At 61.7% G+C, this 55,826-nt stretch carries 47 protein-coding genes; 11 read left to right on the top strand and 36 right to left on the bottom strand.

What is annotated here, in order from left to right:
• The 4 genes from FBZ93_RS40845 to FBZ93_RS32125 all read right to left on the bottom strand — a co-directional run.
• Positions 1-2,304, bottom strand: a 2,304-nt coding sequence (locus tag FBZ93_RS40845; RefSeq protein ID WP_167529312.1) for a hypothetical protein, incomplete at its 3' end; no start/stop codon positions are given.
• A 408-nt stretch (positions 2,305-2,712) separates the two neighbouring features.
• Positions 2,713-4,125, bottom strand: a complete 1,413-nt coding sequence (locus tag FBZ93_RS32135; protein ID WP_167529311.1) for an HlyD family type I secretion periplasmic adaptor subunit — start codon at positions 4,123-4,125, stop codon at positions 2,713-2,715.
• A gap of 13 nt (positions 4,126-4,138) precedes the next feature.
• On the bottom strand, positions 4,139-6,292 hold the full coding sequence (locus FBZ93_RS32130; protein ID WP_146991435.1) for a type I secretion system permease/ATPase: 2,154 nt from the start codon (positions 6,290-6,292) through the stop codon (positions 4,139-4,141).
• Between the two features lie 591 nt (positions 6,293-6,883).
• Positions 6,884-7,342: a metallophosphoesterase family protein gene (locus FBZ93_RS32125; RefSeq protein WP_146991434.1), complete on the bottom strand. Its 459-nt coding sequence runs from the start codon at positions 7,340-7,342 to the stop codon at positions 6,884-6,886.
• Between the two features lie 631 nt (positions 7,343-7,973).
• Here FBZ93_RS32125 and FBZ93_RS32120 point away from each other — a divergent pair.
• A complete protein-coding gene (locus FBZ93_RS32120) occupies positions 7,974-8,885 on the top strand; it encodes a site-specific integrase (RefSeq protein ID WP_146991433.1) in 912 nt (303 codons plus the stop codon).
• 368 nt (positions 8,886-9,253) lie between these two features.
• Positions 9,254-9,991, top strand: coding sequence for a hypothetical protein (locus tag FBZ93_RS32110; protein WP_146991431.1), 738 nt, complete (start codon positions 9,254-9,256; stop codon positions 9,989-9,991).
• A 775-nt stretch (positions 9,992-10,766) separates the two neighbouring features.
• Here FBZ93_RS32110 and FBZ93_RS32100 read toward each other — a convergent pair.
• Both FBZ93_RS32100 and nagA read right to left on the bottom strand, forming a co-directional pair.
• On the bottom strand, positions 10,767-11,969 hold the full coding sequence (locus FBZ93_RS32100; RefSeq protein WP_146991429.1) for an aspartate kinase: 1,203 nt from the start codon (positions 11,967-11,969) through the stop codon (positions 10,767-10,769).
• Positions 11,970-13,154 carry an N-acetylglucosamine-6-phosphate deacetylase gene (gene nagA, locus FBZ93_RS32095; RefSeq protein WP_146991428.1) on the bottom strand — a complete coding sequence of 395 codons (1,185 nt, stop codon included), beginning with the start codon at positions 13,152-13,154 and terminating at the stop codon, positions 11,970-11,972.
• 114 nt (positions 13,155-13,268) lie between these two features.
• On the opposite strand from nagA, the gene FBZ93_RS32090 reads away from it, so the two are divergent.
• Genes FBZ93_RS32090 through FBZ93_RS32080 form a run of 3 tightly spaced genes read left to right on the top strand, consistent with a single transcriptional unit; the run spans position 13,269 to position 16,163 of the window.
• Positions 13,269-14,192 carry a BadF/BadG/BcrA/BcrD ATPase family protein gene (locus FBZ93_RS32090; protein WP_146991427.1) on the top strand — a complete coding sequence of 308 codons (924 nt, stop codon included), beginning with the start codon at positions 13,269-13,271 and terminating at the stop codon, positions 14,190-14,192.
• Between the two features lie 16 nt (positions 14,193-14,208).
• Complete coding sequence (locus FBZ93_RS32085; protein ID WP_146991562.1) at positions 14,209-15,153, top strand: N-acetylmuramic acid 6-phosphate etherase; 945 nt, start codon at positions 14,209-14,211, stop codon at positions 15,151-15,153.
• Positions 15,150-16,163, top strand: a complete 1,014-nt coding sequence (locus tag FBZ93_RS32080; protein ID WP_146991426.1) for an SIS domain-containing protein — start codon at positions 15,150-15,152, stop codon at positions 16,161-16,163. Before FBZ93_RS32085 ends, FBZ93_RS32080 begins: the two co-directional genes overlap by 4 nt.
• A 220-nt stretch (positions 16,164-16,383) precedes the next feature.
• Here the strand turns inward: FBZ93_RS32080 and FBZ93_RS32075 are convergent, their stop codons facing one another.
• The 12 genes from FBZ93_RS32075 to FBZ93_RS32020 form a co-directional block, all read right to left on the bottom strand.
• Entirely contained in the window at positions 16,384-16,611 is a 228-nt protein-coding gene (locus FBZ93_RS32075) for a DUF2274 domain-containing protein (protein ID WP_146991425.1), read from the bottom strand.
• Between the two features lie 3 nt (positions 16,612-16,614).
• The gene (locus FBZ93_RS32070; RefSeq protein WP_246667739.1) at positions 16,615-17,805 is read right to left on the bottom strand and encodes a TrbI/VirB10 family protein; all 1,191 of its coding nucleotides are present in this window, start codon (positions 17,803-17,805) and stop codon (positions 16,615-16,617) included.
• Positions 17,806-17,888: 83 nt separating this feature from the next.
• On the bottom strand, positions 17,889-18,917 hold the full coding sequence (gene trbG, locus FBZ93_RS32065; protein ID WP_146991423.1) for a P-type conjugative transfer protein TrbG: 1,029 nt from the start codon (positions 18,915-18,917) through the stop codon (positions 17,889-17,891).
• Positions 18,914-19,618: a conjugal transfer protein TrbF gene (gene trbF / locus FBZ93_RS32060; protein WP_146991422.1), complete on the bottom strand. Its 705-nt coding sequence runs from the start codon at positions 19,616-19,618 to the stop codon at positions 18,914-18,916. The genes trbG and trbF overlap by 4 nt, the downstream gene beginning before the upstream one ends.
• A gap of 3 nt (positions 19,619-19,621) precedes the next feature.
• The gene (trbL, locus tag FBZ93_RS32055) at positions 19,622-20,773 is read right to left on the bottom strand and encodes a P-type conjugative transfer protein TrbL (RefSeq protein WP_146991421.1); all 1,152 of its coding nucleotides are present in this window, start codon (positions 20,771-20,773) and stop codon (positions 19,622-19,624) included.
• Between the two features lie 11 nt (positions 20,774-20,784).
• Complete coding sequence (trbJ, locus tag FBZ93_RS32050) at positions 20,785-21,537, bottom strand: P-type conjugative transfer protein TrbJ (protein WP_146991420.1); 753 nt, start codon at positions 21,535-21,537, stop codon at positions 20,785-20,787.
• Positions 21,538-21,564: 27 nt separating this feature from the next.
• Positions 21,565-24,150, bottom strand: a complete 2,586-nt coding sequence (trbE, locus tag FBZ93_RS32045) for a conjugal transfer protein TrbE (protein ID WP_146991419.1) — start codon at positions 24,148-24,150, stop codon at positions 21,565-21,567.
• On the bottom strand, positions 24,144-24,401 hold the full coding sequence (locus tag FBZ93_RS32040; RefSeq protein WP_146991418.1) for a VirB3 family type IV secretion system protein: 258 nt from the start codon (positions 24,399-24,401) through the stop codon (positions 24,144-24,146). Before FBZ93_RS32040 ends, trbE begins: the two co-directional genes overlap by 7 nt.
• Positions 24,401-24,760: a TrbC/VirB2 family protein gene (locus FBZ93_RS32035; RefSeq protein WP_246667738.1), complete on the bottom strand. Its 360-nt coding sequence runs from the start codon at positions 24,758-24,760 to the stop codon at positions 24,401-24,403. The genes FBZ93_RS32040 and FBZ93_RS32035 overlap by 1 nt, the downstream gene beginning before the upstream one ends.
• A gap of 19 nt (positions 24,761-24,779) precedes the next feature.
• On the bottom strand, positions 24,780-25,763 hold the full coding sequence (gene trbB / locus FBZ93_RS32030) for a P-type conjugative transfer ATPase TrbB (RefSeq protein ID WP_167529310.1): 984 nt from the start codon (positions 25,761-25,763) through the stop codon (positions 24,780-24,782).
• Positions 25,756-26,310, bottom strand: coding sequence for a CopG family transcriptional regulator (locus FBZ93_RS32025; protein ID WP_146991417.1), 555 nt, complete (start codon positions 26,308-26,310; stop codon positions 25,756-25,758). The genes trbB and FBZ93_RS32025 overlap by 8 nt, the downstream gene beginning before the upstream one ends.
• Before the next feature lie 11 nt (positions 26,311-26,321).
• A complete protein-coding gene (locus FBZ93_RS32020; protein ID WP_146991416.1) occupies positions 26,322-28,349 on the bottom strand; it encodes a conjugal transfer protein TraG in 2,028 nt (675 codons plus the stop codon).
• A gap of 171 nt (positions 28,350-28,520) precedes the next feature.
• Here FBZ93_RS32020 and FBZ93_RS32015 point away from each other — a divergent pair, with 171 nt between their 5' ends.
• From FBZ93_RS32015 to FBZ93_RS32005, 3 genes are all read left to right on the top strand, one after another.
• Positions 28,521-28,763 (top strand): hypothetical protein, encoded by a 243-nt coding sequence (locus tag FBZ93_RS32015; protein ID WP_146991415.1) that lies wholly within the window; start codon positions 28,521-28,523, stop codon positions 28,761-28,763.
• 124 nt (positions 28,764-28,887) lie between these two features.
• Positions 28,888-29,553: a hypothetical protein gene (locus FBZ93_RS32010; RefSeq protein ID WP_146991414.1), complete on the top strand. Its 666-nt coding sequence runs from the start codon at positions 28,888-28,890 to the stop codon at positions 29,551-29,553.
• Entirely contained in the window at positions 29,550-30,140 is a 591-nt protein-coding gene (locus FBZ93_RS32005) for an RES family NAD+ phosphorylase (RefSeq protein WP_146991413.1), read from the top strand. The genes FBZ93_RS32010 and FBZ93_RS32005 overlap by 4 nt, the downstream gene beginning before the upstream one ends.
• A gap of 13 nt (positions 30,141-30,153) precedes the next feature.
• Here the strand turns inward: FBZ93_RS32005 and rlxS are convergent, their stop codons facing one another.
• The 5 genes from rlxS to FBZ93_RS31980 all read right to left on the bottom strand — a co-directional run bounded on the left by rlxS (position 30,154) and on the right by FBZ93_RS31980 (position 35,351).
• Positions 30,154-32,124: a relaxase/mobilization nuclease RlxS gene (gene rlxS / locus FBZ93_RS32000; protein ID WP_146991412.1), complete on the bottom strand. Its 1,971-nt coding sequence runs from the start codon at positions 32,122-32,124 to the stop codon at positions 30,154-30,156.
• A 559-nt stretch (positions 32,125-32,683) separates the two neighbouring features.
• A complete protein-coding gene (locus FBZ93_RS31995; RefSeq protein ID WP_146991411.1) occupies positions 32,684-32,995 on the bottom strand; it encodes a DUF736 domain-containing protein in 312 nt (103 codons plus the stop codon).
• Positions 32,996-33,639: 644 nt separating this feature from the next.
• On the bottom strand, positions 33,640-34,179 hold the full coding sequence (locus FBZ93_RS31990; RefSeq protein ID WP_208764088.1) for a S26 family signal peptidase: 540 nt from the start codon (positions 34,177-34,179) through the stop codon (positions 33,640-33,642).
• Positions 34,169-34,387 (bottom strand): helix-turn-helix domain-containing protein, encoded by a 219-nt coding sequence (locus FBZ93_RS31985; RefSeq protein ID WP_074127327.1) that lies wholly within the window; start codon positions 34,385-34,387, stop codon positions 34,169-34,171. The genes FBZ93_RS31990 and FBZ93_RS31985 overlap by 11 nt, the downstream gene beginning before the upstream one ends.
• Positions 34,388-34,541: 154 nt before the next feature.
• Positions 34,542-35,351 carry a DUF2285 domain-containing protein gene (locus tag FBZ93_RS31980; protein WP_146991410.1) on the bottom strand — a complete coding sequence of 270 codons (810 nt, stop codon included), beginning with the start codon at positions 35,349-35,351 and terminating at the stop codon, positions 34,542-34,544.
• Between the two features lie 265 nt (positions 35,352-35,616).
• Here FBZ93_RS31980 and FBZ93_RS41135 point away from each other — a divergent pair, with 265 nt between their 5' ends.
• A complete protein-coding gene (locus FBZ93_RS41135) occupies positions 35,617-35,763 on the top strand; it encodes a hypothetical protein (protein ID WP_208764087.1) in 147 nt (48 codons plus the stop codon).
• Between the two features lie 255 nt (positions 35,764-36,018).
• Here FBZ93_RS41135 and FBZ93_RS31970 read toward each other — a convergent pair whose 3' ends face one another.
• From FBZ93_RS31970 to FBZ93_RS31920, 12 genes are all read right to left on the bottom strand, one after another.
• On the bottom strand, positions 36,019-36,519 hold the full coding sequence (locus FBZ93_RS31970) for a thermonuclease family protein (RefSeq protein ID WP_146991409.1): 501 nt from the start codon (positions 36,517-36,519) through the stop codon (positions 36,019-36,021).
• 138 nt (positions 36,520-36,657) lie between these two features.
• The gene (locus FBZ93_RS40840) at positions 36,658-36,804 is read right to left on the bottom strand and encodes a hypothetical protein (protein ID WP_167529309.1); all 147 of its coding nucleotides are present in this window, start codon (positions 36,802-36,804) and stop codon (positions 36,658-36,660) included.
• 278 nt (positions 36,805-37,082) lie between these two features.
• Positions 37,083-38,093 (bottom strand): ArdC family protein, encoded by a 1,011-nt coding sequence (locus FBZ93_RS31965; protein ID WP_146991557.1) that lies wholly within the window; start codon positions 38,091-38,093, stop codon positions 37,083-37,085.
• A gap of 306 nt (positions 38,094-38,399) precedes the next feature.
• A complete protein-coding gene (locus tag FBZ93_RS31960) occupies positions 38,400-38,924 on the bottom strand; it encodes a hypothetical protein (protein ID WP_146991408.1) in 525 nt (174 codons plus the stop codon).
• Between the two features lie 123 nt (positions 38,925-39,047).
• Positions 39,048-39,683, bottom strand: coding sequence for an acyl-homoserine-lactone synthase (locus tag FBZ93_RS31955; RefSeq protein ID WP_246667737.1), 636 nt, complete (start codon positions 39,681-39,683; stop codon positions 39,048-39,050).
• A gap of 188 nt (positions 39,684-39,871) precedes the next feature.
• A complete protein-coding gene (locus tag FBZ93_RS31950; protein ID WP_146991407.1) occupies positions 39,872-40,597 on the bottom strand; it encodes a helix-turn-helix transcriptional regulator in 726 nt (241 codons plus the stop codon).
• A gap of 136 nt (positions 40,598-40,733) precedes the next feature.
• On the bottom strand, positions 40,734-43,820 hold the full coding sequence (locus FBZ93_RS31945) for an alpha-mannosidase (protein ID WP_167529308.1): 3,087 nt from the start codon (positions 43,818-43,820) through the stop codon (positions 40,734-40,736).
• 2 nt (positions 43,821-43,822) lie between these two features.
• Positions 43,823-45,073, bottom strand: coding sequence for an AGE family epimerase/isomerase (locus FBZ93_RS31940; RefSeq protein ID WP_146991405.1), 1,251 nt, complete (start codon positions 45,071-45,073; stop codon positions 43,823-43,825).
• Positions 45,074-45,224: 151 nt separating this feature from the next.
• Positions 45,225-46,100 (bottom strand): SDR family oxidoreductase, encoded by an 876-nt coding sequence (locus FBZ93_RS31935; RefSeq protein WP_246667735.1) that lies wholly within the window; start codon positions 46,098-46,100, stop codon positions 45,225-45,227.
• Positions 46,101-46,158: 58 nt separating this feature from the next.
• Positions 46,159-47,379 carry a serine hydrolase domain-containing protein gene (locus tag FBZ93_RS31930; protein WP_146991404.1) on the bottom strand — a complete coding sequence of 407 codons (1,221 nt, stop codon included), beginning with the start codon at positions 47,377-47,379 and terminating at the stop codon, positions 46,159-46,161.
• Between the two features lie 7 nt (positions 47,380-47,386).
• Entirely contained in the window at positions 47,387-48,919 is a 1,533-nt protein-coding gene (locus FBZ93_RS31925; RefSeq protein ID WP_146991403.1) for an MFS transporter, read from the bottom strand.
• Positions 48,920-48,997: 78 nt separating this feature from the next.
• Positions 48,998-50,596, bottom strand: coding sequence for a carbohydrate porin (locus tag FBZ93_RS31920; protein WP_146991402.1), 1,599 nt, complete (start codon positions 50,594-50,596; stop codon positions 48,998-49,000).
• A gap of 288 nt (positions 50,597-50,884) precedes the next feature.
• On the opposite strand from FBZ93_RS31920, the gene FBZ93_RS31915 reads away from it, so the two are divergent.
• Both FBZ93_RS31915 and FBZ93_RS31910 read left to right on the top strand, forming a co-directional pair.
• Positions 50,885-52,402, top strand: a complete 1,518-nt coding sequence (locus tag FBZ93_RS31915) for an AMP-binding protein (RefSeq protein WP_146991401.1) — start codon at positions 50,885-50,887, stop codon at positions 52,400-52,402.
• The gene (locus FBZ93_RS31910) at positions 52,399-53,604 is read left to right on the top strand and encodes a TetR/AcrR family transcriptional regulator (protein ID WP_146991400.1); all 1,206 of its coding nucleotides are present in this window, start codon (positions 52,399-52,401) and stop codon (positions 53,602-53,604) included. The genes FBZ93_RS31915 and FBZ93_RS31910 overlap by 4 nt, the downstream gene beginning before the upstream one ends.
• A 275-nt stretch (positions 53,605-53,879) precedes the next feature.
• On the opposite strand, the gene FBZ93_RS31905 is transcribed toward FBZ93_RS31910, so the two are convergent.
• On the bottom strand, positions 53,880-55,802 hold the full coding sequence (locus tag FBZ93_RS31905; RefSeq protein ID WP_146991399.1) for a hypothetical protein: 1,923 nt from the start codon (positions 55,800-55,802) through the stop codon (positions 53,880-53,882).
• Positions 55,803-55,826 lie beyond the last annotated feature (24 nt).

Here is a 55,826-nt window from a genome sequence, read left to right as displayed (position 1 = left end):
GTACCAGTCCTTGCCGCCGTCCGGCGACACCAGCTTCTCGATGTTGATGCCGACCGAGACTGCACTGTAGCTCTGACTGTCGGTGTCGCTGACCCCTTGGGTGGTGGACCCGAGCGTCGCCGTAGCATGAACGGTGGCCGTATCGGAATGGGTTCCGGTGACCGCCGTCGCAGTAACAAGCGGGCTTGAAATCTCTATCTGGCCAGCTGTCAGCGTGCCACCGACGGTGAAGATCAGGCTGCTCGGATTGTCTGTGACGGTAACGCCAGTCTCGGTCACTCCGCTTCCGCTACTGGACGTATTGGTGACCACCACCTCGTATTCGAGCTTCGCGCCCGCCAAAATATTGCTCGGGCTGCCGGTGACCAAGGTGCCGGTGAAGCCGCTGAAATTGCTGATCGCAGCAAAGTCGGCGCTTCCTGCGCTGTCGCCGGCGTCGTCGCCGAGCAAATACCAATGCGTGCCGCCGTCCGGCGAGATCAATTTCTCGATGTTGATGCCTACCGCTACCGCATTGTACTCCGCGGTATCGCTATCGGAGAGACCAAGAGTCCCGACAGGCGTGACAGCCGAAGCGTTCACCGTCACCGTATCCGGGTTCAGTCCGCTCGCGGCAACACTCGTTGGATTGTTGGTCGAGATTTCGCTTTGACCTGCCGTCAACGTGGTCCCAACGGTGAACACGAGCCCGGTGTTGTCCGTGACCGTGATGCCCGTGTCGGTGATTCCGCTCCCGGAGGTGGACGTATTGGTGACCACCACCTCGTAGGTCAGCGTCTGGCCGACGATGGTATTCAGAACGCCGGTATGCAGGTTGCTGCTGTTGAAACCAAGATTAAGCCCTTCGAGAAACGCAACGTCATCCTCCTGGATGTTCGAGGAGGTCACGTGATCGTTGTCGTCGAGCACATACCAATTCGTGCCGCCGTCCGCGGAAACCAGCTTCTCGATGTTGATGCTCGGAACGACGACGACAGAGCTCTGGAGCGATCTGTCCTGTGACTTATTGCCCGCGATGACGGAGTTACTCGGGTCTCCGGCCTGGATCGCCATATGGTACGGCGCGCCGCTGATGTTCGCTGCCCCGAACTCGTTCAAGGCGCCCCAACTGAGATTCCCGGCTTCCAATCCCTGCGCAACGTGGGCGCCAAAGGACAGCACCGCGTCGCCCGAAGTGTCTTCGGCGGTAAACGTAATGACTACGTCTTCGGAGGTGTCACCGCTGTAACCTGTAATGGAATTCCAGCTGCCGCTGCCGGTGAGATCATAGACTCCAAGCGTCGTGCCACCCCCGTTGCCGGCAAGAACGGACCCGGCCTGGGCGCCAAAGAACGTAAAAACCTGGCCGGAAGTCTGGCTGACGAATTGCGTTACGTGCGGATCTAACGGAATACCAAGGGTCGAGACCAGGCTCCCATTCAAACTGACGCCGGTCAGCGGATTGGGCTGGTCGCCCGGGACGTTAAAATTGTAGGTTGTCAAATAATCATAGGCGTGATCACCGCTCTTGGATGTGTCCCACTGGAGATCGATCGAGTAGACTTGGCCGACGTTGAGCCCAGTGAAGGTGAGCTGGAAGGGAACGTCGTCACCCTCGAAATAAGTTGCCTTGTTACCGTTCAAGTCGCCGTTGATCCAACTGCCGGGCGACTGGTTTGCCCATTGGCTGAGGGAGGCACCGCTACTGTCGGTGAACGTCGTCGCCGCGCTCAGGCCCGCGGTGGGATCCATCGCGGTGAGTTCAACAGTTGTGCCCGCATAGGCGGAGGTGACCGAAAACTGGGTGGTCGCCACACCATTCGCGCCGGCGACGCCCGTCAACGTCGGTCCGACCGACAACACGGCGTCAGTCATCGGATTGATGATGTACGTCGCGAATTGAATGGTATCCCCGGCGCTGAAACCGCTCGCGGTAAAGGTTGCGGTGCTGCCGGGCGAATAGTCTGGCAGGTCGGTCGTGACCGTCGGTGTCACGGTCGTGGACGACGACGCGGCGACCGTGACCTGAGTGGTCGCGGGCGCGACACCTGCAACAGGCGTGACAGCGCCGTTCGCGGCAATGTTCACCTCGGTGGCGGTGATCTGGAGTGTGCTGCCTGCATAGGCGGGATTGACAAAGAAGCTTGTCTGGAGCGCCCCTAGGTCGCTGTCACTGACAAACCAGGTAAACGGCGAGCCCAACACGCCATTGTTGTCCAGTTGGACAGTCAATTCCACAAGGCTGTTGGGATCAAACCCTGATGCGTTGATATCGGCGTTCGTATCAGCGAGATATTCCGTGGAGTTGGTCTGCAATTTCGACATCGCACACCTCCAGAAAACGCTGTGAAATTTTCCGAACTAAACGCTGCCGTCTCCTTCCAGAATTCCAATGTCACCGCCTACGCCGTGATTCCGCTTCGCGGACGGCGAGTACGTGCAATAAACTGCATTACTGATCAATCGAAATGACCAACGTTAGACTGTCATGGAACTCGGAGCTATTCGCCCCATCGGGGTACATCTTGCGAGGTACGGAAGTATTTCTCCAAGAACCGCAACTTCTGATTCGACGCTGTGCAAGGCACAGCCGCGCGTATAGAACGCGCCGGCAAAGCGCGAAGACGTGCGAGCCGAACGGACGACAGGTAGCCGGCCAGCCTCTGGCATAATGCGGTTGCCAGAATGCTTTGCGCTACGTCCTTCCGATATTGAACACCTGCCGCCATTGATCTACCGTTCTTTCAAAGCTTCGTGCGCATACCGCAGCAACGGCGAGAACAGAAATTCGATCACTCGGCGCTGGCCGGTCTTGATTTCGGTCGTCACGGTCATGCCGGGCTCTAGCGATTTTCGTCCCTGTTCGGTCTCGACCGTTGTATCTTTGAGCGAGATGCGTGCCACATACGACGTCGCCGAGTTTGCCGCAGTCCCCGCACCGGTCGACTCTGCTGATTCCGGGGAGCGCTGTTGCGACGCCGATTGATCCTTTTCGCCGTGGAGCGCATCGCGGCTCACCCCTTCAACTCGACCAGGCAAGAGGCCGTAGCGAGTATAGGTGAACGCTTCGACCTTCACCTCGACCTCTTGTCCGGCCCGTACAAACCCGGCCTCCCGATTAGGCAGCATCGCCTCGACCTCGAGCTTCGAACCTTCGGGGACAATCACCATCAGCGACTGGGCAGGCGTCACCACTCCTCCCACCGTATGCACGGTGAGTTGCTCGACAGATCCGTTGACAGGCGCCCGAAGCACCTGCAGGTGGGTACGCTGCACCGCCTTGACGTGGTCTTGGCGAAGCTCCGCCGCCTTCTGCCTGACCTTGGCGAGCTCATCCAGCGTCTGCCGGCGAAAATCGGCCTCGGCCTCGTCGCGCGACTCGCTCAGCGCCTCGATCGCGGCCTCTGCCGCCTCGAGTTGATGTGCGGCAATGGCGCGATTGTTCTTCGCATCCGACAACGCCTGCTGAGCATCGAGATAGGCGATCTTCGAGACGTACTGATTCGCCTGCAGTTTCTCGTAGATTTGTACCCGCTGCTCGACGAAAGGCATTGATGCGTCGAGCTTGACGATATTCGCCTTCGCCTGATTGCGCTCGGCAAACTTTCCCGCGATTTGCCCGTCCAGCCCCAAGAGCTTGGCCTTCCGCTGTTCAAGTTCCGCCACGAGCTGACGCCGTGCCGCCTCGCTCAGCATTGGGTCGGCTCCCTGCGGAGCGACAAAGGAGTCCGCCTTGCCTGTGGCCAGCGCCGTGAGACGCGCAACGTCGAGCTCGGCTTGCTGCAGGTCGCGCGCGATGCGTTCCCGGTCGGCTGCATTGGTAGTGGGATCGAGCTCGATCAGCACATCGCCGGCCTGGACCGGCTGCCCGTCCGAAACCCGAATCGACTTGACCACGCCAATCTCGAGCGGTTGGACCATCTTGACCTTGCCCGATGGGATGATCCGCCCAGGTGCCGTGGCGATGATATCGATCTTGCCGAAGTAGGCCCAAAGGAAGGCAACTGTCACCAGCGCGATGATGATGCGAATCGTCATACGCCCAGCCGGAGAAATCGGCGTCTCGATGATTTCAATTGCCGGTGCGAGGAATTCCAGCTCATGCGCGACGCGTCGCGTTGTCGTACTTTGCTGCAGCGGGATCACTTCCCCCTTCACACTAGACCGCATGGGCAACTCCCGCCTGTATGCGGACAAGGTGGGCGTAGCGGCCACCACTTCCTATCAGCTCGTCGTGAGTTCCGTCCTCGACGATGCGCCCCTGCTCGAGTGTTATGATGCGGTCAGCCCGACGCACTGCCGAGAGCCGATGGGCAATGATCAGCACTGTTCGGCCCGAAGAGATACGGCGCATATTTTCTTGCACGATGCGCTCGCTCTCGTAATCCAGTGCACTGGTCGCCTCGTCAAGAACAAGAATGCGCGGATTGGTCATCAACGCACGAGCGATCGCGATACGCTGCCGCTGACCGCCGGAAAGCGAGGCGCCGCGCTCGCCGATCATGGTGTCGTATGCGTTCGGCAGCTCCAGGATGAAATCGTGGGCGCCGGCCAGTGCAGCAACGGCCATCACCCGTTCGATCGGAGCGCCGGGATCGGCGAGCGCGATGTTTTCGCGAACGGTGCGGTTAAACAGCACACTCTCCTGTAGCACGATCCCGATATTGCGCCGCAGCCAGGCAGTGTCGACGACGGAGAGATCGATACCGTCGATCAAGATACGCCCGCCTTCAGGCGCGTAGAAGCGCTGCACGAGCTTGGCAAGCGTTGACTTCCCGGAACCGGAGGGGCCGACTATGCCGACCACCTGCCCCGCCGGAATATCCAGAACAATGTCTGACAGAACTGGAGGCAGGTCCATACGATAGCGGAACGTCGCATGGTCGAAGCGGATCGCTCCTTTCATCGGCGGCAGGGAGGCGGCGCTGTTCTGGGCCGGCTCCCTTGGAGTGTTCAGAATATCTCCAAGGCGCGCGACCGATATCCGAGTCTGCTGAAAATCCTGCCACAGCTGGGCGATGCGCAACACTGGCTGGGCGACGCGGGCAGCGAGCATGTTGAAGGCGACCAGCTCACCGACCGTCAGTTCGCCTGCGATCACCGCCTTGGCGCCCAGATAGAGCGTGAGCACGATGGTTGCCTTGTTGACGAATTGCACCGCCTGGCTGCCGACATTGGCCAGATTCTGCGTACGGAAGCTCGCATGGACGTACCCTGCGAGTTGCTCTTCCCACCGGCGTTGCATGTGCGGCTCGACGGCCATGGCCTTCAGTGTATCGATGCCGGTGACGGCTTCGACCAGGAACGCTTGATTTTCGGCGCCTCGCGCGAACTTTTCATCAAGCCTTCGTCGAAACATCGGCGTGACCACCGCGCTGATCGCAATGTAGACAGGTAGCGATGCGATCACGACCCACGTCAGCGTGACGCTGTAGAAGAACATTACGGCAAAGAACACAAAGGTGAAGAAGAGATCAATCGTGAGCGTCAGCGCCGAACCGGTCAGAAACGAACGGATGTTTTCCAGCTCGCGGACGCGCGCAATGCTGTCGCCGACACGTCGGGTTGCGAAATACGCGATTGGCAGTGCCAGCAGATGATCGAACAGCCGCGCGCCGAGCTCGATGTCGATCCGGTTGGTCGTGTGACTGAACACGAACGTACGCACGGTGCCAAGCGCCACTTCGAAAAGCGCGACACAGGCAAGCCCGACCACCAGGACGTCCAAGGTGGAAAGTCCACGGTGCACCAGCACTTTGTCCACCACCACCTGGAAGAACAGTGGTGTCAACAGCCCGAGAACTTGGATGAAGAATGAGGCGAGTACCACCTCTCCCAGCACCCTGCGATAGCGATTCACCGCCGAAATGAACCAACGCAGGTCGAACGCCCCGACCAACGAGCTCGCGGTTGCGCGCCTGGCTATCATGATCAGCCGGCCTGACCACGTCGCTTCCAGCTCGGCGCGGTCGAGTATCCGAGGGTGAGGCTCGGTCGGGAGTTGGACGATCAGCTTCCCGTCACTTACCTTACCCATAATGAAGAAGGTACCATCCTTCGCCTCGGCGAGCGCCGGGAGTGGAGTCTTGTCGATGCGGGCTAGCGACGTGATGACAGGCCGCGCCTTGAAGCCAAGTCGGCGCGCAATGCGCACAAGATCGTCTCTGCTAGCTGTCGTTATGGCATAGCGGCGTCGAAGATCATCGGCATTGGCCGGAACGCCGAGAAATCGCGCGATGAGGCAGAGACCATCAAGGCCAGTGTCAGCCGTGTGAACCGTAGGCCTGCTCTCCGGAGCGGCTTCCGCAGTCATCGGCAAGCTCTCCCTCTTTATCCGTACGGGACATGCGCTCGTCAGAATTTACGGCCAATGACGATGGCCAACGCCAATGAAGCGATCCTGCACCGGTCTAGAGGAGAAACTCCCCTCAACCGCGCAACAGACCGCAGTGTTTGGCGCGGACGAGTGACGACGTGGATAGGTTCGAACAGAAGTGCCGACGTCCAACTGACGCAAGTCCGGAATCAACAGGCACTCAACTCTATGTGCATCTGCTGCCCTCCTCGGCAGAGGTGGGTAAAAAGCTCACATAACAACTAAAAAATCAGCAAAAAATAAGCGCGCAACCCTCCACGCCGAATGAACAAATTAGGAAGATGCCGCCAGTGTGGCAAGGTGTCTCATGCACTCAAAAGGGGTACCCAACACTGAGCAAAACGTTGCTCCCCCGCGTGACGAAGCGGAAGGTTTGAGGCTGGAGATAGGAGGCGTTTCGCGTGGTAAGATCGGCGGTCACAAAAGTTCGGTTTTGTCGAGAGCGAACAGAGACCCGGTCCAAGTTCGCCTGCCTGCAGTGCCTGATCGGTCGCTCCCGCGCTCCGAACCCGGTGCGGATCAGCCGGTTCACAGATCATGGATGAGCGGTTGTAGGCCCCTGGGCGTGACGTCGAGCGTCGCGAGCGTGATCGGCAGTTTGAAGCGCCGTGGCCCGGCGCTGCCGGGATTGAGGTAAAGTACGCCATCGATGATGTCGATCTTCGGCACATGGGAGTGACCGGAGATAACGACGTCGATGCCTTGGGCGACGGGATCGACTACCAGCGCCTTGAGATCATGCAAGACATAGAGCGTCCGTCGGGCGAGGCGCACGCATTCGCTGTCAGCAAACTCGGCGGCCCAATGACCGGTGTCCACGTGCCCTCGGATCGACGTGACCGGAGCGATCCTGCGAAGCGCGGTGATGATGTCGGGATTGCCGATGTCACCGCCATGGATAATGTGATCGACGCCGGCAAGAGCGCGCTCCGCCTCCGGCCTCAACAGGCCGTGTGTGTCTGAGATTATGCCGATCCTGAACGTCATCAATCGTCTGCCGCCTAGATCGCGATGACAGCGAAGTCGGACGCGATCGACCTCTCTGGAAACCCGCAACCGCCTCCGCCAGGATCTCCTCGGACCAGTTCCCAACGAGACCGCCTCGGCTGCGGCGAGATGGCCGCAGTGGCGCGCCATGGCGGCGTCGCGCTGTAGGAACGTCGCCTCTTGACCAGCAGGTCGGCCTCTTTCACGTGCCCTCCCAATCATTCTTTGGTTTTTGGCTTCGGTGTCGCTGCCGACGACGACCAGCTTCGGGCTGTCGCCGGCGTGGGCTAAACCGTAGCATTCGAAGACCCCAATCCAAAAAGTTGAGCCGCTTCAGCCGGGTTGACAGGACACCCCTTCCGCCAACGCTTACTTCCTCCGATCGCGGTTGCCGTGACTGTCTTTGCAGATCGATCGCCATCAAAACTGGAGGCAGCGTGTAGCTGCAGACATTAGAGCGGCTCAAGCCGCATGCTTGGTTACGGTTACATCCAGAACGGCCGATTGGCTGGCAGTCGCGAACCGCCAGGTTAGTGCTGGATCGGGACGCATCGGCCGTCTAACGACCGCCGATGCGCATTCGAACTCGTAGCTTCGTCCAAGCTGAGCCGACGTACTCCCACATCGCGCCATGCCGTCTAAGATCAGCCAGTCCGATCCATCATCGGGGCCACAGAAAAGCGATAGTCTTGCGATTTCAATTATTTACCTTAGGCTTAAGGAAGACCTTGGATCCACGAAGCTTCTCCGGCTCGACCGCGAACGACTGATCGAATACGGCAGGAAACGCGCGAAGGAAGGTGCAGGTCCCGCTACCCTTGCCATCGACATGTCGTTCATCAGAACCATTGCGACGCATGCAGCGGCCGTTCATGGCATCGAAGTATCAGCCGAAGAAGTTCGCTTGGCGCGATTCGCGCTGAAGCATCTGGGCCTCGTCGGAAAATCGGATGAGCGAGATCGACGACCGACCCAAGATGAGCTCGACGAGCTCATTGAATACTTCGAGAGCAATCCGCGACAGGTTATCCCGATGGCTCGCACCGTTCGATACGCCATTGCGACCACGATGCGGCAAGAGGAGATCTGCCGGCCCGACTGGCTGCTCGTCGACATGAAAAAGCGGATTCTCACGATCATTGACCGCAAGGATCCGAGGAAGAAAGATGGCAACAATCAGAGGGTCCCGCTTCTCAACCTGACAGGCTATGACGCATGGGAGATCATGCTCCAGCAGCGCATCATCACCGGAGGTCAGGGTCGCGTATTTCCATATAACCATCGCTCAGTGAGCAAGGCGTTCGCGCGGGCCTGTGAGGAGCTGAAGATTGCGGATTTGCACTTTCACGACCTGAGGCACGAAGGTACCAGCCGTCTCTTTGAGGCCGGGCTCACGATCGAGAAGGTGGCGCTGGTCACAGGTCACAAGGATTGGCGGACGCTACGACGCTATACCAAACTAAAGCCTGAAGAACTCCACAAATTACAAACGGCGCCGCAGCCAACGCTCGACGAATTCATCAAGACGCTAGCGGCTTCATAGTGGATCGACGTTGTGGTAGCTCAGGGCAGCGCGACTAGTAAGCTTTTGTATGAAAGCTTATTTGTGCGTGCCGTACTGATTTCCGGTGTTCGGGTTCGAGTAGGTACCGCCTCTATGCGACGATCCTGCTCCACCGATATATGAGCCACCATGGCTAGAGGTGTGATGGCCTCCTCCATAGGAAACCAAATTCTCCCTCAACCGCAGACCATCTTGGTGACGGTCATTTATGATCAAACAGTCGGTGCAACTACATGACTGAGCTCATTCGCGTACACACAACTAAGGTCTAGTGCGGCGGGTTGATCCACTTTATTGATATCGCGCCCTGGTTGCGCTTCTATCCCTCTGAGTCTGGGGGAAGATCAATGCGTAAGTTTTGCGTCGTGGCGCTCTTCGCCACGTTGGGCGGCTGTGTAACCAACAGCGAGACAGTTCAGTTTAAAACGTCTAATCCGCAGCAACAGGCGCTCGTGCGGGATGGACAGCCAGCCCTTGTCTCTCGACAGAAGAATTCACTCGTCCTTGTGCGTCCTGCTGCTCGACAGTTTCAGGCTAATGGTCGCCCTGTGTTCGTCGTGGGCATTAACAATCTCGGCAAGGCCCCCGTAGATTTCCGGGTATCGCAAGTCGAGGCGATCCAGCACGTCGGTGGAACCGATCATTCGATGCAGGTCGTGACTTATGAAATGCTCGTGCAGGAAGAAAAGAACCGCCAGGTCGCGAGGGCAATTTTTACGGGTCTAGCGGCAGCAGGCAATGCCTATAGCGCGTCACAAGCAGGCTATGGCAGCTACACCACGCCAAGCGGTCGCACAGGCACGTTTTACAGCCCGACCGCCGCCGCGATTGCCCAAGGCAATGCTAGTGCCCAGAACGAAGCGATGATCGCGACCACGGTGGAGACGGGGCAGCGCAATATGACGGCACTAGAGCAGTCGGTGATCAAGGACAACACACTCATGTCAGGCGAATGGTACGGCGGCCAACTGCATCTTGCGCCACCGACTGACCAGGGTGGTGGGGCGAAGACGTATACGATTGTCATCACTGTCGGGGCCGACCGGCACGTCATCGATATTGCGCAAGGGCCAGCGGGCGCCTAACGGAGCGCTTGCAGCCCACTTGGGCAGTTTCGTCTATGCATAAGTTTACTAATCGGACGCGGCGACGCGCGGAGGTGCAATTTTCTTCTTGATCGGCGTGACGGCAGTCTCTGCCTATTCGCTTGGTCATCAGGATGCCAGTCCGAGCAAGTTAGTTTCGACCTCAGCCGCTCAAGGACCGATCGCCCTCGCGGAGCCACCGACCATTGCAAAGCGCGTACCGTTGGCGCCGGTCTTGCTAAGCCCTGAGTCAAAAAAGGAAGTCTCAAGCGTCGAGCCGCGGGCACCTGAGAAGCCGGCGCCGCGTCTAACTCCTCAACGCGAGGCAAAGCGCAAGGCGGAGGCTGTTCTAACCGCGGCAGCCATAGGTGCAATCATCATCAAGGCTAGTCGGGATCAATATCACGCGACGGGCAAACCTTGCGCGTGTCCGGATGACACAATGCGGAATGGAAGGGCCTGTGGTGCCCGAAGCGCCTATTCTCGGCCAGGCGGCGCGGCACCGATCTGTTACCCCAGCGACGTTACCGCGGAGATGATCGAGTCTCATAGGAAGCAACTAGCGAACCGCTAGTGCGCTTCTTGGGGGCGAAGAGAGCCAACGCACAAAGCCGAACGCCACTCCGCTGCTCTCAAATCTATGCCGCAGTTCTACGGGCGACATAGTTGCAGGCCGTGCGCAAGCCTCATCGCGGAGAACTGATCACACGCAGCTTGTTCGTCTCGCATTGGAGATCAAGGCGTGAGTGGGAGCGATGCCCTCCGCTTCCTGAAGCTATGCCTGCTCGATAAGCGAATGCAATGACTTAACCGCTGCCTCCCGGCTCTCCACAGGAACAAACAGACTGATCGAATGCGGCGACAACACATACTTGTCGGGTACAATCCCGTGATGTTCGAGAACCTGCAATGCCCTGAACGGCAATTCCGACGAAACGCCGCCGAAGCAGGTGAGGCTCACCGAGCTTGACGCCTCGCGATGCTTGCGCAACTCCTTGCTGCCCTCCATCGTTCGCAACAGCGCGTCGAGCCACTCTGAATCACAGGCCACGTTCATGCTGGTCTTGCCCGCGGCGAAGCCCGAGGCAAGGACCTGGGGCCAAGACAGGCTGCTTTGCTCGAGATGCTGCGCGAATTTCTGGAAACCGTGATTGAGATCTTTGCAATCTATTTCGACATGCTCAATGCGAACTATCGAGTTTACAGCCAGAACCCTTCCCTTTTCCATCCCTGCAACCTCCTTCGTCACCTGCGTGCCGTGTTCAACGCCACCCCACCGCTTGAGAACCAGCGGCACATCCTGACTTTGTGCCAGCTCTACGCTGCGAAAATGCAGAACCTTTGCACCCCAGAAGCACATCTCAGACAGGGATGCGAAATCCACCAGTCGCAAGGGCTTTGCATCAGGCACTGTGCGTGGATCGGCCGAGCAAACGCCGTCGACCTCTTTGATGATTTCACAGCGCTCGGCTTTCAGCGCCGCTGCCATCGCAACGGCCGTCGTGTCGCTACCGCCGCGGCCGAGCGTGGTGATTTCTTTTGTCGCAGCGTTCACGCCCTGAAATCCCGCCAGCACCACAACGCGCCCACGATCAAGTTCCTCACGCACCCGAACGGGACGTACCTCCAGGATGCGTGCCGAGGAATGGGAACCGTCCGTCATCACACCGGCCTGACTACCGGTGAAGCTGATCGCGAGCACACCGAGGTCAGAAAGCGCCATGCTCATCAGGGACATGCTGATGCGCTCACCAGTCGTCAGCAGCATGTCAAGTTCACGGCGATTGGGGGTGGAGCTTACCTGGTAAGCCATCTGGATCAATTGATCAGTGGTCATACCCATTGCAGAGACGATCGCCACGACACGATGACCGCGGCGATGCAGGTCGGCAAGACTGCGCGCAACCGCGCGAATTTTCGCCGGTGTTTCAAGGCAGGCACCGCCATATTTTTGTACGATAATTGAATGGTTGCGCATCTACCCTCGGTGAGAAGCCATGGTCGCATCGTTCGTCGAACCGACACCGGCTACCCAAGTGCCGACAACTTCAAGGGCCGAATTGATCGCGACAAGGTCCGCGCAGTAGCCGGGCGCAATCCGTCCAAGCTCATCCTCAAGGCCCAGAAACGTCGCGGGCGTCCGGGAAGCCATGATGAGGGCGTCGATAAGGGAGGCTCCGATAAGCGCAATAGCGTTGCGCACCGCCTCAATCATGGTGAGGTGAGCGCCCGCGAGCGTGCCATCTGGGCCAGTCAGGCGACTTTCGTTCAATGTAATCTGCTTTCCTTGCAGCAGGAATTGCCGATCGTCCGTACCCACCGATGGCATCGCATCGGTGACCAGCATCAAGCGATCGCGTCCCTTGCAGCGGAAGGCAACACGCAAACCAGCGCGGTCAACGTGGATGCCGTCGCAGATGATCCCTGCGAACAGCCGATCGTCCTCAAGCGCGACGCCCACTAGGCCCGGCTCCCGGGCGTTCAACTGCGACATGGCGTTGAACAGATGGGTCACCCCCGAGATACCACGGTCGACTGCCAGCCGGACCTCCGCTGCGGTGGCGTCACTGTGGCCGGCTGCGATACGCAATCCAGCGCCGATTAGCTCATCGATCATGGATGCGGGCACGCATTCCGGGGCCAAGGTTACGATAGAGCGGCCGTGGCCCCCGAAACTTTTGACCGCGGCGAGATCGCGCCGATCGGGCACGCGTATTTCGGCTTCCGGATGGATGCCCATGCGTGACCGGTTGAGTGCCGGCCCTTCCAGATGAAAGCCGAGCACACCGGGAATCTTGAGGCACGCCGGAGCTACTGCAGCCAATCGCTCGATGACCTCGCTGCGATCAGTGATGAGGGTCGGCAAGCAGCCCGTGGTCCCTGCTCCGCGGTGCGCTGCGACGATGCGACGAACACCAGCTTCAGTTGGCTCGTCGTTGAGAAGAACTCCCCCTCCTCCGTTCACCTGGACGTCGAGGAATCCGGGTGCAAGGATCGCATCGCGGGGCAGCTGGATTGACGCGCACGGCTCCGACTCTCCGAAGGTAATGCTTTCAATCCTGCCTTTCGAAATCCTGACCCGCCCCGGCCCGTGCACCGCAATACCGTCAAAGATTTGCGACGCAGCAATCGTGATATCGTCGGAAGAGGTGCGGTCGCCCATCAGCGTTCATCCGAGAGTGGCAGTCACAGGCCCGTGAGACGAGTGCCGTAATCTAAAATGTTCCCCCATCTATGCGTTGGGGGACCCGGACCGAAGCCCTTGCGTTAACTTTCCATGGGAATGAAAGGTACCACGTATCTCGGAATTGACGGGGGCGGAACCCGCTGCCGCGCCCGGATTGAGGACGAAAGCGGCAGGCTGCTCGGCGAAGCGAGCTCGGGGCCTGCGACGACGCGGATTGGTGTCGAAAAGGCCTGGCGTTCCATCATGGAGGCAACCGAAGCGGCTGCCGCGCAGGCCGGCTTGGCGCGCGAGGATTTTGCGCGGATCCACGCCGGAATTGGCCTCGCCGGCCTCGGCCGCCGGGGCGCGGAAGCGGCGCTCAAGAAGATCGTCCATCCGTTTACGTCCGCTATCTTCATAAGCGACGGCATGGCTGCCTGTCTCGGCGCCCACAGCGGCGCGGACGGGGCGATCGTGGTAGCCGGCACTGGCTCGGTTGGTGTCGGCCTGATCGGCGGCCGCGAAATTCGTCTCGCCGGTTACGGCTTTCCTGTCTCCGACGAAGGCAGCGGCGCCGACATCGGTCTGCAGGTCGTGCGCTTGGCGCTGCGGGCTGCTGATCGCCGCAGCGAGCTGACCCCACTGCTTTCAGAGGTACTTGGCGCATTCGATCATGATCCCTATCAGGCAGTGGCATGGTCTGAAGAAGCCAAAGCAACAGATTACGCAGGGTTTGCGCCGATCGTGATACGGCACGCCAATCAGGGCGATCCGGTCGGCCGCCGCATTGTCGAGCGCGCGGCCGATGCCATTGGCGATCTCCTCGATCTTTTCCTGGCGAGAGGAATTGACCGGCTCGCGCTCGTGGGCGGACTCGCGGCTGCCATTACGCCCTGGCTGACACCTGATCTGCGCGCCCGCCTGAAGCGCCCTGACGCCGACGCAGCGGCCGGTGCGTTACTGGTGGCGCGAGGGCGGCACGATCTGCCCGAGAGAGACACTGACCATGAACAGGCTTCAAAGCTCCGCGGCTAAGGGCGCATGGATCAATATGGCCACCGAAGAAGTCGATCCCCGCTTTGCCGATCTTGATGCATGGCCGCTCATGTCCGCGGTGGAAGCGATGTGGGAGGGCCAGCTTGCGGCCGTTGCAGCGATCGGCCATGCCCTTCCCGCAATCACTGCGGCGACCGAAGCAGCCAAAGCGGCGCTGGGCGATCGCGGACGCATTGTGTATGTCGGCGCCGGTACCTCGGGCCGCGTGGCAGTCCAGGACGGCGCTGAGCTTATGCCGACCTTCGCCTGGCCCAAGGAGCGCGTTCGCTTCATCGTCGCCGGCGGAGATAGTGCGTTCGTCACCAGCATCGAGGGCGCAGAGGACGATGTCGATGATGCAGTCATGCAGATCGATGTCGCGCGACTCACGCCGCACGACGTGGTGATCGCAGTAGCCGCCAGCGGCACCACGCCATTCACGGTCGCGGCGCTGCAGCAAGCAGGCTCTTTCGATGCAGTGACGATTGGCGTCGCCAACAATCCCGGCACTGCACTGCTGACATCGGCAAAGTTTCCGATCTTGATCGAGACCGGCCGCGAGCTGGTCGCCGGCTCTACGCGGATGAAGGCGGGCACCGCGCAGAAGGTCGTGCTCAATCTGATCTCCTCAGGGATTATGCTGCGGCTTGGCCGGGTGTATCGCGGCATGATGGTGAATATGCAGCCGACCAATGCCAAGCTGAAGCGGCGCGCAGAGGTCATGGTGGCGCAAATCGCGCACTGTGATCCGTCGCACGCGGCACGCTCGCTCGAGCAGGCCGAGGGAGACATCAAGACGGCAGTCCTTCTGGTGTTGGGTGTCGACAAGGATGATGCCGAGACCGTGCTGAAAAACTGTGACGGCAACCTTCGACGGGTGTTTGCCGAACTCGCCAGGGATGGTGACCGGCATCCAAAGGGAGCGACGGCGCGCAGGCGAGACGGAGCGACTGAGCCATGACGACCTCCGCGATGGCGAGCGAAATCGGGGAAAGCGCCAATGTTGTCGCCAACATTGTTCGCAGCCGCCCCGCCGCGCGCGACGTCACACAACGAATTAGAATTGGCGCCGTTCCCCTCTGTGTCGTGTGTGGCCGGGGAAGCTCCGGGCATGCCGGGGTTTTCTTGAGATACCTTGTCGAGACGCGGCTTCGTCTTCCCGTTTCAGCCAGCGCTCCCTCGGTGATCACAGCATTTCGCACGCCCTTAATGCTCCGCGATGCCCTGTTCATTGTGATCTCGCAATCGGGACGCAGCCCGGATCTTGTCGCGGCGACGAAGTCCGCGCGCGCCTCGGGCGCCCGGACCGTCGCCATCGTCAATGCGGCGTCGTCACCGGTGGCCGACGAAGCGGAGTTCGTCATTCCGATCGAAGCTGGCGAAGAGCACTCGGTGGCTGCGACAAAGACCGTGATCGGCTCGATGGCGGCCTGTGTCGGACTTGTTGCCGAGCTCGCTGGAGATCGAGCGCTGCGGTCAGCCCTCGATAGGCTGCCCGAGCGGCTGGACCGAGCGCTGGCGCTCGATTGGACCGAGATTGCCGATAATCTCACCAAGGCGTCAGCCGTTTTTGTGGCGGCCCGGGGTCTGGCCCTGGGCTCGGCGAGGGAGATCGCGCTCAAACTTTCGGAAATCCTGCGCCTGCCCTCCATCGGTCTGAGCGCCGCCGAGCTGCAGCATGGGCCACGCGCCGCGCTATCGTCGCGTACGCCGGTTGTCATGATGCGCCTCATGGATGAAACGGCGGCCACGGTGGACGCACTGGTAAACGAGTTGCGTGAGCAAAAGTTTGCGCTGCATCTCTGCGGCGGACCGCATGGCTCGCTGGCCTGGCTGACCGAGGATGATCCAGCCACCGACCCGATCACCATGCTGATCCCGGCCTATCGGATGATCGAGCAGACGGCGCGTGCCTGCGGATTTGATCCGGATCGTCCCCCTTGCTTGCGCAAGATTACCGAGACGTTTTAATAGCGGACTAATCGTTGGCCGGAGACTCAAAGTCTGGAGCACTGCCGCATCGGTCTCACAAGCGCCTCTCTCCGGTCGACATAACTCTTTATGCTGCGGCGAAAGGGCGTTGCCGGGCGGAAGCCGCCAATTCTCGACAACGGCTGTGCGTCAACGCCAGAGACCGGATATGGCCAAGCGCACGTTAATGCAGCCGGTCAGTCGCGTCCATCTCGGATATCTAGGACGAAGCGACATCTAAAGTTGCTATCCTTTTGGCCTTGCGAAATTCCGCGTCTCCATCGAGAAATGCCTCAAGCATAAACGGAATCAACTCCATGACCTCCTCCCGACTACCGTAAGTCTCCGCATAAAAGTCGGCATATTCGCGCAGCCGCTTGGCAAGGCTTGGCGCCAACACGACACTCATCTTCACCGGCGTCCGATCAGGCAGCTTCGCAAGCTTCATGCGTCATTTGCTCTTCGCGACGGATTGAACATCTTGGTATGGCTTCAGCACGAGATCCTTCGAAACAATCACCCGCAGCGGCCAACCAGGTCGCACCGTGATCGTCGGCTGCACGTCGAGCTTGCGCTCCACCAGGCGCTGCCCGGCACGATTGGTCGTTTGCTGCGTACTTTCCCTTAGCGCCTTCACGAGATCGCTTTCGTCATTGCCGATCGATAGCTGGGTCCCCACCCCGATCAACGTCGCCAAGGCCACGCCCTTGAGCAATTGCCAGGTATGGAAGTCCACCTCGTCCTCGAGCCCGGCATAGCCTGCGACATCTGTGGCTGGAAGGTTCTCGATCACTATGGAGTTGCCGTTCGGCAAAATGAGCCGTGTCCACACGACCAGCGCCCGCTTCTGGCCAAAGGCGACAACGCTGTCGTACTTGCCCAGAAGCCGCGTCCCTTGCGGGATAAGGAGATGTTCACCAGTCAGCGTATCAAAGACGTTCTCCGTAACCTGGCCGATGGTTGCGCCGGGCAAGTCCGAATTGAGCCCCGTAACGAGGCTAGCGGGAATGATCGACCCGGCCATGACTGCATAGGTCGACGGTGCCGATTTCAGCGCGTGCGGATTGGTGGTCTCCGTGTCGGCTTTCGTTCCCACAAAGGCGAGCTTCCGTGCTTGCGATGAGGGAACGATCTCACCGGATCGATCGACCATCGCCTGCGCTGTCTTGGCGAGTTCGGCGGCTGATGGTCCCGTATCGGTGGTTGATGGCCGGAACGCAGATGGGGCGGCAGCTGCCACTTCGGTCATGCTTGCCTGCCTTCGCCTGTCCTGCTTCTCCGACAGGCGGAAGAACAATCCTGACTCCTTTGCCTGCTGGGCGATCCGGGTCTGCCGAATCCGCTCGGCCCGTTCGGCGTCTTCTTCCGGGTTGGTCCTGAAGCCCGTATCCGATGCCACACCGGCCTTCTTCTCGTTCTCGACGAATGCCCGCCCGACGTCCCCCGGCGACGGCGGTCCAAGCCGCGGGATCGATGGCGACAGTTCCCCGTAAGACTTTGGCAGCCTGCTCAACCCCTCGGCGGTCTGCTTGCGGTCAGTATTAAAGAGCTCCGTCCGCACCGACTGCTTGAAGGACTGCGGCCGGAGCGCTACGAGCGTCGCTCCGGCGATCAACAACGCGGCGATCGCGCAGCCGATCATGAGGGCGCGCCTGTTGAGGCGCCGAACTGGCCGCGGACGTGCTCGTAGTTCAAGCGGCTCAGGATCCCGGTCGACCCCCGTCGTCATGAGGCATTCCCCGTGCTGCTGAAGCTCTGCGATACGGGACGCGCGTCAATACGAATGATCCGGACGATGCGCTGGGGATCTTCACCAAGGCGGAGCTCAGCGGCGCCGAACATCCGGTCGACGATGTAGTAGGAACCTCGAACCCGGTAGTTGACGAGGTTCGGCCGGCCATCGGCGCCGGCAACGAATAAGGGTGGCGCCTCCCCTTGTGAGAGACCGGACGGCATCTGGATATAGACCTTGCGACCGTCGTCGAATGCACGCACCGGCCGCCAGGGTGGATCGTCTCCTTCAATGCGATACCGGAAATTCAGGTTGTCGAGGCGTACCCCGCGATCGGCGATCCGCTGCTCGCTTTCCTGGGCGGCGACGTTCTGCTTGTGGAGCGCTACAAGCGTGTCTGTCGGATAAGTCCAGGAGATCGACGCCATGTAGGTCTGCTTGGTCGAGACGAGCTCGAGGTGATAGGCCCGCCGGTCCGTCAGCACGACGAGGTTGGTCTGGATATCCGGCAGCGTCGGCTTGACCAGGATGTGCACCCGCCGGGAGTTGCCTTGTCCGCTCGAAGTATCGCCGACCACCCAGCGCACCGTATCGCCGGTGGAGACATCCACCAGTTCTTCGCCCGGTTGAAGCCCGATGGTCGAGACTTTTTCCGGGCTTGCATAGAGCCGGTAGAGTGCGCCTTCCGTCCAGGGGTAGACCTGAATGGCGTTGATATAGCCGGCACGTGTTGGCTCCATCCTCGCCGCCTTGTTGGCCTTGGCGATCGCTTGTTCCGGCGGGAGCTTTTCCTCCTTACCGGCCTTTGCCGGAACGGGCTTCAATTGACCCGGCAAAGGCAAGACCTTCGGCGTTTCGACCACTTGTACCGGCGCCGGCGGATCGGTCTCCGGGAGCGCCTTTTCGAAGCTCATCTCATCATAGGGCGCTTCAAGGTTGAGCTTGGTGGCGCAGCCACTGAGTACAAGCGACAAGGCCAGGACGCTGGTCGACGCGAGCTTATTGAAAGCAACAGTGTTCATTTGGCATCTCCAATAAGGTCGCGCGACCAGTTGAGCGAATGGACGTAGAGTCCGAGAGGGTTTTTGCGCAGCGTTTCGGCATCTGCGGGCGGCTTGAGAACCGTGGTGACAAGACCCGTGAAGCGTTCGGTCTTTGCGATCGCGCCGTTCTCGTAAGCGTTTTCCTTCCAGCGGATCTCGAAGCTGTCGCCGGATGCGCGCACCACGGACGTCACTTCTGCGGTCACGGTCTTGGTCCCAATCTTGGTGAACGGATCGGTTTCCCGCGCGTAGTCGTTCAATGCCTGCGCGCCCCGGTCGGTGACGAAGTCATAGGCACGCAGCCAGTTCGCCCGGACAATGACCGGATCGATCGACAGGGAGCGCACGTTCTCGATGAACCGTGCAAGGAAGTGGGCAATCTGCGCGTCCGACGGCTGGTAGGCTTCGAGCGCCGGTCCGACTGCTCGGACCTCGCCAAGCCGATCGACCTCGACCACGTAGGGAACGACACCCGAGCGAGCGACCTGTATAAAGATCGTCAATCCAAGCACACCGGACAGGCCGATGGCTGCCAGAGCAGCGAGGCGCCAGTTGCTCGCCTGAACACGAGCGGAGCCCAATCGCTCGTCCCAGACCTGGGCTGCCTTCTGATAGGGGGTGACCGGCTCCGGCGTCTCGCCATAGCGAACCGACACGCGCTGAAACGGGTGAGATGCCATCCCCTATTCTCCTTCCAGTTTCGGGCCCGACGAATGTCCGCCTTTGTCACCTTCCTTCAGGGTATGAGCGGCGACTTGTGCCGCTTCCCGCGCGTGTCCCCGTGCCGACGATGCCATTGCGCGACCTGCCTCAGCAGTAGTTGTACCTCCAGCGCTACCGCTCGAGACCTGATCCATGGCGAAAGCCCGCGCTGGCGTGCCCGCGGCCGAAGATGCCCCCGTGAGCGATGCCGCGGATCGAACGGCAGCCATTGAACCGCCTGCCGCTGCGCGCAGACCGCCGACGGCCGCCGCTCCGCCGCCGATCGCGACCGCTGCTGCACCCGCCACCGTCCCGGCAGCCGCTCCGGCTCCCAGTTGAGGGGCGCCTGAGACCAGGCCAGCTGCGATCCCGGGACCAAAGATGCCGAGGCCGAACAGCGAGAGCGCCGCTAGCAGCAGGCTCATGGCTGAGGCAATGTCGATTGGCCGAGTCAACGTCCCCGCGAGTTGACCGAAGATGGTCGAGCCGATGCCGATGATGATCGCGAGAACCATCACCTTCACGCCCGATGCAACGACGTTGCCGAGGGTCTTTTCCGCAAGGAAGGCAGTCTTCCCCCACAAGGCAAACGGCACCAGAATGAAGCTTGCCAGCGTCGTCAGTTTGAACTCGATCAGCGTCACAAAGAGCTGCACCGAGAGCACGAAGAATGCGAGCACGATCAGGATCCAGCAGAACAGCAGGATCAGGATGGTTGGCAGGTTAGTCAGGACGTCGAAGCCCGTGAACTGGGCGGTCTCCTCCAGCAGCGGATGGGCCGCCGTGAATCCGGCAGCCGCAACAAAGCCCGGCCGCGCCAGGTCGGAAGCGCTTAAGCTCCCGCCCGAGGCCTTCAACCCGATGCCGGAGAACGACGCAAAGATGATGTCCGCGAGACTTTTGAAGTTGCCGATGATGAACGCAAAGGCGCCGACATAGAGCACCTTCTTGGCAAGCGTGACCAGGATCTGCTCATCGCCACGCGTGCTCCAGGCGAGCCCCGCTAGCGTCAGGTCGATGCCGATCAGGGTCGAACTGAGCAACGAGACTTCGCCAGACAGAAGACCAAATCCGGAATCGATGTAGCGGGAGAAGGTCTCGGTAAAGCGGTCAATGACGGAAAGGTCAGCCATGGTGCCCTCGCCTACTTGCCGCCAGCGTAGGCATGGTCGTCGCCAATGAAGCGGATGAACCGCTCCTTTGCGGCAGTGGCCGAAGCCTGCTGCTCGGCGGCTCGCAAGGTTTCGGCGCGCGCCTGCGTTGCCATCAATGCCTGAGCCTGCAGCGACTGCTTGATCTGCAGGGCAAGAAGCTCGTTCCCCGACTGCTGAGCCTGCAGGGAGCCGACGGCAGCTGACGACCTGGCCATCAGGGTCCGCAGGGTCTGGCCGTCCTGATCCAGGCCACTGACGATGGCCGATTGAACGGTGAGTGACTGCTTCAGCCCGTCGTAACTGTTGTCCCATCGTGCAGTCGCGTCCTGAACCAATTTGTCGGACGAGATCGCTGCCGCGTATTGCCGGGGATAGAGCCGCTGAAAGTCCTGCTGCGTTGTCTGAACGTCGAACGAGATGTTCTTTGCCTGACTGATCAGGCCGTTCATCTGATTGATCGTCGATGTCAGCTGCCCCACGACGCTGGTGGGGAGACTTGCGAGATGCCTGGCTTGATTGAGCAGCGACTGCGTCTGGTTTTCCAGGCTCCTCACCTGATTATTGATCTGCTCAAGCGCACGCGCGGCGGTAAGGAGATTCTGGCCGTAGTTCGTAGGATCGAACACGATATCGAACGCCCCGAGCCGCCGCGACCCGTTCACGGCGATGACGAACGATAGCATCGTTGTCGTGACAATCCTTAAGGTTGTACCGGTGAGCATGCGGCCAAGACGTTCCATCATGAAGGACTCCAGGGATTTGTGTTGAGGTCAGACCTTGTGGGCTTGTTCGAAAGTGCTGATCAGGTTGGCGGCCCAATGCAGGCCGCGTTCGGTGAGATAGCGCTCCCCGAAATGGTGCGGCCCGGTACGGCTCACGACCGCCTCAATGACGCGCTGGTCCTCTGGCGATGACGCCCCGACGAGCGCGAGCGCGACTGGTCCAAGGCCAAGCTCGAACATGCGGTTGCCGGCGCGGGACTGCAGATAGTAGTCGCGCTTGGGAAAGGCTTCGGCGATCAGGCGGACCTGGGTGTCGTTCAGGCCGAAGCGTCGATAGGTCTCGGTCTGGGTCGGCTCAAGAGCACGAGAATTTGGCAGGAAGATCCTGCTCGGACAGGATTCGATGATCGCGGGCGCGATTTCGCTGTCCGCGATATCGGCAAGCGACTGCGTGGCAAAGATCACCGCCACGTTCTTCTTGCGCAGTGTCTTCAGCCACTCACGAATCCGGTTCGAGAACAACGGGTCGTCGAGGAAAACCCAGGCTTCGTCGAGCACGAGCAGGGTCGGCCGCCCATCGAAACGCGCCTCCAGGGCGTGGAATAAATAAGTGAGCACAGGCGCGACCAAGTGCGGCAGCGCCATCAGCTCTTCCATCTCGAAGGTCACAACATCGGCGCTCGAAAGATGATCGGCATCCGCATCGAGGAAGCGGCCGTACGGTCCCTCCAGCGTATAAGGCTGGAGCGCCTGACGCAGGGCATCCCGGGCGAGCAAGGCGACGAGCCCGGTTATCGTGCGCTGGGGCACGGGCGCAGTACCGAGGCTCGTGAGCGCCGACCAGATCGTCTCCTTGAGCTCCGGCGTCATGGTCACCCGCTCATGGGCCAGCACGCCACAAAGCCAATCGAGCGCCCAAAGCCGCGGCCCCTCCTCGGCAACATCCTTCAGGGGCTGAAACGCGATGCCGCCCTTGGCCCCGAGCTCGTACCACACACCCGAGAGGGCAAGCGTCGTGGCGCGCGCGGAGCGGCCTTTGTCGAAGGTAATTAGTTGGGCATTCGGGTAGCGTCGAAACTGCAAGGCCAGCATCGAGAGCAGCACAGACTTGCCGGCGCCAGTTGGCCCGACGACGATCGAATGCCCAACATCGCCGGCGTAGAGCGAGAGCCGGAACGGGGTTGCCCCTTTGGTCTTGGCGATCAGAAGCGGCGGCCCATCGAGGTGCTCGCACCGTTCGGGTCCGGCCCATACCGCCGACAGTGGGCACATATGGGCGAGGTTCAGGGTATGCACGATGGGCTGGCGGATGTTGGCATAGGCTTGTCCCGGCAGACCACCGAGCCAGGCCTCGACCGCATTGACGCTCTCGCGGATGGTCGTGAATCCGCGGTTGTTGATCACTCGTTCGACCGCACGGATCTTCTCGTCTGCTTGATGCGAGTCCTCGTCACTTACGGTGACCGTCGTCGTGATGTAGCCGAAGGAAACCAGATCATCGCCGAGCTCGGAAAGCGCGGCGTCCGCGTCGAGCGCCTTGTTGCTGGCGTCGGTGTCGAGCAGCGCCGCTTGCTCGTTGAACATGACCTCTTTCAGGATCGCGGCGAGCGACTTCCGCTTCGCAAACCATTGCCGCCGGTAACGCGACAGCGCGGCATTGGCCTGGATGCGGTCGAGCGGCAGAAATCGCGTTGCCCAGCGATAGGCAACACCAAGCCGGTTCAGTTCGTCCAGCAATCCGGGAAAGGTAATGTGCGGGAACCCAAGGACGGTCAGCGCGCGAAGATGGCTGCGCCCGATTGCCGGCGACAATCCCCCGGTCAGCGGCTCATCGCTCAGGAAACAATCGAGATAGGCCGGAATCTCGGGCACGCTGACCGGATGACGCTTGGTCGAGACACAGCTATGAAGATAGGTGAGCGTCTCCGTATCGTTGAGGGGCCAGATCTCCGGTAGGACCGACGATAGGAGATCGATTGCCCGGTCGGTTTCCTGGACGAACTGCTGGAGGTGTTCGCGATAGCCATGCTCGCTCCGCTCTGCGTTCTGGCCCTCGATCTGGGTGTCACGGATGTTGGCTTCTGCCGGTTCTTTCCCTCGCTCAGCGTCACTGACCAGAGGACCGCGACGAGCAGACCGGTTCCTTCGGACTCGCAGATCCTTCTGCCTCGGACGCTCGAGGAACAGGCTCTCGAGACGCGAGACCCTCTCGGCCGGCGGCAGGTACATCAAGGTCAGGTGCAGCACGCTCTCAAAGTGCTGCCCGCCGGGGCGTGACGGATCCTCCCATGTCGCCCCGGCGGCACCCGCAAACGCGGCGCGGCGCTCCTCGTCAACCAGCCAGGATACCGCATCCGGAAACTCGGACCGCGGATATTCCGAGGCCGGGATGCGAGTGGCGTCAAAGAAGAGTGCCCAGCCGGACCCGAAACGCTTCAGAACGTTGTTGACGCGTGACGCGACGCTCATGAGTTCGGCCTCGGTCGCGCTGTCGAGGTCTGGTCCGCGGTAGCGGATCGTGCGCTGGAAGCTACCATCCTTGTTCAGGATGACACCTGGAGCGATCAGGCAGACCCAAGGCAGCCAGTCCGCCAGCCGGTACGCATTGCCGCGGAATTCCTTCAAGTTCAGCATGCGAGCGAAGCCTTGTGCTTGGTGTGACGGATTGCGACCTCGACAAAGGCGGGATCGCGCTTGGCAAGCCAGACCGCGACGGTGTGTCCGACGACCCAGAGCACGAGGCCCGCGAGCCAGAGCCGCAGGCCAAGCGCCAGCACGGCCGACAGGGTGCCTATCAGGATGGCCGCAGAGCGCGGCGCACCACCGATCAGAATGGGCTCGGTCAACGAGCGGTGAAGCACGAGTTCGAAGCCATCCGGGCGCATCAGATCAGCGCTCCGCCGCCGAACGAGAAGAACGACAGGAAGAAGGAGCTCGCCGCAAACGCGATGGAGAGGCCAAAGACGACCTGGACCATCTTGCGAAAGCCACCCGAGGTGTCGCCGAAGGCAAGCGAAATGCCGGTCACCGTGATGATGATGACGGCGACAATCTTGGCAACCGGCCCCTGCACGGACTCCAGGATGCGCTCAAGTGGTGCCTCCCACGGCATGCCTGAGCCTGCCGCTCGGGCGGCCGGAGCGGTGAGAAGCACACACACTGCACCTGCTCCAAGCTCGATGAGGAAGTGCTTGCAAGCGCGACGACAGCAGAAGCGCGCCGCTGAACGATACAAACAAGGCATGTCGTACTCTCCGTGCGGATCAGGGACGATGGGAGGCGTTTGGGAGACCGGGCGGCGTCTCCAGGAGGTAATCGCCCGAGGGATCAAGACCCTTGAGCTCGGCGATCGCCTCGATCCGGCGCGCGGGCCCCCGCCCCCTGATGAACACGACCAGGTCGATCGCCTCGGCGATGAGCCGGCGCGGCACGGTGGCCACGGCTTCCTGGATCAACTGCTCGATCCGGTAGAGCGCCGCGCGCGCCGAGTTGGCGTGAACGGTAGCGATCCCACCCGGATGGCCCGTATTCCAGGCCTTCAGCATGTCGAGAGCCTCGGCGCCCCTCACCTCGCCGACAATGATGCGATCAGGACGAAGGCGAAGCGTGGAGCGCACGAGATCTGCGAGGCTCGCAACGCCGGGCTTGGTGCGGAGCGTCACCACATCCTTGGCCTCGCAGCGCAGCTCGCGCGTGTCCTCGATGATGACGATGCGCTCATCGAGGCGCGCAATCTCCGCCAGGAGCGCATTGGCAAGCGTCGTCTTCCCCGATCCGGTGCCGCCCGCAACCAGGATGCTACGGCCTTCGATGACCGCTGACGCCAACACCTTGGCCATCGCGGGCGAGGCAATCTGCGCCCTGACATAATCGGACAGGAGAAACGTCGTCGTTGCAGGCTTGCGGATGGCAAAGCACGGCGCAAGCGAGACCGGCGGCAGGACGCCTTCGAACCGCTCGCCAGTTTCGGGAAGCTCAGCCGAGATGATCGGGTAGGATGCACTTGCCTCGGCCCGGACATGGCTCGCGACCAGACGGATGATCCGCTCCGACTCCTGCGGCGTCAGAATGACACCGGTATCAGCCCGTCCCGCGCGGTGCCGCTCGAGCCACAGCCTGCCATCGGGGTTGACGATCACCTCGACAACCTCGGCCTCCTCCAGGGCCAGCGCGATCGCCGGCCCCAACGCGGTCCGCAACATGCCGCGGCGGCGCTCGCGGGTTTCGGGCGAGAGAAGGTCAGACATGGCCGGCCTCCTCTCGCCCAGCCGGAGATGGCCCCGGCTGCTGACCCGCCGCATGGTGCGGGCGGGATTCGGTCAAACTCTGTCCCTCACCGCCGCCGAGTGGCGCGCCCTCCTCCAGATGCCGCATGAACAGGTCCGGATTTGACGTCGAGACCTGTTCCATGACGTCGGCCACCAGCCGGCCGCCGGAAGCGATACGCTTGCCGACTTGCGCGACGAACATCTCGAACCGCTCGCGCCCTAACGCGCGCGCGGCGTCCTGGTCTCCGGTGGGCAACGGCGGCGTGATCGTCAGGTAGTAGCGAACGAAGAGCGCGATGGTTTCCGCCATGATCGAGAGATCACGCTCCGCTCGATCAAGCAGCCGGTTCATGCGGTCAAGCCTGCGCAGAAGGGCTGCCTCACCGCTCGCGTCCCGTTCCGGATTGAGGAAGCGATCAAGGGCGGCGTCGACGATGGCCGACTTGTTGGTGCCGGGCCGTCTGGCTGCCAGTTCGAGCCGCTGCGCCACGCTGTCGGAGACATAGGCGGACAGTTTTGGTTTCATTGGGAGTGCCCTCAGAATGCGGGAAGGAGATCGTCGTCATCGCGCGTGACCGCGTGAGCGCTGCGGATGGTGCCGGAGGCGTTTGCCGCGCGTTGTATTTGGCTGCGATCTGCCGCGACATCTGCCTCGTCATCGAGCAACCGCTCCTCGGTAAACCGCGCCGCCTCGGCTCGAGGATCGGCTTCCTCAAACAGCGGTAGCTGCTGTCTGAGCCCGCCCTCCTCCGTCGATGCCTGCATGAGGTCTCGGTACGGAAGCGTTGCCAATCGAAGATCAACGGCCCGGATCTGGCGATCCCAGTCGCTGGAACGCGGTGCCGGACGGTCGCGGCATTCACCGGCATCGAGGCGCGGCGACGGATGCAAGCGTGTTACAAAATTCGCATCCTCATAGTGCCTGAGCTTGCGAGCCCGAACCGGCGCCAGCCCCGAGACGAGCACGATGGCCTGGTCGGATGGCAACTGCATCACCTCGCCCGGAGTGAGCAGCGGCCGCGCGGTTTCCTGGCGGCTCACCATGACATGGCCAAGCCAGGGGGCGAGCCGGTGACCGGCATAGTTCCTTTGAGCCCGTAGTTCGGTCGCGGTGCCGAGTGCATCCGAAATGCGCTTGGCGGTGCGCTCGTCATTTGCCGCAAAGGCGATACGGACGTGGCAATTGTCCAGGATCGCATTGTTCTCGCCATAGGCCTTTGCAATCTGGTTCAGCGATTGAGCGATGAGATAAGCGCGGATGCCGTAGCCGGCCATGAAGGCGAGCGCGCTTTCGAAGAAGTCGAGCCTCCCGAGAGCCGGAAACTCATCCAGCATCAGGAGAAGTTGGCGATGCCTCGCCTCGCCTGCTCTGATGTTCAAGGACTCGGTCAACCGGCGGCCGATCTGATTGAGGATCAGCCGGATCAGCGGCTTGGTGCGGCTGATGTCTGACGGCGGCACGACAAGATAGAGCGTGACCGGCCGATCCGCCTTGACGAGGTCGGCGATGCGCCAATCGCAGCTCTCGGTATTGCCGCTGACAACCGGATCGCGATAGAGGCCAAGGAAACTCACGGCGGTCGACAACACACCGGAACGTTCGTTTTCGGATTTGTTGAGGAGCTCCCGCGCGGTCGCGGCGACGACAGGATGGACCTTGGGCTCGGCTTCGGTTCCGAGGTGGTTGGTGGCCAGCATGATCCGCAGCGTTTTCTCGAACGACTGTGCTGGATCAGCGAGGATCTCGGAGACGCGGGTCAGCGTCTTTTGTTGCTCTGCATAGAGCACATGAAGGATGACGCCGACCAGCAGCGAGTGGCTGGTCTTCTCCCAGTGGCTTCGGCGCTCCAGTGCCCCTTCCGGGTCGACCAGGATATCGGCAATGTTCTGGACATCGCGGACTTCGGCCACACCCTTGCGGACCTCGAGCAATGGATTGTAGCGCGCGCTTCCTGGATCGGTCGGATTGAACAGCAGGCAATGCGAGAAGGTCGAGCGCCAGCCGGAGGTCAGCTCCCAGTTCTCGCCCTTGATGTCATGCACGACCGCGGATGAAGTCCAGGACAACAGCGTCGGAAGCACGAGCCCCACGCCCTTGCCCGACCGGGTCGGTGCGAAGCACATGACGTGCTCGGGTCCGTCGTGACGCAGATAGTGATTTTCAAAACGTCCGAGGAACACACCCTTGCCTGCGAACAGACCGGCAGCGCGGATTTCCTTCACCTTTGCCCAACGCGCGGAGCCGTAGGTCGTGACCAGCTGGTTTTGCCGCGCCCGCCACACCGAATTGACGATTGCAAACAGCGCGCCCGCAATGCCGCCAGCTGCCGCGATGGCACCGCCCTCCTCAAATATCTCGGGCGCGTATGCCTCATAGGCGAACCACCATTCGAACAATCGCCAGGGCAGATAGACCGGATAGCTGCCAATGGCGAACCACGGTGCACCAAGCCGCGGCTGAAATCCGAGCGTTGCCGCCGTCCATTGCGTCGCTCCCCATGTCGATGCAACGACGATGCCAAAGACAACCGCGATCTGGCCCACGTAGATTTTTGCCGGAAACATTTTCCGCCCCACTCAACGCTTCCAACGAGCGCGGCGAGATGAAAAGCGGGATGGCGGCTCTCGTTCAACCGGAATAAAAATCGTCGCCGGCAACGAGATCCGGCTCGATCATACCCATCGAAGTGAAATCGTTGCTGCGGCAGTCTCAGCGTGGTTGAGGAAGCGCCTCAATTGAAGGTGAACGGCACGATCAAACTTGATCACTGGTTCGGCCTCGCCCCGGATAGCTCGTCGCGCAGCCTGCCCCGAGGTTACGAAGCCGAATCGAACGAGGCCGCTCGCGCCTTCACATCGATGGTCGCATCGAATGCCGGCCCGAAAGGGCCGCGCGCCGGCCAAAGCATCGCTGCGCACGGCCATTCGATCTTGCAATCCGGGCGCGTGCGGAGATTGGCGACTCTATTCTCCGCATGATTTGCGGGGAGTGCCGCCGGAAATTCATCACGAGCCAGTAGACACTACTATAATACCAAGATAAAACCTTGTCAAAGTTGACAAAGTTGCAATCACACCCAATATTCAGGGCGGAGTTCAGCTCATGTCCAAGGCGCAGTCAAAGCCCTCCGGTACCGAGGATCAGTCCGTCCACGAGGACGGCGTGATGATGGTACTTAAGCAGAAGCCCGCCGCTTTGAAGAGCCTGGCGCTTCCCGCCGATGCGCAGGTCGCGATTGTCTCCAAAAGCGCGACCGCGCTGCAGAAGGTGCGTGAGCGAAACAAGCAATTGACGGGTCAGGCGTTCCGGTTCTTCTCCGAAGCCGCAAAGAAAACCGCTGTCGTCAACAAGGACGCGTTCACGCCCGATGCCCGCGCGCTCGCCGTCCTCGAGGGGGTCCGCATTGCGCAAGAGGATCTTCGGCGATCTGGCGGCGCGTATGATCTGGAGCAGGTCAGAACGCTCCTGCGGGGAATCTCCCGACAGGCTGTCGACAAGCGCGTGCAGGAAGGCAGCCTCCTTGCCGTTCCCGGTCCCAGTAACCACCGGAGCTTTCCGACCCTCCAGTTCAACGTCGACGGCACTGTCGTCGAGGGTCTGAAGTCCGTCCAGGAGGCTCTGCCAACCAGCAACCCCTGGACCATTCTGAATTTCCTGACCCAGCCGGACGATCGGCTCGGCGGCCGCAAGCCGATCGACCTGCTCCGGGAAGGCAAGGTTGAACTTGTGGTCGAGGCCGCCCGGCGAATGGCTCAGCAAGGCGCGTGACCGCTCCACTGCCGCCCGGCGATCTCGATCGCCGCCGTCCCCGCCAGGTCCGGCTACGGCGAGGTACAGTCGTTCATCGGTTCTACACCGCCGAGTACGACCCGATCTTTTTCGACACCTCGCGTCTTGGCCGGCTGAACGCTCCCGACGGGAGCTACGGCGTTCTCTATGCAGCTCGGGAGCCTTTTGGCGCATTCGCAGAGACGTTCCTCCGCGTGCCGGGACGGACCCTGCTCGATACCGGCGTGCTCCGTCGCAAAGCCTACGCGCGTCTCGAGATTACGGAAGATCTGGCGCTGATCAGACTGGCCGGTCCCTCACTCGCTATTCTCGGCGCGACCGCCGAGGTGGTCCATGGCGGATTGCCCTACGACGCGCCGCAGGCCTGGTCGAAGGCGCTTTTCGACCATCCGCTCAGTCCCGACGGCATCGCCTACTACGCCCGCCACGACGACGAAGGCCTTTGCTATGCGCTGTTCGATCGCGCACGCAGCTCGGTCAGAGAAGTCGATCGACAGACCGACCTCGATCAGGACTGGTTCTGGCGGCTTGCGCAGCGATACAGGGTTGGACTCGCGCCGGGCTGACGGGTGGCTCGCGCTAGCGGCCAATGCCGCGCTTCATTCCGATCGACCAGGAAATGCCCGCTCCGCCAACACTGCCGCTGACGGATTGTCCGCGCGCGCGTTCCAGAACCGGCCGCCAGGGCACCAGGACAAATTCGCGCGACTGCTCGATCAGGGCGTATCGCCCGCTATTGAGCGTCAGCATCCGCTTGTAAACGCCGCTGAGGTTGTCGCCTGCCCTGACGTTGCGATACTCGAGCCCGGTGCGAGCCGAAATGGCCGCCGCGGTCCCCGCCAGCTCGCGCTCCTCAAGGGCGCGCAGCATGTTCCGCGCATAACGCACCGCCCCTCCTTCCTCTCGTGCGAGCCCCTCTTCGATCAGCCATTGCCGTCTCCCCCGCAATGCCGTCTCGACCTCCGCTCCGAAGCCGGTTGACGCGAGCCCACCCGATTCCTTTCCGAGGAGCTTTCGATCGAGCCAGGTCGCACCGACCGCGTGCGGCAGCTCTTCAAGCCCTTGCCATGACAGCACCGCGACGCGGAATGGACGGCGCACGCGCTGGAGCTCTTCATACCGAAGCGCCCGATCGAGATAGTCCTCGCCGACCTTCCAGCCGTCATCGGCAAGGCGGCTCACCATCCCTAGCCGACGCATTGCCTCCAGTCGCCGGACGTGGGTTCCGATATATTCACCCGATGCCTGGCGATCGAACGCCCGGTGCAGGCGCTCGCTGTAACGACCGCGATTGGCCGCGGCCACTTCAGCGATGGTCCGGTCGATCTGCCGAGCCTCCGCGGAGCGCGGCCTAAGCTCCAAAATCGTGCTCCGCGCGGGCAGCTCTTCGTTAGCCCCGAGAACTCCGACCTCGGCATAGTGTGTCCGCCCGTCGACCCCATCGATCACCACATAGCGACGCTCCGTCAGCTCATCCGCAAACCCTTCGCCGACGACCCGTCCGATCAGGCGTTCACTGTCACGCTGTGGATCGAAGATCGCATAGCTGCCTGACGCCCGCGAGATTCCCGCCGCAGTCAGCTCGCGATGCATGGTCTTGATAATGTCGCCACGCTCGCCCATGCGCCTGAGCTTCGGTCCGAGCTCGGTGTCAAGGCGCCAGCGGCCGGGTTCGTCTTCTTCCGCCAATCCCATCCGCTCGAGCGTCCGTAGCCGGCCCATCCGCATCGTGTGCCAGACCGGATCGCGCGCGGCCTGCGCAGCGAGCTCGAGAACGCCATCCGGGGCGTCACGCAGGATACCCCGGTCAAGCCGCGTGAGCCGCTCGGCCGTTACCTCCCGTTGAAGCTTGCGTGCGGCCTCGATCTCGGTTTCGGGACCGAGCTCACGGGTAACAAGGTCCGCGGCGCGCGCCCTAAGGCCGTGGGCAATGTAGTCCCGTGCGATGACGAGGTCGTGGCCCGCATCATCCCTGCCGCGCAGCACGACATGGCTATGCGGATGCCCCGTATTGAAATGATCGGCCGCGACCCACTCGAGCCTTGAGCCGAGATCACTCTCCATCTGCCGCATCAGATCACGAATGAACGGCTTCAGATCGGAGAGCTCGGCGCTATCCTCCGGTGCCACGATGAAGCGAAACTGATGGCGGTCGCCGGCGCTGCGTTCAGTAAACGCCTTGCCGTCGGCCCGGTCGTTGCCCGCGTCGTAAAGTTCTCCGGGCTCACCTTCTCGCGTCACGCCGTCGCGTTGCACGTAGCGCAGATGCGCCCGGACGGCGCCGGTATCGCCGGCCTTGATGCGTACGATCCGTGCCTTGATTACGACCCGGCGCCGCCCCTTGCTCTGGCCTCGCCCGGCAAGCACCGCACCTTGCGCGTATCCGCGGCCGATACGGCCGCCCGAGAAATTCGACGCGCGATCGACTCTTGGACCGGCGCGTTCTGCGGCCTGGCGAACACGTCGGAGATATCCGGTCGGCTTTCTGGCCTTGCGGTTGCCGATCCGGCCGAGCTTGGGTTTGAGTTCGTCGTCATCGACGTCATGCATGTCGCGAGCTCCCGGCTGAGAAGACCGCGGATATGTGAAGCCGGTCGGCGATCGCCAAGTCGCAGACGCGAACGGTGAGCACTTGCATCGCCTTGAAGCGCCATTGGCGACATCGCGTCGCACCGTATCGCCAACTCCTGGATGTGCAGACAAGGGCTTGGAGCTCGTCGAGCGCCAGTGCTTTAATCTTGCCATGCGCCCCACCCTGCTTCGTCAGCGCCCCTGGTGGCTTTTGCTTTGCTCAAATTGCCATGCGCCTGAAATACAAACCACCCGCGGAGTTGGATTCACCCAATCGATGGGCAATGACCCCGGCCCTGCAACCAGTGCCGATCACCTTGCGGCCGATCGCGGCAACGGGCTCAACACTGGGTTCGGCGATCGACAATCCGAACGCAACGCGACGCGAAATCTCAAGAGATCCGCGGGCACGCCGTGCAAATCCCCCTAGCTTGTCGTCCTTTCGCCGGCGGCGGAGCTCGCCTCTCGGCGGAGATATCGTCCGCACCAAACGCAAAAGCCCCGCCTCCGAGGAGGCGGGGCTGATGATCCGGTGCGATCAGTCGCCGCTGCGGCGCGACCAGATCAGGGTGAAACCCTCGTCGCCTTCGACCTTGACCAGCGAGGCGTAGATCGGAGCCGGGAAGCTCGGATCGTCGAGCTTGACCGAGAGATGTTCGCGATCGCTGTCGCGGACGGTCTTCTTCCAGGCGGCGCCGAACTCGGTGGAACCTGCGAAGATGTGGTAGTCGGGAGCCTTGTCGTTATCCTTCTCGGACGCCGTGAACTTGGCCTTGATGTTCAGCGTCAGCGTCTTGATCGAGCCGCTGTAGCCGTTGTCCGAAGCAGTGAAGGTGCCGATGGTAGCCATGGTAATCTTCCTCTGTTGCTCGGGCCGCGTCCATCGCAGCCTCGATGGCGATCCTTAGGCTTGAGGAGCGATCGGCCCGCAGCCTTAAGGCCCGCAGCACCAGCGGAGGACGGCGAAAGCCTGCTTTTTTGTCTTGCGCGAGGAATGCCGCCGCCGGCAGGGGAAAAAAGCAAGCGTGAGCTGTTGCGGGAAGGCGATCGAGGCTCTTGCCGTCCCTCGGCCCTGATCAGCCCATTCGAGGCTGTGTTGGACGCGAGCCCAGGCTCGAACTGACGAAGATTTTCGTGGCTTCCGGGACAGAGCGAAGGGACACGGCGCAATCGATCCGGCCACATGCCAACTTCTCAGATCAATCGCAAAGAAGACGTAGTTCGGCAAGCGCGGCGACCCCAGTCGCATTTCGCACGAGGAAACGATGGCGCCGCCAGAATCGTCCACTCAGGCGCAGCGTCCGCTCTGATCACCACCTGGCTGCGGCAAACGGCGAGAGCTGGACGGATCGTATCCCGGGTCGGAGAACGGCTTGCGTCAGGACCTGGCGCTCTGCATCGATCGGACCGGCTACGTGCCATTAGGCTCGCGCCCGCCGGAATTGGAGGAAGGCGCGCGCCGTTTCGGGGCGCGCGCCCGTCGTCACCGGCCACTCAGTTGTCCGGGCTCCACGTCCAAAGCGGACGCGCGACGCCAAGAATGTCGCACCTCAGGACCGGCCCGAAATACCTGGAATCAAACGAGAGGGGATGCGGTTGGAGCAAGAAATACTCCCCGTCGACGAGCCGCATGCAGCCCTCCCAGGACGGCAGCGGCCGGCCTGCGTGGTCCTTCTCCTGCACTTCGGCAACGACCTTTCCACTGATCGAAATCGCATCCGCCGCTTGCTTTGAGCGGCAGACCTCGTCGCCGGCAACCGCCGCTACCTGCTTGAGCAGCGAAACTGCGGGCGGCACGATCTCGTGTGCAACTATCAGGAGCTCGATCGAAGGCGGTGGCCTCAGCAGTGCAAGCTCTCCCCTTACAGGCAGACGCGGCTCGATATAGTAGAAGCCAATCGGCGCGCTGCCGGAGGCATTGTAGACGAGGAGTGGCGCGCGATCGGCAGAGGCAACGAGCAGCGCGACGATGCCACCGCACATCGTTGCGAGGATCGCGCCCCTTCTGAAGCGACGGCGTGGATCAATCCGCATCGGAGGTCGACCTCCGCTTGCTGGCTTGCGAGAATTCCACGAGATCCTCGATATGATAGCGGACGTAGCGGCCGTGCTTCCGGTACACGGGCCCGCGCCCCTGCACGCGCATTTTTTCCAGCGTGTTCTTGGTGAGCCTCAGCCAGGCCGCCGCTTCCGCCGTATTCAGGAATGGCCTGTCAGGCTGCTTGTCTTCCATTTTCGTCATGTGGTCCGGCACTCCCTCTCGCAGCGCCCGCAAGGCACGGGATGCGAGGAGAAGCGTCGTCAGATCGTACGGGAATCCGAGTGGCGAAGATCAACCGGCGCGGTTTGCCACCCCGTGCGGGCAGGTCTCGTCCAGCGAGCGGCAGGTTGCCCAGTCAGCCGAGAAGATCGCGGTATCCGCCCTTCATCAGCTCGGTGCCCTTGGCAACCAGCCGTCGTGTCCGGTCTTTCAGAAACTGGCTCGGTCCCAGCCATTCGTCGGCGACCATCTTCGCGCCGAAGATCGTGGTCGCGATCTGCCGGTAAGTCTTGCCGTTCAGGCTCTCGTCGAGCGCAAGCAGCGCCTGGCGAAGCCGCTCGTCGCCACCAAACGACGAGGTTCCGGAGGGCGCGGTCTCTCTCACCATGAAGCGCTGCAGGCGCTTCAAGAGTTCAGTCTGGGTCGCAAGGTCCGACAGGCTTTCGAGTTCGAAGACCGGCCGGAACCGCCGGGTCAGAACCGGGAGATCGTGGAGTTCGACGGCGACATGGATGCCCCTGCCCTTCATCAGCACGAGCGGCAAGCCGTCAGGGTCGATGACCACGTGACGCTCGACCATGAAGTCGGCGAGCACCTGGGCCCCCTCGCGATCACCCAGACTTGGCGGAACCGCCCTCAACCGCACCACTCTTTTCAACGCGCGCGGATGCCAGAACACGGGCGCCTGACGCGCGGCGAGTGCGGGGTCTGAGAAAGCCAGAAGGCCCCATTTTTCGGCATGCGGGAAGCGCCGGGGCAACCGCAACAACCGTGTGCCGTCGATCAGCGTAAGGCAGGGCAGATGCTGCGGGACGGAGCGTCGCCAGTCCGCGGCATAGTTGACGTTGCGCCGCAGGAACTCCCACGCCCAGTCGGCCGCATCGAAGCGGGTCTCCTCGGAAACCCATCCGCCGCCGTCGTGCCGTGTCCGTCTGTGATGCGGCATGTTCAAGAAGGTCCACCACGCCTTGAGGTTGCTTATGATCGTTCCGGCCGATTAGGGCAAGAGAACGGCCCGCGCCTCGCCCTGCGTAAGCGCAACGCATGCTCGACGCACCGGCGATGCGTCGACAAATCGAGAAGCGCCACGGCAGGCAACGGATGCAGCACCTCACGCATCCGCAAAGCATCAGCGGCACGCAGCATCACTGATCAGTCCGCAACGCGTTAACCTGACGTGGTAACAATCTTGCTAGCTTCGTATTAGCTTGATGGTGCGCGCACCGGCTCCCGGCGCCCGCACATTCGTCAAGCCAACCAAGCACGAGGACGACATGGCCAAGAAAGCCAAGAAAGCGAAGAAGACGGCGAAGGCGACCAAGAAGGTCGCCAAGAAGACCAAGAAGATGAAGAAGTAAGCGCGCGGTTTCTCCGCACGCTTAGGCCGCCGCGGCCTTGCCAGTCCCGCCGATCGTGGCGATGACAAGGCCGGATGCATCGCAAGCTGTCCTTTCCGAGCCGCGGCGACGATCAGGCCGGCCCCATGTGCACATGGCTCAAGAGCCACTGGATTGATGCACATGGGTCCGGTTTCCTTGCTTCCTGTTGCGGATCCTTCTTGCGGCGGCTGTCGTTCGCTGCGGTCCCGCCGATCTGCCCTTGACGGTTGCTCGCTATCGCTGCCCGCCCATCTCTTCGGCGGAGCAGGCATTTGGCCCTCCTCCGGCGCCGACGCATTGACGATAGCGCCAGGGCTCGACAAATCGTCCGCTCCACATGCCGCTTTGCTTGCTTCGCGCCACGGCTTCAGCCGGCGCGTAGTCACCCTTGCTGTAGCGCGGCCAGTCGATCGCAAGCCCGCCGCGCACCAGCCAGTCGGCAAGGTCGATATTGCCGACGCTGCAGACGGCGACCGACCGCCCGTACCGGTCGCGGTCGACCTCGACACAGGCCACGGTCTGCCTGCCAATAAAGGCGCCCAGCGCGTTTGCGGCCACTTGCCCACAGCGGTAGTGGCCGCCGTGCGGATCGCGGCAGAGCTGGTCGTGCTCTGGCGCGTCGATCCCGTAGAGGCGCACGCGCGTGCCATGGATTTCGATGGTGTCGCCATCGATCACACTCGCCTGCCCGGCGACGTCGCCGGCGCGCGCCCAATCGGCCGGTGTCGCGGCCATCACGAGCAGCGCAAAGGCGCGCCTTGCGAGTTGCCTACCCCCCTCAACCTGGTACTGCCTCGCTGCAGCTCCGGTGGCATGGTCAGCGCTGACGCGATCTTCCCGGATGGCCGGTTTGCACATGTCCGGACCCGCTGCCTATGGCCCTCCGACGGTCAGCGAGGACACGACCCGCAGCAGCATCACGAGCGTCGCGGTGAGCGTCGCCCCTCCGACTAAAAACTGCGCCACACACCGCTTCACCATGGCACGGCCGTCAACAAAGATGCTGAATGCGTTTGGCATGGCCCGGCTCCGTCCAGTTCCTTCCGTGGATCGAGCCGGATTCATAGTCTGAGTCGCTGTGCCGGTGCCGCAAGCTTATTTCCCCGGGCGTTAGGGTTTGATTCACGACTCGGGGCCTCCCGACAAGCGGTTGCGGCGGAGGTCTCTGCGGGCGAATCGGTAAGGCTCGCCTCCACTTGGCCGAATCGATCCGGCCGTCGGCCGCTCCAAGCGTCATGAGCGTGAGGCGGTCGCGCCACGCACAGCGTCACCGCCGCCTCTGCTCTTCCCTCCCTGCGTCAACCTGGCCGTTGCAGATGGTCGGCCGCGCCGTTGGCGGTCATGTCCGACGCATCGACGGCTGCCGCTGAGACCGCGAGAACCTGCGGGCGGAAGGCCAGCAGGAAGTCTGCGGCCTTTGAAGCCCTGCTTGCGGCGTGGAAGATCGCCCGGTTGTCGCCGCGCAAAACATCGATCCAGTTGCCGATATAGTCGGCATGCCGGACCGTCGGACAAATGGAGAGCGTCGCGCAGACGAATGCCGCCGTCATCTCGGCGACCAGTTCCTCGCTGGCGTAGGGTTTGGACCCGAAACTGCCGGTCTGATCGCGCTTCAACCGGCTGGCGTGCCCGGTCCAATGCCCGAGCTCATGGAACAGAGTGCGGTAATAGTTGATCTGGTCGAAGAAGGCCGGTTGCGGCGGCAGCTGGACGTAGTCCCGTTCGCACTCGTAATAGGCCTCGTCTCCGCCGTGGTGGATATCAGCAAGCGTTGCGCGAGCAAGCGCCTCGGCCTCCGGCACGATCTCTCGTTCGGGCAGAGGCGATGCCTGGTCGTGACAATGGTCCGGCAGGCCGTCGCATTGGGCGATGTTGAAGACGGTATAGCGCCGCAGAAACGCAACCGCTTGCGGCTCGACCACCTCGCTCGAAGCGCCAGACGGATCTCGTCGCGATTCCGTCCGGCGCTCCTTGGGCACGAACCTGTCGGCATAGCAGATGCCGACGCCATGTTCGCCCTTGCGAACCGTTCCACCAAGCGTAATGGCCTGCCGGAAGGTGAGCCACTGCTGCGAGGGATAGCCTTCGTCGAACAGCCTGCCCCACAGGATCAGGATGTTGATCCCGGAATAGGTCCAGCCGGTCGCAGCATTACGCGGCAGGCCTATGGCGGATTGCTCCACACCGCTTCCCCAAGGCTGCACCCACGGCACAATGCCCTGCTCGAGTTCGGAAACGATCCGGTCGGTGACTTCTTGATAAAGCGTCGCGCGCGGCCTCTCCGCGCGCCGGCCTTGCTCGTTTGACATGCTTCTCGTCCTTGCTTTCTTCCCCGCGCAGGTCCCCGGAGGTGGGGTGGGCGGCGAAAGCGACCGGACGGCCCCGAACGCAGAGGCAAGCCGCACCGGAACGGCCGGAGCGGCAGCGGAGGACCGCGGTCAAAGACAAGGTTGCTAAGTGGGAATTGATCGGAGCGCGGTTGCGGCTTGCCGGTTCGGGGCTATACGAGAGCACCGCCCACCCCGCCGATGGGGGCCGCAAACAAGAGAGCGCCGGCCGCCTGAGGCCGGCTCAGCGCCGCCGCCGCGAAATGCGCGACCGTCTTCATCACCCGGTCAGCCCAAGAATTGTCTTACCAATTGCCTGAGATCCCGGTCGCCGATCTGAACGGACCACTCCAGCACGGTTTGGCGAACGGTCGTCGGTATGATGCCGTGAAGCACAAGCCGCTTGATCACCAGGGCCTCGTCGCCCTCGGACCGCTGGCACGACAGATCGATCAGCAATCGCACATCGTAGCCGAGCCACGCGCCCTGCAGCGCGAGCATGAGGATGTCCTCGTCGATCCAGCCCCCACCCAGGAGGACACAGCAGCCCTGCGAGGCATCGATATCACCGATGAATTCAGTATCCGTCCAAAGGTCTAGCGTGTCACTCGACAGACGGCAGATCGATGGATCGAAGGCAGTCGATCCGAGGTCTCCAATAGCGAAGGCCCGGACAGCGAACCACTCATGGCAGGCAGCAAGAAGCCTCAGGCTTTCTCTCGCCTTTCGCGCCCGCTCGCAGGTTTCACCCGCTGACAAGACCCGCGCAGGATTCACAAGGACAACCCTGCTCGTTCGAGGATCTGCCAGCATACAAGCAACCAATCCACTTCAGGCAATTCCTTGCCACGACACGCCGAGCATTACGCTATTGTCGGCAAGGATGGCCGTTCGTCCCTTGCAGCTTCGGCTGCTCGGCCTGCGGAGGGCGCCAACTCAGGCTTGTTCCGATTCCATGGGAATGCCCAGGACGGGTGATGAGATATCCGCCTGTCGGCATAATGCAGAGAATGCGCTGTCATTGCAGTGCAAGTACCCGGCTAGCGCCATCGTTCTGCCGAGCGGCCGCGGTGGCGCTATGCGTTGCAGAGGCCATCCCGCCCGACGAAGAATTCGCTCCATCCGGACATCGGTGACGGTAACGATCGAGCAGGACTCAGTGCGTCGCAGATACTCGATCATGGCAGCAAACAACATGAAGGTCGCACGGCTCAGTCCCCCGGTCGATGTATCTGCGAGCCTTTGCGTATCAACACAAAAACGGGAGCTTTCGAGGATACGACGATCGCGTGGCATTGGTGCGCCGGCAAGCAACGAGGCGAATACATCGCCAAGCATCGTAGGGCCGGTGGTTGGCAGCAGGCGCACACATCCCAGCACTTCCTTGCGATCGGACAGGACGGCCAGATAGGATGGACTGAGCGTATCGAACACGTCGAGCTCCATGTCGTTACTGACAGATACGTCCCATTCGAGCCGATCGTGGAATATCCGCCGCCTGAGCTGATACATCCGCGTTAGCAGATCAACGTTCTCTCCAAACTGATGGCTCTCGATTGCGACGGCGTGCATGCAAAGTCTCCCGACCCCCGGCGGAGACCACACAATCAGAGCGTGTTATTTGCTTCACCTGTTGAATCTGACAGGATGCAAACGTCGGGAAGAATGATCTAGCGATATCCAGCCGCGGACGAGGTAGATAAACTCAACTTAGAGTCATTCTTACCGATCCAGCGCTGCGCTGCCGCCTTCTCGGCGACTCATGAGAGCAGACCCCGGCGAAGTGCCTCGGCGACGCATTGCGCAATCGACGACGCGCCAAGCTTGGTCCGTGCGTTCTCAAGATGGAACGAAACGGTCCGCGACGAAATGCCAACGAGCACGGCGATGTCCGTCATGGTCTTCCCCTGAGCGCTCCAGGCCAGACATTGGCGTTCGCGTTGCGTCAAGATGTCTGGATTTGAACGCTGCAAGTATCCGCCTCTCCGCGCCGAGAGATGCGCATGAAAATAGAACGCAATCAGCTGAATGACCTCAAGCAGGTCCTGCCCTGGATGCTCGATCGAACGCGATCTCTCATCCACGGCGAGCGTGAACGCTACGGTGCGGCCAAACCCGCCCCTGATGGGAACCGTGAGTCCTGCCTTGATACCGAAAGTCCTGGCCTCATCGAAGAAATGGCGCTCTGCCTGGTTGGCTGTCCGATCGGGAGCTGTGCCTCCCCAGTCGAACAGCTTGTTTTCGCGGGATGCGCGGCGAATCACCGGGTCCAGCCGCTGATAGTCATATTCGGCATATCGCCGCGTCCAGCTCCTTGGGTAGGACGAGATGATGGCAGGCTTGCCGCTCGCAACATCGAGGTAAGCAAACCAGCGAAAGCCCAGCTGTTCGGCTACCCGCGTTGCCACCCTTTCAAAGCCACTCACCTCCTCTGCCGTGTGAATGGCATCGGCGAACTCTTCGAGCAGACGTTCAGGTGCCTTCATGTGCCGGCAGCCCGCTTCCCGGTAGGAGCCTCGATCTCGAGGACTTTCTCGACTCGCCCCGCAGATTGCTATTGCCGCGCGACGAGGACGCGCGTTGCTCGATCATCGCGCTCGCAAGCGAGTATGGAATGTTAGTCTAGTCGTCACCCAAAGCAGCCTGGAACACCCGGAGTGTCGCGATCTGGAACGGACGCAGGGACAGGTGGCAGGTCCGGCCGCCGGTGGGGATGGCCTGACGTCGATCTTCAAGAATGCTGCTCATCCACACCGATGCAACATGGACGCCAAAATCGATCATCGTACGAGCCTGAACGCCCGAGCTTTCGTAGAGCCGTACCACCCAGCCGTGTCCGTCCTCGGCCGGCTTGATCGTATCGACGACCACGTTAGGCGGAGACACCCGCAGGAGGGACTGTTGCAATGGCTCATGCGGCCGCCCCTTGATCCAGATCACCGGACGCGCAAAACGCAAGGCTCTCCCGACCGTATCGGCGGCGCGCCAATCGCCCTCATGGGGGTAGATCGCATAACGCATGCGGTGCCGCCCGATATCGGCTTTCGGATCGGGGGATGTGGCGCCGCGCAACAGCGTGAGCGCGAGCTGATTGCCGAACGTCGAATAGCCGTGCTTCGAGTCGCTGAACAGTGACACGCCGAAATCCGGGCCCGAGATATCCGACCAGCGATGGCCTGGGACCTCATACCTGGCAGCGTCCGCATCCGTATTGGCGTGGGTCGGCCTCTCGGTCGCGCCGAACATGGTTTCATAGGTCGCGCGCGATGCGCGGCAGGCGACGGGAAACATCACCTTCAGAAGCGTTCGGCGCTCCTGCCAGTCGACGGTGGTCTCAAATTCGAGGTGATGAGCGCCGGCATCCAATCGGATCACCTGTGTGAGCCGGCTCGCTTTTCCGAGTGCCCGCTCGAACCGTACCTCACCCCTCAGGCCAGCGTCCGACAAGACGCTGAAGTTTACCTCTCCCGCCAGTTCCCGAGCGGTCTCCAGCGCAAAAGGATCGATGTCCCATGCCTCGAAGTCGAGCGGCCTGTCATCAAGCAACAGAAACCGGGCACCGGCCGATGCCAGGGTCTCGCGGCCGGTCGGCAAGTGGACCAGCGACCAAACAAGGCCGGTGCGATCAATGCGCGCCTTGAGTTGCGAATTCGTCAGCACGAACCCGTCCGGATCGGCGGACACCGTGACGAACTCCTCCGTCGTGGCCGCCTCGCCGGCCGCGAACGGCGCGGCGACGACATAGTGCAGTGCGCCCTCGGGATCGGACGTAACCTCGGCGCGAGAGCTGCCGAGACTGTTGACCGGGGTCCAGTCGGCGCCGGTGGAGTCGCACAAGGTGGCCAGCAGTGCTTGGGTGCGGCACTTGGCCTGCTCCTCGACCGCAGCGAGATCAGCCTCTGCCCTCTCATAGACCTCGCGAATGCTGCTTCCTGGAACGATGTCGTGAAACTGATTGACCAGCAGCGTGCGCCACAGCCCTTCGATGTCCGCTGCCGACGGTGTCGGCCGCTCCCATGCACGCGCAATCGTCGCCGCGAATTCGAGGGCCTGAAGGCTGGCCTCGCATGCGCGGTTGAGACGCTTGATCTCTCCCTGTGTCGTGTAGGTACCGCGATGATATTCGAGATAGAGCTCGCCCTCGATCGTGGCCAGATCTTCAGCTGATACCGCCAGGTGATCGAAAAACTCGTCGACCGTGCGAATCTGGATCCTTGGCAGCCCCTGCAAGTCCTTCGCGCGCTGCAAGGTCTCGAGCATCGTCTCGTCGGGCCCGCCGCCGCCGTCACCATAGCCAAACAGATAGAGTGCGTCGGCCGACCGGTCAGCGTCCTTGTAGTTCGCCGCGTGATAGCGAAGCTCCGCGACCTGCGCCGAGCCATTGTAAGTATCCGCGGGAGGGAAATGGGTCAGCACCGTGGTGCCGTCGATGCCGCGCCAGTGGAAACTGTGATGCGGCGGCGAGGTGAACTTGTTCCAGGACAGCTTCTGGGTCAGGAATCGAGACATGCCTGCCAGCTGCATAAGCTGCGGCAGCTGGCCGTCATAGCCAAAGACGTCGGGATTCCAGAACACGTCGGAACGCTTGCCGAAAGTCCGCTCGAAGTAGCGCTGGCCATAAAGGAACTGGCGGCAGATCGACTCGCCCCAGGGCAGGTTGCAGTCGGGCTCCACCCAACTGCCGCCGACAGGAATCCATTGTCCGGCCAGGACCTTGGCGCGGATCCGCGCGAACAGGCCGGGGTCATTTTGCTCGATGATGGCGTATTGATAGGCCTGCGAACACGCGAACTTGAAATCGGGATAGCGATCCATCAGCGCAATCGCCGTCGAGAAGCTGCGCTGGGCCTTGCGCCGGGTTTCGTCCAATGGCCACAGCCAGGCCGTATCGAGGTGAGCATGGCCGATCGCCGATAGTTCATGGGCTACGCTGCCGTTGCGCGCAGCAAGCAAGTCGCGGAGCACCGCCCGCGCCCGCGGCCATGTCGCTCGATCGTCGGGGTCGGCGAGGTTGCATACACGGTTGAGGTCATGGAGCAACCTGCCGGCCCATGCTCTATCCAAGGCCGGTTGCACAACCTCGCCGACGCCTCCGTACGATCTCGACTTGGTCGAGGGATCACGATCGGCTTCGAGCTGGCGAAGGACATCAAAATCAAAATAGAATGCCGAGGCTTCTGGATCGAAGCGGCGCAGCTCGCACGCCGCCAGCGTATACGCTTGCGGCTCGTTGCCGAAGGCACCGAACAGGCCATTGCAGGCAATCTCGACATAGAAGGTGAAGCGCTCTCCCCCGTGTGCCGACCGGGACAGCGTCGCGGTGTGGCGGCCTGGATTAAGACCTTGTGACGAAAGGCCATTCAGCCAAAGCAAGGCTTCCGAGCGGCTATCCCAATAGAGGTCCACTCTCGCACCGGCCCAGTTCTCCGGCACCTCGGCCACAACGCGGACCCAATAGGTCGCCCAAAGCGGCCCGAGTGTCTGGTCCAGGGAAACCGGCCGATAGTCGAGCTTCAGTGCCTCTTGCAGACCGATGCGTTCTGTCGGACCGGCGAGCTCGAGGGAAACCACCGGCACACGATCGGAGTGAACCCTGCGCAGCAATCTCTGCGCAAAGCGCTCCAATCGGCCGCGCGTGTACCTGGGGTAGCGCCCGCGAGCCCGGGCGACCGCCGGGTCTTCCCCGCGCGTGTCCATCCTGTCGATCATTCCTAACCCGTATCGGAGCCGGCAGCGTCGCCGGCACCACATCCGATCACCGCAATTCCCGAAGATCTCGATGCCCGCACCGCCGCGCGCCGCTGGATCGCTTGATCAAGAGTATCTATCGCGCATACCAGATGGTAAAGTGAGCTCGCCGTGGCTGCTTCGGAGAATTCCCCGTTCGCAGACATCCGGTCCCACCATAGCCCCTTGATGGGCGTCTGCAGAAATCGCTCGAGACTTCCGCCCGCTTCGGCGGCTACGGCCCACCACGCTACTTCCCCGCGCTCCGCGCGTGCAACAGCCGCCTTCAGCCGTTCGGTTTGCGGCCAGAGCCGGGATGTGTCCTCAAGTACCGTGAAGTCGTCAAGAATTGCGTCGACGACGGCCGATCGAGGGCGCGCAACGCCACGCTCTTCGCCGATCTTCAGCAGTTGATCGGAAACCAGATAGACTGCGTCATTCCCCGTCGAATTAGCCCACTTGGTCAGAAGCCAAGACCATTCGAACTGATGTCCGGGTTCGATGATGCGACCGGCGATACCGGCCTGAGGTGACCAATCAGCGTTGAAGCATTCGTAGAGCGCTCCTCCAGCTCCGATGAAGCGTGTGAGCGCCAAGTCGACGATCTCCTGCGCCAACTGATGCCAGGTTCCACTAGCGTCAAGCTCGATCCAGGCCAAGCATGCCTCGAGAAGGTGCATGTGCGGGTTCGCATAGCGCAGCGATGACGGGCGGTCGCTCTCTAAAAAGCCACCTGCGGGATGCCGATATGTCCTTATCAGACAATCGCGCACCGAATGTGCAAGGCGCTCGGCTCGCCGCCGGGAATGCCGGGCCACCGCAGCGCCGGCAAGCATGACGAAAGCCTGATCATAGAGCGCCGCTCCATCTGACAGAATCATACCGTCATGTGAGAGCAGACTCCGAAAGAGGCCGTCTGCGCGCTGAAAATCGGCGAGGTATCTGTCAACGCTGCGCAGCACTGGCCGAACGTCCATTCGCGCGCCCAGGCGATTGGCGGTGAGCAAAGCATAAATCTGTCGCGCCGGCACTCTGGCCCTCCGGGCGGCCACCACGGGGTGGCCGCCTTGGGAAATGGCCTCACAGAAGCTGCCGGCGACATCGAGTCCGACCCTCGTCCACAGCGGAACAGCGTCATCCAATAGCCAGGCTCTCAGCCTTTGATGCACATGTCGGGCCGCGGCGAAGCCTACCCCCGGATCCGCCAATCGCGTCGAAGATGACTGACCTTCCATCTATCTGAGACCTATCCTGTAGTGTATGCCGTCATGCGAACGTGACCGCGAGCACTTGGTTCGGTTCCGAGCTCTTTGTGTCGAGATCATCGAGGAGGCAGGAAGATCTGGACATCACTCGATTTTCCGGACACGCGCTGGATCCGCCGACTTAGGATCCGTCGACTTTCAGACGGCCGAGCCCCCTCGCTTGCTCGGGCTCATCGCGCGAGAAGTTGACCGCATCCGCGGAAGTGTCTCCGAGGCTGACGCCACCATCGCAATTCAGAATGGCGCCCGTAATGTAGCTTGCCAGGTCGGACGCCAGAAACAGTGCAAGGTTCGCGACATCGTCCTTGGTGCCGTAGTCACGTAACGGGATTCGCGCCTTCGCCTGTGCTTCGAGTTCAGCCGTAGGCGCCAGCCGCGCCATGCCGACAGTATCCGCTATTGGTCCCGGCGAGATCGCATTCACCCGCACGCCAGCGGGGCCCCACTCCATTGCAAGGCATTTCGTCAGCATGTTGATCCCGGCCTTCGCGGCACAGGCGTGAGCTTGAAACATACTCGGAGTCGCGCCCTGTGGCGCCGTGATCGAGATCAGCGAAGCACCGGGTCTACGCAGATATGGAAATGCCGCTCTCAGCACGTTGAAGGTGCCGATCAGGTCGATATCGACAACCGTCCTGAAGGCATTAGCCGACATGCCTATCGCCGGCGCAAGGAAATTTCCGGCCGCTCCGGATACCACGATATCGATGCTTCCGAAGTGCTCCACCGTCTGCGCCAGGGCAGTATCAACCGGGCCGTAGTCCCGCACGTCGGCAACGAGCCCGATAGCCTCGTGTCCATCAGCCAGGAGGGTTCGGGCGGCCTCCGATATCCGGGCCTGACTGCGACTGACGACGGCGATCCGCGCGCCAGCACTTGCCAACGCGCGGCCGATAGCAAGATTGATTCCGCCAGATGCACCGGCGACGAATGCGACCTTGCCTTTAAGGGACCATGCCTTGTCGCTGAAAGGCATTGATGTTTGACGCACATGCATGTTGGAAGATCCATGTTCGAGTAGATTGCAAAGTCGGGCAAACGAAGGGATCTGAGTCCTACTTCTTCCACACGCCTTTGAGGTTCGATCGATAGCCGAGAGCCCGATAGGTCGCATCCACGAGCGATTGTCCCCGGCTGTTGAGCAGAAGTCCGGTACCCAGCAGGTTCATCGTATATCCAAAGCTCAGGCGCGCTTGCGGATCTGCGAATCCCAACGACCCGCCCGCCCCCGCGTGACCGAACGCCGCGCTGGAGAGCACGCAGCTCTGATCCGTGCCTGGCAGGGTGCGATTGTCGATTGACTTCATGAAGCCGAGACTGAACCGCGTTGGCATCAGGAGCGTCGCGTCTTCCTTCGTTGCCACCGCCACTTTGCGCAAGCGTGCAATCGCGTGCCGCGCCAGCAGCCGCTTGCTCGCAATCAGCGCGTAGAGACCGGCCAGACCACGCGCATTGGTCACACCGTTGACCGCGGGAATTTCGGCCGCGCGTCCTTCGCGGCTCCTGAAGTCAAAGCCACCGGTATTGGCGAGGAAGAGATGTGCCGGCGAGTCTGGCTGCTGCAACGCCGCGAGCATGAACCGCGACGACGGGATCGTCTCGTCGTAATGCGGCTGATAAAGCTCTGCTACATGGTCTTCGAGATCCACCGGCAGTCCGATCCAGAAGTCCAGCCCATTTGGGATGGCCAGCTCTTCTCGAAAGAATTTACCAAGGCTGCGTCCGGTGATCCGCCGCACGATCTCGCCGATAATCCATCCGAACGTAAACGCGTGATATCCGCACTGCGACCCCGGCGGCCAGAATGGCTCGGCACGCGCAATGAGATCGGTCATGTACGCAGCATCGTAGAAGCCGCCCGGCTTGACCGCCTCCCGGAGGTGCGGCAAGCCCGCTGTATGGTTGAGCACCATGGCAACGGTTGTTTTCTCTTTGCCAGCCTGCGCGAATTCCGGCCAATACCGGGCAACGGGCGCATTGAGGTCGAGCAGCCCGCGTTCAACCAGCAGATGGGCACAGAGCGCCGTTGCTCCCTTCGTCGCCGAAAACACCAGCGAGATGGTATCTCGTGTCCAGCGCGCGCCGTTTGAACTTGCTTGCCCGCCCCAGAGGTCGACCACCTTGCGGCCCTCGTGCAAGACGCAAACGCTTGCCCCGAGCTCGCCACGCTCCACAAAATTGGCGCAGAACGCCTGCATGACCGGCTCGAACTCGCGATCGTAGCGGCCCTCGATCTGGCTGCCACCGATTCTCTTGAGAACATCAATAACGCGCATCCGCTACTCAATTCCTATGACTTGATTGTTGCGAAGCCGGGCGCGCGGCCACGGATCGGCGCGATGCAAGGCGCGCCAGGTTCGCTTCATGGGCCGCGCGCGTGATGGGGAACGCAGCGATCAAGCCGATTGAGAGCAGATACAGAGCCGCCTGGATGGGTAGCGCGGTAAGCGCCAGATCTCTCAAGACTTCCTCACTAACCTGACCAGGCACTGCCTCTTCAGGAAAATGCACGAGGGTAAGGATCATGCCTGACGTAAAGAGGCCGACGCCCGACACGCATTTCTGCGCGAATGTGTTTGCCGAGAAGAACAGTCCTTCGGAACGCCGCCCGGTCGACAGCTCGCTTTCCTCGCTGACATCGGCAAGCATGGAAGCTGTGAGGATAGATGAGCTCACGATCAATGTTAGAGAGATAGTGATCGTGACCAGGAGGACCGGCAGGAGCAGTGGAGATCCGTTGGCGGGGAAGCAGTCCGACAGCCGCAGAACGAATGGGCAATAGTAGAAGACGATCGACAGCAGCCAAAGCGCGATGGCCGACCGTTTCTTGCCGAAACGGCGCGACAGCCTTGGCGCGGCGACTGCACCAAGGGCCGACGCCACTAGCACTCCCAGCATCAAGACCGACAGCTGATCTGAGTTGAAGCCCCAGAAGTAGGTGTTGAAATAGGTGCTCAGCGTAATCTGGATTCCGGCCGCCATGGCACTGCATACGCCGGCGGCCAACAGGACCAGAAACGCTCGATTGGAGAAGCTCCCCGCCATCTCTCTTAAGGCAGCGACGATGCCTCCTGCCCTATGTCCAGGCTGCTGAAGCCAGGGAATCTGTCGCTGCGTACCGGCTGCAGAAACGAGAATCGCAACGCACATGATGACGCTCGCGACAACTCCGTAGTTTGCATATCCGTCCGGGTTGAGCTGGCCGACAGGATGATCGCTGTCTGGCCGAAGGAAGACGATGAAGGCAACGAATGCCATACTGACACCGCCGAACCAGGCGAAGAACGTCCGATAGCTGAGAAGGCCCGTTCGGATGTCATAATCGTTCGAGAGCTCGGCGGCCAAGGCAGAGCTTGGTATCTCGTAGAGCGCCAGGAAGCTGCGCACCACGATAATGGTCACGAGCAAGTAGATCGCGAGCGCCGCGTGGCTCCAATTTGACGGTGCGTTCCATAGCAGGAGATAGGTCAGTCCGGCCGGTACTGCGGCGACATACATGAACGGATGACGCCTCCCCCAGGCGGAGCGCCACCTGTCGGAAATGTGACCAATGATCGGATCGATGAATGCATCGAGCAGCAACGCAACCATCGCGATGGTTCCGACCAATCGCGCGGAAAGCCCCATCACCTGGTTATAGTAGAGCAGCAGGAGGACATTGAAGCCGTTGTCCTTGATGCCGAATGCAAGGGAGCCGACACCGTAGAGTAACCGCGTGACCGGACTGATCGGCGGCCTATTCGCGACCATCGGTGAAGGAGCAGTCCCGTCAAAATTCGCTCTGAGATTCATGTTGGAAACCTTTTTGGGGCGCACGGTCAGGCTCGTGAGCCCGCACCGTGCTTTGCCAGTTGGTTTGACGGCTTCAACCGCAAGGACCACGCGGCGCGCGGCTCAGAATGCGGTCGTCAAGCTCGCCATGAAGTTGAGCGAATTCTTCAGCCGCGGCGTCGCACTCGGATGAACGTTGTAGCTTGTGCCCAACATGAGATAGACGCCCGGATTCAGCCGGAACGAGTTGCTGACCGTTACCGACGCATAGTCGCCGAAGGGTCTGATCCCGGTGAGTGCCGCCTGAAAGTCGAGAGCCGATTTGCTCAGCGTGGTGTAACCAAGAATGAGGGCGGTCTGATCCATCGGGCGCCCGGGAATGATCCCCATGCCGTAGATGCGCCCCTCATAATAATTCTGATACATGTTCTTGTTGGGATCGGATGTCATATAGAAGCCTCCCACGTAGTAGCCTTGATAGGCCTCATAGGGGGCGGACGAGATCTGGGAAATCTGAACGTCAGCCGCCGCGTAGAAGCCCCAGTTGGTGTCGGTCTTGCGTCCGGCGGAAAAGTCGAAATAGGGCGAGGTATTGTACATGCCGCCGGCGCGGACCCAGACCGATCCCTGTGTGGGTGACGAAAACGTCTTGTAGCCGAACTCATCGATGAACAGAGCCTTGGCATCCGGGCTGGAGAATCCAATGCCGATTGGATTGGCTTGCTGTTCGATGTCAGCTCCGTCCGGCGAAATGCTCCGCTGCACGCCAGCCTTGTTGTAGAAATTGTACGGCAGGTTGATCATGAGGTTGGCGCCTGGCGCAGGCACACCCTGCCGCGAGAGACCAAGCTCGTAGGGGACAAGGGCCTGAGGCCCCGTCGCCATGCTGGCAGCCACAAGCAAGCCGAGGTAGTTCTGCGCGTTGTAGAACACGCCAGCCTGAAGCTGCACGGTATCGTCCAGCAGCGACTGGAAGTAGTAGAGGTTCGCAAACTTGGCTCCGGATGGGCCGAGTGGCTCCCAGGTTGTCCCGGTCAACATGGCTCCGACCGAGAGCTGGCCGCCCGTCAGCCCTACCCGGCCAAGGTCATAGCTGAGCGTCACTTCCGAAAACGAATAAGTCGTTGGTATCTGCCCTTGATAGGTTTGCGGCTTGGGCGGAGCGTTGTTCAGCATGTTGGCGGTGAACGTGTTCGTGCTGTAGGCGACGTAGCCGATGCCATATTCGGCCAACGCCGTTCGTAGCCCGTTGGGATCCTGGAAGATGGATTCCGCAGCGGGCGGAACGGTAGTGATCCAGCCCTTCATGGACAACTTGTCGAAGGCGGCGAACTTGATCATCTTCGCGACCTCCGGAGACATGGCGCCACCAGCAGATGGCGCCGATGTCGAGCTCGGCCCCGCGGACCAGGCGCGCGAGACAGTTGCAGCCGCAGCAGATTCGGACTGCGCCGGAGGCGCGGCTGGGGCTGCGGCCTGAGCCGGCTTCTTGCGCCCGGCTACTTGTTTTGCGGGCAGGTGGCCCCCCTTCGCCCTCCCCGCGCCGTCTTTCGTCTCGGCGTGCGCCGGTGTCCCAACCAGGAGGGCCAGCGAAGCACACGCGGCAATCCCCGCGTGAAACCACACTGCTGGCCGTGCAATTGCAGCATCGGCCAGGCCGCGCGCTCGCCCGCCGCCAAGATCGCGCCGCCCGCCACCGCAATCTCTCTCAAGTCCATCCATGATCCATCCTCCCCGTCATATTTTATGTTTTGAGTATGTTATTTTTGTTTCGAGTATCCTCTACAACCCCAACAATCACGCCGTCAAGCGCCGGCACAAGCGTAGCAAGCGGCCGCTATATCTCGCATTAATTCGCGAAATACCCGGCAAAACCAAGCCGATAGCACACGGGACGGCGCGACCAAGACGCATGGCGCAACAAACTCAACTCCATTTATTTTTGTTTTGGGTTTGTTGAATGCGGATTATGATGAGGCAATCCAGATCAACAAAAGGGCAGACAGCGCGATGATCGAAACACCCCACGCAATCTCAATCGGCGCGAAAATCGCGAATCTTGCCTGGGATTCGCCGTCGGCGGACTGTGTCACTTTCGAGGGCGTCACCCTGACGCGGGAGGAATTGCACCTCTCATCAAACCGGATGGCTCACGCACTGGCAGCGAGAGGCGTCAGCCTGGGGGATTTCGTCAGCATTGCCTTGCCCAACGGGCTCGATTTCGTGGTCGCGACGTGTGCGGTCCTGAAGCTTGGAGCCATTCCGCAACCCGTCTCCGCCAAGCTGCCGGACAAAGAGCTCGAGGCAATCTTGTCTCTGGCTTGCCCTCGCGTGGTGATCCGCGCTGCGGTGGCGCGGCCTTCTGACGTGACGCCGGCGATGCTGATTGGGGAAACCATCGATGAGACGGATCTACCCGATCGGATCTCCCCCGCGCTCAAGGCTCCGACGTCTGGAGGATCCACCGGGCGACCGAAGTTGATCGTGTCTGGTCGAGCAGGTGTCGTCCAACCGGATGAGGGAGATTTCTACGGGATCAAAAGGGGTGATATCGCCGTGATGCCCGCCCCGCTCCATCACAACGCCCCGTTCTCGCTGGCTCTTATCGCAATTCTTGCCGGCGCCCACCTGGTATTGATGCGCAAGTTCGATCCCGAGGAGCTTCTGCAGATTGTAGCGCGCCGCCACGCTACCTGGCTTTATCTCGTCCCCACGATGATGCGCCGGATCTGGCAACTGCCCCAGGAGGTTCGGGACAGGTGCGACATTTCCTCGCTTCGCACTGTCTGGCACATGGCCGCCCCCTGCCCGCCGCAGCTCAAGGAGGCCTGGATCGGATGGATTGGCGCGGACAAGCTGTGGGAATTATACGGCGGGACAGAGAGCCAGGCAGTGACGGTCATCGGGGGCCAGGACTGGCTATTGCGCCGCGGATCGGTCGGCCGTCCGGTCATGGGCGAGATAGCGATTTTCGATGATAAAGGACGACAGCTAGCGCCCGGGATTGTCGGCACCGTCTACTTGAGGATGCCCAGCAGCGGGAAGCCGACATACCGCTACATCGGCGCCAGTGCCGAGCGGATCGGAGAGTGGGAGACGCTAGGCGATCTCGGCTGGATGGACGAAGACAACTATCTCTACCTCACAGACCGGCGCACGGACATGATCCTCGTCGGAGGCGCTAACGTCTATCCTGCCGAGGTCGAGGCGGCACTGGAGGAACATCCACTCGTCGCGACGAGCGCCGTCATCGGCCTTCCCGACGAGGATCTCGGCCATCGCGTTCATGCCATCGTGCAGGCCCCCACAACAATCGACCTCGACGAGCTCAACGGCCATCTGGCAGAACGCCTGGCCGGCTACAAGCGCCCACGATCCATAGAGATTGTTGCCTATCCGTTGCGAGACGATGCCGGTAAAGTACGACGATTCCAGTTGCGAGCCGACCGCGTACAAGGGGCGGCTTCTGGTGAGGTATCGAGCGTGTCAGACAAGGAACCAATGCCGCTTGAAGGTAGGTCGCAGTGACGGCAGCTGCGAGCCAATCCAGGCCGAAACGCTTCCGTCGCCGTGAGGCGGTGCTGGGCGTCGCGATCCAGTTGATCAACGAAGTCGGCCTGCGAGGAATGACCTTCGTCGAAGTTGCAAACAAGCTCGGCATTGTTGCAACCGGCATTGCATATTATTTCCGCCGTAAAGAGCAACTGGCGAGCGCGTGCTACGTTTCGTCTCTGGAGCGCATCCAGGGCTTCATCGCTTCGGCAGACGGAACAACCGTCGAAAGTCGGCTCAAGTCCTTCCTGTCCAACTACTGCCGGTATCTTCAGGATGTGGCGGCCGGACGTGCGCTTGCGATCGTTCGTTTCGACGAGGTTCGCGTCCTTGCGGACCCAGCCGTTGACGATGCCATGGCTCAAACATTCGGCAAGTTTCGTCAGTTGCTGCGCAATCCCGCAGACAGGCGGAGCCGGGTTTCCAATGCCCATGCTCACCTGCTCTTCTCCTGGATCTTCTGGATGCCGGCGTTGCTCGAGCGGCACTCCGAAGACGAATACGACGCAATAGCCGGCATCGTTCTCAAGATATGGTTGGACGGCGTGTCGCCCCGCCCCCTCGCTGGCGGACGGCCTCGCGGTTTGGCGTATCGATCTCCGCACGGGGATGATCGGGCTGAGGACTTCCTGAAAGCTGCAACCAAAGTGCTTAATGAGCAAGGCTATGCGGGTGCATCGGTTGAGCGCATATCGGCTGCGCTGAACGTCACCAAGGGTTCGTTCTATCACCACAACGAGGCGAAGGACGATCTGGTCGTGTCATGTTTCGCACGCTCGCTGGCGCTCGTGCAGGCGGCGAAACAACAGGCAGCCAGTCTCCCAGCCTCGGGGGCAGAGAAACTCTGGGCGTTGACCGTCCACCTGATCGAGCATCAATTGCTCGGAGAGGCGCCGCTGCTCTCGATGTCCGCTCTGATGACACTCCCCAAGCACATTCGCGCCGATCTGCTGCATAAGTCCGACCGCATCACCAATGGATTCGTCCTATTGTTCAGCGAGGGTATGGCGGATGGCACGATCAGAACCACTTCGCCCGTTGTGGCCGCATGGATGTTCTCATCGATGATCAACGCTGCCGTCGACCTGCGGGTGTGGGTCCCCGACTTGACCGTCGAGAACGTCGCTGATCTGTTCGTGCGGCCGTTCTTTGAAGGCTACGCAAGGTCCCTTGCGTAGTCAGAACGCACCTGCGACTGACCTCCGCCGTGGATGCAATGAACAGCTAAGCTGAGCTGTGTCGCCCTCACGGGCTGTTCACGCTCGATCTTCCCCCATGCATTCGCATCAGCTGCAGAGATTGGATGAATCAGCCACTGTTCGGGATTGCAGCTAGTTCGCTCCGGAGAAGGTAGCGCTCGTGAGGACCCGCGGCGAGGGCTTCATCGCATCGCTCACCGCCCAGGTAAACGACCGGTCCTCGAAACCGACCTTGTCTCCGCCATCTGGCGTTCTCACGCATGTTGCGGTGGGGCGAGAGTGTTCTGAGCAACCGGTGGATCAATCACGGACGTCCCGCCATGGCCATCGTTGGAGGTCACAAACGTTGATGCCAGATAGTTACCGAGCAGCACGATGCTAGCTATGTGCGTGCCGTCGGTGACGGTAAGGGTGCCACTTGAGCTTGTTCCGCTGAAGGTGGGCGTTTGAATGCCCGCAAAGTTGAGGTCCGCGAAATCGATGTTGTCTTGCGCGGTCATGCCCGCGACGGTGCCGCTGAAGCTGGAGGAATTGTCAAGCTTGAGCGTCCCGGTGCTGCCTTCGAATGTCACCGCATTGGCGAACGCGCCCGGCAATTCCAGCGTGGCACCACTCGCGACGATTGCCGTGCCCTCTCCCGTCACGCTGAAGGGTTGCCACGCGCCCGAGAGATCGCCGTCATTGGCGCGAACCCACAACTGATCCGTTCCGGATCCGGCCACATACGTCGTCTGTGCAAGTTGCGCGGCGGTGATGTCGACTTCCTGGTTGGCGGGCTCAACCGTGCCATTGACGACCCAGTGTCCGTTGCCCTGGGTGTCCCAAAGCGCAAACTGGGTCATGGTATCGCCATCGGCATCGGTTGCGCTGAACAGGCTGGAGGCCGCGAAGGTCTGCCCAGGGACAGTCAGGAGGTTCGAGGCGGACGGTGTTGCAACCGGCGCCGTATCGGGCCCCGGCGTCGCCGTGAATGCTTGCCACGCCCCCCACAGGTCGCCGTCATTGGCCCGGACATACAGGGTATCCGGCGTCGATCCGGTCGGCCCGAACACATAGCTCACGTGAGACAGGTTGGTCGCCGACACATCGATCTCGACGCCCGCCTGCTGTGCCACGCCGTTGACGACCCAGTGCCCGCTGCCGCCGGTGTCCCAGAACGCGTATTGAGTGATGGCATCACCATCGGTGTCGTTCACCGTGAACAGGCTCGTTGCTGCGACCGAGAACTCCCCATGCGTCGCCGTCACGTTGGAAGCCGACACCGCCGGCACCGTATCGGGCCCCGGCGTTGCCGTGAACGCCTTCCACGCCCCCCACAGGTCGCCGTCATTGGCCCGGACATACAGCGTGTCCGGCGTCGATCCGGTCGGTCCGAACACGTAGCTCACCTGCGAGAGGCTCGCCGCCGACACGTCGATCTCGGTGCCAGCCGCCTGGGCCACGCCATTGACGACCCAGTGTCCGCTGCCGCCGGTGTCCCAGAAGGCATATTGGGTCATCGAATCGCTCTCGGCATCGGCCACCGAGAACAGGCTCGATGCTGCGACCGAGAACTCGCCATGCGTCGCCGTCACGTTGGACGCCGACACCACCGGCGCCGTATCGGGCCCCGGGGTTGCAGTGAATGCTTGCCACGCACCCCACAGGTCGCCGTCATTGGCCCGGACATACAGGGTATCCGGCGTCGATCCGGTCGGCCCGAACACATAGCTCACGTGAGACAGGCTGGTCGCCGACACATCGATCTCGACGCCCGCCTGCTGTGCCACGCCGTTGACGACCCAGTGTCCGCTGCCGCCGGCGTCCCAGAACGCGTATTGGGTGATGGCGTCACCATCGGTGTCGTTCACCGAGAACAGGCTCGTTGCTGCGACCGAGAACTCCCCATGCGTCGCCGTCACGTTGGAAGCCGACACCGCCGGCGCCGTATCGGGCCCAGGCGTTGCCGTGAACGCCTTCCATGGCCCCCACAGGTCGCCATCGTTGGCCCGGACGTACAGGGTATCCGGCGTGGAGCCGGCCGGCCCGAACACGTAGCTCACCTGCGAGAGGTTCGCCGCCGACACGTCGATCTCGGTCCCGGCCGCCTGCGCCACGCCATTGACCACCCAGTGTCCGCTGCCGCCGGTGTCCCAGAAGGCATATTGGGTCATCGAATCGCTCTCGGCATCGGCCACCGAGAACAGGCTCGATGCTGCGAC

Origin of the sequence: Bradyrhizobium macuxiense, assembly GCF_007993935.1 — a bacterium.
Lineage (GTDB): Bacteria > Pseudomonadota > Alphaproteobacteria > Rhizobiales > Xanthobacteraceae > Bradyrhizobium > Bradyrhizobium macuxiense_A.
This window is presented reverse-complemented; position numbering and strand designations above follow the sequence as displayed.

Bases quoted from the DNA above. Each gene is read 5' to 3' on its own strand.
- FBZ93_RS31955 (WP_246667737.1), bottom strand. From the start codon at position 39,683: ATGCACGCCGTCGCAATCGAGAGCCATCAGTTTGGAGAGAACGTTGAT.
- trbL (WP_146991421.1), bottom strand. From the start codon at position 20,773: ATGGCTGACCTTTCCGTCATTGACCGCTTTACCGAGACCTTCTCCCGC.
- FBZ93_RS31930 (WP_146991404.1), bottom strand. From the start codon at position 47,379: ATGCGCGTTATTGATGTTCTCAAGAGAATCGGTGGCAGCCAGATCGAG.
- FBZ93_RS31970 (WP_146991409.1), bottom strand. From the start codon at position 36,519: ATGGCCGCGACACCGGCCGATTGGGCGCGCGCCGGCGACGTCGCCGGG.
- FBZ93_RS32125 (WP_146991434.1), bottom strand. From the start codon at position 7,342: ATGACGTTCAGGATCGGCATAATCTCAGACACACACGGCCTGTTGAGG.
- FBZ93_RS31935 (WP_246667735.1), bottom strand. From the start codon at position 46,100: ATGCATGTGCGTCAAACATCAATGCCTTTCAGCGACAAGGCATGGTCC.
- FBZ93_RS32130 (WP_146991435.1), bottom strand. From the start codon at position 6,292: ATGACTGCGGAAGCCGCTCCGGAGAGCAGGCCTACGGTTCACACGGCT.
- FBZ93_RS32070 (WP_246667739.1), bottom strand. From the start codon at position 17,805: ATGATCGGCTGCGCGATCGCCGCGTTGTTGATCGCCGGAGCGACGCTC.
- trbJ (WP_146991420.1), bottom strand. From the start codon at position 21,537: ATGATGGAACGTCTTGGCCGCATGCTCACCGGTACAACCTTAAGGATT.
- trbB (WP_167529310.1), bottom strand. From the start codon at position 25,763: ATGTCTGACCTTCTCTCGCCCGAAACCCGCGAGCGCCGCCGCGGCATG.
- FBZ93_RS32010 (WP_146991414.1), top strand. From the start codon at position 28,888: ATGTCCAAGGCGCAGTCAAAGCCCTCCGGTACCGAGGATCAGTCCGTC.
- FBZ93_RS31950 (WP_146991407.1), bottom strand. From the start codon at position 40,597: ATGAAGGCACCTGAACGTCTGCTCGAAGAGTTCGCCGATGCCATTCAC.
- FBZ93_RS31945 (WP_167529308.1), bottom strand. From the start codon at position 43,820: ATGATCGACAGGATGGACACGCGCGGGGAAGACCCGGCGGTCGCCCGG.
- FBZ93_RS32080 (WP_146991426.1), top strand. From the start codon at position 15,150: ATGACGACCTCCGCGATGGCGAGCGAAATCGGGGAAAGCGCCAATGTT.
- FBZ93_RS31920 (WP_146991402.1), bottom strand. From the start codon at position 50,596: ATGGATGGACTTGAGAGAGATTGCGGTGGCGGGCGGCGCGATCTTGGC.
- FBZ93_RS32085 (WP_146991562.1), top strand. From the start codon at position 14,209: ATGGCCACCGAAGAAGTCGATCCCCGCTTTGCCGATCTTGATGCATGG.
- FBZ93_RS32110 (WP_146991431.1), top strand. From the start codon at position 9,254: ATGCGTAAGTTTTGCGTCGTGGCGCTCTTCGCCACGTTGGGCGGCTGT.
- nagA (WP_146991428.1), bottom strand. From the start codon at position 13,154: ATGGGCGACCGCACCTCTTCCGACGATATCACGATTGCTGCGTCGCAA.
- FBZ93_RS31915 (WP_146991401.1), top strand. From the start codon at position 50,885: ATGATCGAAACACCCCACGCAATCTCAATCGGCGCGAAAATCGCGAAT.
- FBZ93_RS32075 (WP_146991425.1), bottom strand. From the start codon at position 16,611: ATGAAGCTTGCGAAGCTGCCTGATCGGACGCCGGTGAAGATGAGTGTC.
- FBZ93_RS32020 (WP_146991416.1), bottom strand. From the start codon at position 28,349: ATGTTTCCGGCAAAAATCTACGTGGGCCAGATCGCGGTTGTCTTTGGC.
- rlxS (WP_146991412.1), bottom strand. From the start codon at position 32,124: ATGCATGACGTCGATGACGACGAACTCAAACCCAAGCTCGGCCGGATC.
- FBZ93_RS31980 (WP_146991410.1), bottom strand. From the start codon at position 35,351: ATGCCGCATCACAGACGGACACGGCACGACGGCGGCGGATGGGTTTCC.
- FBZ93_RS32025 (WP_146991417.1), bottom strand. From the start codon at position 26,310: ATGAAACCAAAACTGTCCGCCTATGTCTCCGACAGCGTGGCGCAGCGG.
- FBZ93_RS31985 (WP_074127327.1), bottom strand. From the start codon at position 34,387: ATGACGAAAATGGAAGACAAGCAGCCTGACAGGCCATTCCTGAATACG.
- FBZ93_RS31990 (WP_208764088.1), bottom strand. From the start codon at position 34,179: ATGCGGATTGATCCACGCCGTCGCTTCAGAAGGGGCGCGATCCTCGCA.
- FBZ93_RS31960 (WP_146991408.1), bottom strand. From the start codon at position 38,924: ATGCTGGCAGATCCTCGAACGAGCAGGGTTGTCCTTGTGAATCCTGCG.
- FBZ93_RS32040 (WP_146991418.1), bottom strand. From the start codon at position 24,401: ATGCGCCCGGATGGCTTCGAACTCGTGCTTCACCGCTCGTTGACCGAG.
- trbE (WP_146991419.1), bottom strand. From the start codon at position 24,150: ATGCTGAACTTGAAGGAATTCCGCGGCAATGCGTACCGGCTGGCGGAC.
- trbG (WP_146991423.1), bottom strand. From the start codon at position 18,917: ATGAACACTGTTGCTTTCAATAAGCTCGCGTCGACCAGCGTCCTGGCC.
- trbF (WP_146991422.1), bottom strand. From the start codon at position 19,618: ATGGCATCTCACCCGTTTCAGCGCGTGTCGGTTCGCTATGGCGAGACG.
- FBZ93_RS31965 (WP_146991557.1), bottom strand. From the start codon at position 38,093: ATGTCAAACGAGCAAGGCCGGCGCGCGGAGAGGCCGCGCGCGACGCTT.
- FBZ93_RS32120 (WP_146991433.1), top strand. From the start codon at position 7,974: ATGCCGTCTAAGATCAGCCAGTCCGATCCATCATCGGGGCCACAGAAA.
- FBZ93_RS32035 (WP_246667738.1), bottom strand. From the start codon at position 24,760: ATGCCTTGTTTGTATCGTTCAGCGGCGCGCTTCTGCTGTCGTCGCGCT.
- FBZ93_RS32100 (WP_146991429.1), bottom strand. From the start codon at position 11,969: ATGCGCAACCATTCAATTATCGTACAAAAATATGGCGGTGCCTGCCTT.
- FBZ93_RS31940 (WP_146991405.1), bottom strand. From the start codon at position 45,073: ATGGAAGGTCAGTCATCTTCGACGCGATTGGCGGATCCGGGGGTAGGC.
- FBZ93_RS31995 (WP_146991411.1), bottom strand. From the start codon at position 32,995: ATGGCTACCATCGGCACCTTCACTGCTTCGGACAACGGCTACAGCGGC.
- FBZ93_RS40840 (WP_167529309.1), bottom strand. From the start codon at position 36,804: ATGCCAAACGCATTCAGCATCTTTGTTGACGGCCGTGCCATGGTGAAG.
- FBZ93_RS32090 (WP_146991427.1), top strand. From the start codon at position 13,269: ATGGGAATGAAAGGTACCACGTATCTCGGAATTGACGGGGGCGGAACC.
- FBZ93_RS41135 (WP_208764087.1), top strand. From the start codon at position 35,617: ATGGTGCGCGCACCGGCTCCCGGCGCCCGCACATTCGTCAAGCCAACC.